The 54682-nt window shown below is 68.0% G+C and carries 55 protein-coding genes (2 of these 55 running past the window's edge); 28 read left to right on the top strand and 27 right to left on the bottom strand.

What is annotated here, in order from left to right; translation table 11 throughout:
- Together ACSQ3Y_RS02340 and ACSQ3Y_RS02335 are read right to left on the bottom strand one after the other, a co-directional pair.
- Positions 1-40, bottom strand: partial view of a Bug family tripartite tricarboxylate transporter substrate binding protein gene (locus tag ACSQ3Y_RS02340; protein WP_436176310.1) — the start only. The gene continues 962 nt to the left of window position 1, outside the view; only the first 40 of its 1002 coding nucleotides appear in the window; its start codon is at positions 38-40; the stop codon falls past the left edge of the window.
- Complete coding sequence (locus tag ACSQ3Y_RS02335; RefSeq protein ID WP_436176309.1) at positions 37-762, bottom strand: TetR/AcrR family transcriptional regulator; 726 nt, start codon at positions 760-762, stop codon at positions 37-39. The genes ACSQ3Y_RS02340 and ACSQ3Y_RS02335 overlap by 4 nt, the downstream gene beginning before the upstream one ends.
- 178 nt (positions 763-940) lie before the next feature.
- Between ACSQ3Y_RS02335 and ACSQ3Y_RS02330 the strand changes: the two genes are divergently transcribed.
- The 3 genes from ACSQ3Y_RS02330 to ACSQ3Y_RS02320 all read left to right on the top strand — a co-directional run bounded on the left by ACSQ3Y_RS02330 (position 941) and on the right by ACSQ3Y_RS02320 (position 4023).
- On the top strand, positions 941-2365 hold the full coding sequence (locus ACSQ3Y_RS02330; protein WP_436176308.1) for an FAD-binding oxidoreductase: 1425 nt from the start codon (positions 941-943) through the stop codon (positions 2363-2365).
- A gap of 135 nt (positions 2366-2500) precedes the next feature.
- A complete protein-coding gene (locus tag ACSQ3Y_RS02325) occupies positions 2501-3250 on the top strand; it encodes a hypothetical protein (protein ID WP_436176307.1) in 750 nt (249 codons plus the stop codon).
- 32 nt (positions 3251-3282) lie between these two features.
- Positions 3283-4023, top strand: a complete 741-nt coding sequence (locus tag ACSQ3Y_RS02320; RefSeq protein WP_436176306.1) for a metallophosphoesterase family protein — start codon at positions 3283-3285, stop codon at positions 4021-4023.
- A gap of 13 nt (positions 4024-4036) precedes the next feature.
- On the opposite strand, the gene ACSQ3Y_RS02315 is transcribed toward ACSQ3Y_RS02320, so the two are convergent.
- Together ACSQ3Y_RS02315 and ACSQ3Y_RS02310 are read right to left on the bottom strand one after the other, a co-directional pair.
- Positions 4037-4381, bottom strand: a complete 345-nt coding sequence (locus tag ACSQ3Y_RS02315; RefSeq protein WP_436176305.1) for an antibiotic biosynthesis monooxygenase family protein — start codon at positions 4379-4381, stop codon at positions 4037-4039.
- Positions 4378-4722, bottom strand: coding sequence for an NIPSNAP family protein (locus ACSQ3Y_RS02310; protein ID WP_436176304.1), 345 nt, complete (start codon positions 4720-4722; stop codon positions 4378-4380). The genes ACSQ3Y_RS02315 and ACSQ3Y_RS02310 overlap by 4 nt, the downstream gene beginning before the upstream one ends.
- Positions 4723-4838: 116 nt before the next feature.
- Here ACSQ3Y_RS02310 and ACSQ3Y_RS02305 point away from each other — a divergent pair, with 116 nt between their 5' ends.
- Positions 4839-5162 carry a YnfA family protein gene (locus tag ACSQ3Y_RS02305; protein WP_428002904.1) on the top strand — a complete coding sequence of 108 codons (324 nt, stop codon included), beginning with the start codon at positions 4839-4841 and terminating at the stop codon, positions 5160-5162.
- A 4-nt stretch (positions 5163-5166) separates the two neighbouring features.
- Here the strand turns inward: ACSQ3Y_RS02305 and ACSQ3Y_RS02300 are convergent, their stop codons facing one another.
- Complete coding sequence (locus ACSQ3Y_RS02300; protein WP_428002905.1) at positions 5167-6012, bottom strand: FadR/GntR family transcriptional regulator; 846 nt, start codon at positions 6010-6012, stop codon at positions 5167-5169.
- Positions 6013-6271: 259 nt separating this feature from the next.
- Here ACSQ3Y_RS02300 and ACSQ3Y_RS02295 point away from each other — a divergent pair, with 259 nt between their 5' ends.
- The 7 genes from ACSQ3Y_RS02295 to ACSQ3Y_RS02265 all read left to right on the top strand — a co-directional run bounded on the left by ACSQ3Y_RS02295 (position 6272) and on the right by ACSQ3Y_RS02265 (position 13788).
- Positions 6272-7477: an ABC transporter substrate-binding protein gene (locus tag ACSQ3Y_RS02295; RefSeq protein ID WP_057266804.1), complete on the top strand. Its 1206-nt coding sequence runs from the start codon at positions 6272-6274 to the stop codon at positions 7475-7477.
- Positions 7478-7676: 199 nt separating this feature from the next.
- A complete protein-coding gene (locus tag ACSQ3Y_RS02290) occupies positions 7677-8537 on the top strand; it encodes a branched-chain amino acid ABC transporter permease (protein ID WP_057266805.1) in 861 nt (286 codons plus the stop codon).
- Between the two features lie 8 nt (positions 8538-8545).
- The gene (locus ACSQ3Y_RS02285) at positions 8546-9544 is read left to right on the top strand and encodes a branched-chain amino acid ABC transporter permease (protein WP_428002906.1); all 999 of its coding nucleotides are present in this window, start codon (positions 8546-8548) and stop codon (positions 9542-9544) included.
- The gene (locus ACSQ3Y_RS02280; protein WP_428002907.1) at positions 9541-10326 is read left to right on the top strand and encodes an ABC transporter ATP-binding protein; all 786 of its coding nucleotides are present in this window, start codon (positions 9541-9543) and stop codon (positions 10324-10326) included. The genes ACSQ3Y_RS02285 and ACSQ3Y_RS02280 overlap by 4 nt, the downstream gene beginning before the upstream one ends.
- The gene (locus ACSQ3Y_RS02275; RefSeq protein WP_428002908.1) at positions 10323-11027 is read left to right on the top strand and encodes an ABC transporter ATP-binding protein; all 705 of its coding nucleotides are present in this window, start codon (positions 10323-10325) and stop codon (positions 11025-11027) included. The genes ACSQ3Y_RS02280 and ACSQ3Y_RS02275 overlap by 4 nt, the downstream gene beginning before the upstream one ends.
- A gap of 38 nt (positions 11028-11065) precedes the next feature.
- A complete protein-coding gene (locus ACSQ3Y_RS02270) occupies positions 11066-12322 on the top strand; it encodes a Zn-dependent hydrolase (RefSeq protein ID WP_436180072.1) in 1257 nt (418 codons plus the stop codon).
- Positions 12319-13788, top strand: a complete 1470-nt coding sequence (locus tag ACSQ3Y_RS02265) for a M81 family metallopeptidase (protein WP_436176303.1) — start codon at positions 12319-12321, stop codon at positions 13786-13788. Before ACSQ3Y_RS02270 ends, ACSQ3Y_RS02265 begins: the two co-directional genes overlap by 4 nt.
- 19 nt (positions 13789-13807) lie before the next feature.
- On the opposite strand, the gene ACSQ3Y_RS02260 is transcribed toward ACSQ3Y_RS02265, so the two are convergent.
- Positions 13808-15394, bottom strand: a complete 1587-nt coding sequence (locus ACSQ3Y_RS02260; protein WP_436176302.1) for an ABC transporter substrate-binding protein — start codon at positions 15392-15394, stop codon at positions 13808-13810.
- Positions 15395-15546: 152 nt separating this feature from the next.
- Entirely contained in the window at positions 15547-16017 is a 471-nt protein-coding gene (locus ACSQ3Y_RS02255; RefSeq protein ID WP_057200793.1) for a BON domain-containing protein, read from the bottom strand.
- Positions 16018-16132: 115 nt separating this feature from the next.
- Between ACSQ3Y_RS02255 and ACSQ3Y_RS02250 the strand changes: the two genes are divergently transcribed.
- The 5 genes from ACSQ3Y_RS02250 (at position 16133) to pdeM (ending at position 22965) form a co-directional block, all read left to right on the top strand.
- Entirely contained in the window at positions 16133-16636 is a 504-nt protein-coding gene (locus ACSQ3Y_RS02250; RefSeq protein ID WP_436176301.1) for a DUF2199 domain-containing protein, read from the top strand.
- A 101-nt stretch (positions 16637-16737) separates the two neighbouring features.
- Positions 16738-17799, top strand: coding sequence for a ligase-associated DNA damage response exonuclease (locus ACSQ3Y_RS02245; protein WP_436176300.1), 1062 nt, complete (start codon positions 16738-16740; stop codon positions 17797-17799).
- Positions 17796-19508, top strand: a complete 1713-nt coding sequence (locus tag ACSQ3Y_RS02240; protein ID WP_436176299.1) for an ATP-dependent DNA ligase — start codon at positions 17796-17798, stop codon at positions 19506-19508. The genes ACSQ3Y_RS02245 and ACSQ3Y_RS02240 overlap by 4 nt, the downstream gene beginning before the upstream one ends.
- Positions 19505-22234: a ligase-associated DNA damage response DEXH box helicase gene (locus ACSQ3Y_RS02235; protein ID WP_436176298.1), complete on the top strand. Its 2730-nt coding sequence runs from the start codon at positions 19505-19507 to the stop codon at positions 22232-22234. Before ACSQ3Y_RS02240 ends, ACSQ3Y_RS02235 begins: the two co-directional genes overlap by 4 nt.
- A 23-nt stretch (positions 22235-22257) precedes the next feature.
- The gene (gene pdeM, locus ACSQ3Y_RS02230) at positions 22258-22965 is read left to right on the top strand and encodes a ligase-associated DNA damage response endonuclease PdeM (protein WP_436176297.1); all 708 of its coding nucleotides are present in this window, start codon (positions 22258-22260) and stop codon (positions 22963-22965) included.
- Between the two features lie 19 nt (positions 22966-22984).
- Here the strand turns inward: pdeM and ACSQ3Y_RS02225 are convergent, their stop codons facing one another.
- On the bottom strand, positions 22985-23365 hold the full coding sequence (locus tag ACSQ3Y_RS02225; protein WP_057200794.1) for a nuclear transport factor 2 family protein: 381 nt from the start codon (positions 23363-23365) through the stop codon (positions 22985-22987).
- Positions 23366-23698: 333 nt separating this feature from the next.
- Here ACSQ3Y_RS02225 and ACSQ3Y_RS02220 point away from each other — a divergent pair, with 333 nt between their 5' ends.
- Positions 23699-25933 (top strand): NADP-dependent isocitrate dehydrogenase, encoded by a 2235-nt coding sequence (locus tag ACSQ3Y_RS02220; protein ID WP_436176296.1) that lies wholly within the window; start codon positions 23699-23701, stop codon positions 25931-25933.
- Positions 25934-26031: 98 nt separating this feature from the next.
- Here the strand turns inward: ACSQ3Y_RS02220 and ACSQ3Y_RS02215 are convergent, their stop codons facing one another.
- A complete protein-coding gene (locus ACSQ3Y_RS02215) occupies positions 26032-27423 on the bottom strand; it encodes a hypothetical protein (RefSeq protein ID WP_157421956.1) in 1392 nt (463 codons plus the stop codon).
- Positions 27424-27707: 284 nt separating this feature from the next.
- Between ACSQ3Y_RS02215 and ACSQ3Y_RS02210 the strand changes: the two genes are divergently transcribed.
- The 5 genes from ACSQ3Y_RS02210 (at position 27708) to ACSQ3Y_RS02190 (ending at position 33015) form a co-directional block, all read left to right on the top strand.
- Positions 27708-28361: a TetR/AcrR family transcriptional regulator gene (locus ACSQ3Y_RS02210; RefSeq protein WP_057266819.1), complete on the top strand. Its 654-nt coding sequence runs from the start codon at positions 27708-27710 to the stop codon at positions 28359-28361.
- Between the two features lie 236 nt (positions 28362-28597).
- Positions 28598-29599, top strand: a complete 1002-nt coding sequence (locus tag ACSQ3Y_RS02205; RefSeq protein ID WP_436176295.1) for a tripartite tricarboxylate transporter substrate binding protein — start codon at positions 28598-28600, stop codon at positions 29597-29599.
- Positions 29600-29707: 108 nt separating this feature from the next.
- Positions 29708-30871 carry a Gfo/Idh/MocA family protein gene (locus tag ACSQ3Y_RS02200; protein ID WP_057200369.1) on the top strand — a complete coding sequence of 388 codons (1164 nt, stop codon included), beginning with the start codon at positions 29708-29710 and terminating at the stop codon, positions 30869-30871.
- 48 nt (positions 30872-30919) lie between these two features.
- A complete protein-coding gene (locus tag ACSQ3Y_RS02195; protein ID WP_436176294.1) occupies positions 30920-32131 on the top strand; it encodes a dihydrodipicolinate synthase family protein in 1212 nt (403 codons plus the stop codon).
- A 5-nt stretch (positions 32132-32136) separates the two neighbouring features.
- A complete protein-coding gene (locus ACSQ3Y_RS02190) occupies positions 32137-33015 on the top strand; it encodes a sugar phosphate isomerase/epimerase family protein (RefSeq protein ID WP_436176293.1) in 879 nt (292 codons plus the stop codon).
- Between the two features lie 30 nt (positions 33016-33045).
- Here ACSQ3Y_RS02190 and ACSQ3Y_RS02185 read toward each other — a convergent pair whose 3' ends face one another.
- On the bottom strand, positions 33046-34293 hold the full coding sequence (locus tag ACSQ3Y_RS02185) for an MFS transporter (protein ID WP_057200372.1): 1248 nt from the start codon (positions 34291-34293) through the stop codon (positions 33046-33048).
- A gap of 104 nt (positions 34294-34397) precedes the next feature.
- On the opposite strand from ACSQ3Y_RS02185, the gene ACSQ3Y_RS02180 reads away from it, so the two are divergent.
- Entirely contained in the window at positions 34398-35234 is an 837-nt protein-coding gene (locus ACSQ3Y_RS02180) for an AraC family transcriptional regulator (protein WP_057266824.1), read from the top strand.
- Positions 35235-35375: 141 nt separating this feature from the next.
- The gene (locus ACSQ3Y_RS02175; RefSeq protein ID WP_436176292.1) at positions 35376-35969 is read left to right on the top strand and encodes a hypothetical protein; all 594 of its coding nucleotides are present in this window, start codon (positions 35376-35378) and stop codon (positions 35967-35969) included.
- Between the two features lie 18 nt (positions 35970-35987).
- Here the strand turns inward: ACSQ3Y_RS02175 and ACSQ3Y_RS02170 are convergent, their stop codons facing one another.
- Positions 35988-36425 (bottom strand): hypothetical protein, encoded by a 438-nt coding sequence (locus ACSQ3Y_RS02170; RefSeq protein ID WP_436176291.1) that lies wholly within the window; start codon positions 36423-36425, stop codon positions 35988-35990.
- Between the two features lie 15 nt (positions 36426-36440).
- Entirely contained in the window at positions 36441-36848 is a 408-nt protein-coding gene (locus ACSQ3Y_RS02165; RefSeq protein ID WP_436176290.1) for a tautomerase family protein, read from the bottom strand.
- A 138-nt stretch (positions 36849-36986) separates the two neighbouring features.
- On the opposite strand from ACSQ3Y_RS02165, the gene ACSQ3Y_RS02160 reads away from it, so the two are divergent.
- Complete coding sequence (locus tag ACSQ3Y_RS02160) at positions 36987-37907, top strand: LysR substrate-binding domain-containing protein (RefSeq protein WP_436176289.1); 921 nt, start codon at positions 36987-36989, stop codon at positions 37905-37907.
- 111 nt (positions 37908-38018) lie between these two features.
- Here the strand turns inward: ACSQ3Y_RS02160 and ACSQ3Y_RS02155 are convergent, their stop codons facing one another.
- The 4 genes from ACSQ3Y_RS02155 to ACSQ3Y_RS02140 form a co-directional block, all read right to left on the bottom strand.
- The gene (locus ACSQ3Y_RS02155; RefSeq protein WP_436176288.1) at positions 38019-38660 is read right to left on the bottom strand and encodes a nucleoside/nucleotide kinase family protein; all 642 of its coding nucleotides are present in this window, start codon (positions 38658-38660) and stop codon (positions 38019-38021) included.
- Between the two features lie 15 nt (positions 38661-38675).
- Entirely contained in the window at positions 38676-39467 is a 792-nt protein-coding gene (locus ACSQ3Y_RS02150) for an ATP-binding cassette domain-containing protein (protein WP_436176287.1), read from the bottom strand.
- A complete protein-coding gene (locus ACSQ3Y_RS02145; RefSeq protein ID WP_218885811.1) occupies positions 39467-40417 on the bottom strand; it encodes an ABC transporter permease in 951 nt (316 codons plus the stop codon). Before ACSQ3Y_RS02145 ends, ACSQ3Y_RS02150 begins: the two co-directional genes overlap by 1 nt.
- A gap of 151 nt (positions 40418-40568) precedes the next feature.
- On the bottom strand, positions 40569-41576 hold the full coding sequence (locus tag ACSQ3Y_RS02140) for a sugar ABC transporter substrate-binding protein (RefSeq protein ID WP_436176286.1): 1008 nt from the start codon (positions 41574-41576) through the stop codon (positions 40569-40571).
- Positions 41577-41891: 315 nt separating this feature from the next.
- Here ACSQ3Y_RS02140 and ACSQ3Y_RS02135 point away from each other — a divergent pair, with 315 nt between their 5' ends.
- The 3 genes from ACSQ3Y_RS02135 to ACSQ3Y_RS02125 all read left to right on the top strand — a co-directional run bounded on the left by ACSQ3Y_RS02135 (position 41892) and on the right by ACSQ3Y_RS02125 (position 45392).
- Complete coding sequence (locus ACSQ3Y_RS02135; protein WP_200963939.1) at positions 41892-42899, top strand: LacI family DNA-binding transcriptional regulator; 1008 nt, start codon at positions 41892-41894, stop codon at positions 42897-42899.
- 339 nt (positions 42900-43238) lie between these two features.
- Positions 43239-43871, top strand: coding sequence for a flavin reductase family protein (locus tag ACSQ3Y_RS02130; RefSeq protein ID WP_057266830.1), 633 nt, complete (start codon positions 43239-43241; stop codon positions 43869-43871).
- Positions 43872-43964: 93 nt separating this feature from the next.
- Complete coding sequence (locus tag ACSQ3Y_RS02125) at positions 43965-45392, top strand: hypothetical protein (protein ID WP_436176285.1); 1428 nt, start codon at positions 43965-43967, stop codon at positions 45390-45392.
- A gap of 7 nt (positions 45393-45399) precedes the next feature.
- Here ACSQ3Y_RS02125 and ACSQ3Y_RS02120 read toward each other — a convergent pair whose 3' ends face one another.
- The 11 genes from ACSQ3Y_RS02120 to ACSQ3Y_RS02070 all read right to left on the bottom strand — a co-directional run.
- Positions 45400-46338: an alpha/beta hydrolase gene (locus ACSQ3Y_RS02120; protein ID WP_436176284.1), complete on the bottom strand. Its 939-nt coding sequence runs from the start codon at positions 46336-46338 to the stop codon at positions 45400-45402.
- A gap of 34 nt (positions 46339-46372) precedes the next feature.
- On the bottom strand, positions 46373-47308 hold the full coding sequence (locus ACSQ3Y_RS02115) for a hypothetical protein (protein ID WP_057200385.1): 936 nt from the start codon (positions 47306-47308) through the stop codon (positions 46373-46375).
- 28 nt (positions 47309-47336) lie between these two features.
- Positions 47337-47954: a penicillin-binding protein activator LpoB gene (lpoB, locus tag ACSQ3Y_RS02110; protein ID WP_057200386.1), complete on the bottom strand. Its 618-nt coding sequence runs from the start codon at positions 47952-47954 to the stop codon at positions 47337-47339.
- Positions 47955-47983: 29 nt separating this feature from the next.
- Positions 47984-48382 (bottom strand): YcfL family protein, encoded by a 399-nt coding sequence (locus tag ACSQ3Y_RS02105; protein ID WP_057200387.1) that lies wholly within the window; start codon positions 48380-48382, stop codon positions 47984-47986.
- A 31-nt stretch (positions 48383-48413) separates the two neighbouring features.
- Positions 48414-49964, bottom strand: a complete 1551-nt coding sequence (locus tag ACSQ3Y_RS02100) for a COG3014 family protein (RefSeq protein ID WP_436176283.1) — start codon at positions 49962-49964, stop codon at positions 48414-48416.
- 321 nt (positions 49965-50285) lie between these two features.
- On the bottom strand, positions 50286-51038 hold the full coding sequence (locus ACSQ3Y_RS02095; protein ID WP_057200389.1) for a hypothetical protein: 753 nt from the start codon (positions 51036-51038) through the stop codon (positions 50286-50288).
- Between the two features lie 423 nt (positions 51039-51461).
- On the bottom strand, positions 51462-52379 hold the full coding sequence (locus ACSQ3Y_RS02090) for a ParB/RepB/Spo0J family partition protein (RefSeq protein WP_057266834.1): 918 nt from the start codon (positions 52377-52379) through the stop codon (positions 51462-51464).
- 57 nt (positions 52380-52436) lie between these two features.
- Complete coding sequence (locus ACSQ3Y_RS02085) at positions 52437-52733, bottom strand: cupin domain-containing protein (RefSeq protein ID WP_145694186.1); 297 nt, start codon at positions 52731-52733, stop codon at positions 52437-52439.
- Positions 52734-52748: 15 nt separating this feature from the next.
- Positions 52749-53297, bottom strand: coding sequence for an RBBP9/YdeN family alpha/beta hydrolase (locus ACSQ3Y_RS02080; RefSeq protein WP_436176282.1), 549 nt, complete (start codon positions 53295-53297; stop codon positions 52749-52751).
- 35 nt (positions 53298-53332) lie between these two features.
- Positions 53333-54133, bottom strand: coding sequence for a ParA family protein (locus ACSQ3Y_RS02075; RefSeq protein WP_436176281.1), 801 nt, complete (start codon positions 54131-54133; stop codon positions 53333-53335).
- Positions 54134-54149: 16 nt separating this feature from the next.
- A protein-coding gene (locus ACSQ3Y_RS02070; RefSeq protein WP_057200393.1) for a LysE family transporter crosses the window boundary here: on the bottom strand, positions 54150-54682 show its 3' portion. 82 nt of this gene lie beyond the right edge of the window; the window shows 533 of its 615 coding nt (coding positions 83-615); its start codon lies beyond the right edge, outside the window — the gene reads right to left on this strand; the stop codon is at positions 54150-54152.

Here is a 54682-nt window from a genome sequence, read left to right as displayed (position 1 = left end):
CGCGCGGTGAAGCCGGTGAATGCAGATACTGCACAGTCATGGTTTGTCTCCTGTCGTTGGTGTCTTGGTACGCGCTGTGCGCTGGCGGCTGCGGGCCTTGCCGCCGCCACCTTCCTCCTGGCAGCGGGCGGCAATGAGGCCCGCCAGGCATTCGAGCTGTGCGATGTGGGCAGCCTTGTGTGCAGGGCCATCCACCACAGGGGTGAACAACTGCAGCAGGCCCAGGCCGCGCAGCGTGGAGAACACAAGGCCCAGGAAAGCCTCGCGGTCTGCATGGCCAGTGAGTTCGGGGAACGTGTCGAAGAAGCCTGCGCGCATCTGCGCATTGAGCGTGGAGCGCAGCGCGGCGATGTGGGTCAGCACTTCTGGCTGGTTGCGGCAGCCCAGGTAGATGTTCCAGGCCACGATGAAGCGTGGCTGGGCATAGACCAGGTTCCATGCGGCATGCACGAATTGCGCAGCGCGTTGCGGCGGCGCGAGTGCGGCGGCTGGCCACAGCTGGCCGTCCTGGCGGCCCGAGTCGATCAGCTCGCTGAGCACCCGCATCATCAGCACGGCCTTGGACTCGAAGTGGTGCTGCACGGCCCCTGAAGTCATGCCGGCCGAGCGGGCCAGCTCGTGGATGGACATCTCCTCGAAGCTCTTGCTCTGGATCACATCGATGGCGGTGGCGATCAGGTGCTGGCGCGTGGCGGCACTGCGCTCGGCATGCGTGCGCCGGGGGGTGGCGGCTTGCGGCTGGATGGGCGAGGACTTGCTCATTGCTTGATCACAATATACATTTCGAACGTAATGTAAATGCCCAGGTGCGAGGCGGCATCGGTGCATACCCGGGTGCATCCGCGCCGCATTCAGGGATGTGCGGCGCACAGGCACACGCCCCGGACCACGCCGCCCTAAAATGACCAAAGCACCACCGCCCACGCACGGAGACAAACCCATGAACGCCCCCACTGCCGCCTCGCACCTGCTGCCCGAGATCCACCTGCGCGAGGTGCCCCAGGCGCTGATCGACGCGCTGCAGGCCCGTTTCGGCGCCCGCTGCTCCCTGGCCCAGGCCGTGCGCGAGCAGCATGGGCGCGACGAAGGCTCGCTGCAGGCGCCACCGCCCTCGGCCGTGGTGTTTGCCGAAAGCACGCAGGACGTGGCCGATGCCGTGAAACTGGCCAGCCAGTACGAGGTGCCGGTGATCCCCTACGGCGCCGGCTCCTCGCTCGAAGGCCACCTGCTGGCCGTGCAGGGCGGCATCAGCATCGACGTGAGCCGCATGAACCAAGTGCTCAGCATCGATGCCGAGGACCTCACGGTAACGGTGCAGCCCGGCATCACGCGCAAGGCGCTCAACGATGCGATCAAGGACACAGGCCTGTTCTTCCCCATCGACCCCGGTGCGGACGCCAGCATCGGCGGCATGAGCGCCACGCGCGCCAGCGGCACCAACGCCGTGCGCTACGGCACCATGCGCGAGAACGTGCTGGCGCTGGAGGTGGTGACCGCCAGCGGCGAGGTCATCCACACCGGCACGCGCGCCAAGAAGAGCAGCGCGGGCTACGACCTCACGCGCCTGATGGTGGGCAGCGAGGGCACCTTGGGCATCATGACCCAGATCACCGTGCGCCTGTACCCGCTGCCCGAAGCCGTGTCGGCCGCGATCTGCTCCTTCCCGAGCATCGAGGCAGCCGTGCGCACCACCATCCAGACCATCCAGCTCGGCGTGCCGATCGCGCGCGTGGAGCTGATCGACCACCACACCGTGCGCATGGTCAACGCGCACAGCAAGCTCGGCCTGCGCGAAGAGCCCATGCTGCTCATGGAGTTCCACGGCTCGCCGTCGAGCGTGAAGGAGCAGGCCGAGACCGTGCAGGAGATCGCCAGCGAGTTCGGTGGCAATGCCTTCGAGTGGGCCAGCACGCCCGAGGAACGCACGCGCCTGTGGACCGCGCGGCACAACGCCTACTTCGCTGCCGTGCAGAGCCGCCCGGGCTGCCGCGCCATCAGCACAGATACCTGCGTGCCCATCAGCCGCCTGGCGGACTGCCTGCTCGACTCGGTGGCCGAGGCCGAGGCCAGCGGCATCCCCTACTTCCTCGTGGGCCACGTGGGCGACGGCAATTTCCACTTCGGCTACCTGCTGGACCCGAACATCCCCGAAGAGCGCGTGACCGCCGAGGACCTGAACCACAAGCTCGTGGCACGTGCCCTGGCCCTGGGCGGCACCTGCACCGGCGAGCACGGCATAGGCCTGCACAAGATGGGCTTTCTGCTCGACGAGACCGGAGCCGGCGCGGTGGACATGATGCGCGCCATCAAGCGCGCGCTGGACCCGAAGAACATCCTGAACCCGGGCAAGATCTTCGCGCTGTGATGGCGGCCGTGAGGTCGTTGTCCCGAACGCGGCCTGGTTTGCGGGCATAAGTCACGCATTCCCGCAGGGCGGTGTGCCGCGCCGCGCACAGGCTGGCGTATCGTGGCCGGTTCCCGGCCTATTGCTCTGCCTGCCATGCACGCCACCCTTCGCCCCCTGGTCCTTGCCATCGCCCTTGTGGGCAGCCTTTTCTTTGGCGCCCTGTTCGCGGTGTCCCTGGCCCGGCCCGCCTGGGTGGAGCAGACGGCCCGCACGATGATCCGCGCGCAGATCGAAAAGACAACCGGCGAGAAGATCGCTGCGCTGGACGCGCGCTTCCTCGACGGCAAGGCCCGTGCCCTGCTGCAGGAGCACGGACGCGAAATCGCCGCCGTGCGCAGGGCGCTCACCGACGGACTGCCCGCGCGCATCGCGTCCATTGCGGCTGAAATGGGCATCCCCGAATGCGAATGCCGCCGGCGCACCACCGAGCGCGTGGAGCTCAAGCTCGGCACCCTGCAGCAGATGCAGGCGCAGCTATCGAACCTGATCCGCACGCAGTACATGGAGACGGCCGGCAAACTGCTGCGCGAGCTGCGCATCTTCAGCGGTGCGAATGCGCTGGCCTTTGCCCTGCTGGGCGTGGCTGCGCTCAGGCGCCCCGCCGCCCGTCTGCAGCTATTGCCCGCTGCGGCCACCCTGCTGCTGGCCACCGCTGCCGCCAGCGCGGTCTACCTGTTCGGGCAGAACTGGCTGCACACCATCGTCTTCGGCGACTATGTGGGCTGGGCGCTGCTGGGCTATATTGCCCTGGTCTATGCATGGCTGTGCGACCTGCTGTTCAACCGGGCACAGGTGACCGCCCACCTGCTCAGCAGCGCGGGTGGCAGCGTGTCCCCGTGCTGACAGCCCAACCGCCCGGCCCGACCTTCCCTCCCATGCGCATCGCCTTCGTCTCCGACATCCACGGCAACCTCGCGGCGCTCGAAGCCGTGGCGGCCGACATCGCCCGCCGCAGTGCCGACCGGGTGGTGAACCTGGGGGACAACCTCTCGGGCCCGCTGCTGCCGCGCGAGACAGCGCAGTGGCTCATGGCCTCGGGCTGGCTTTCGCTGGCGGGCAACCACGAGCGCCAGGTGCTGCAGCTGCGCCCCGGCCATGGCGGACCCTCGGACCAGTATGCGCATGCCCAGTTGACCGAGGCGGAATTCGCCTGGATGCGCAGCCTCACCCACACCTTGCGCCTGGACGAGGGCGTGCTGCTGTGCCATGGCTCGCCGCGCAGCGACCACGAATACCTGCTCGAAACGCTGGACGGCTCCACGGTGCGCGCCGCCACCCCGACCGAGATTGACGAGCGCCTGGCAGGCCAGTACGCACCGCTGATCGCCAGCGGCCACACGCACGTGCCACGCCAGGTGCGCCTGGGTGCGGGTGTTCTGCTGGTCAACCCCGGCAGCGTGGGCCTGCAGGCCTATGGCGACGACCACCCGGTCGCGCACAAGGTCGAGAACGGCTCGCCCGAGGCGCGCTACGCCATCGCCGAATCAACCGCTGAGGGCTGGCAGGTGGAGCACATCGCCGTGCCTTACGACCACGAACCGATGGCCCTGCTGGCCGAGCGGCGGGGCCGGCCGGAATGGGCCCATGCCCTGCGCACCGGCCGCATGCCGGCTTGAGGCCTGCCCGTTTTCAGCCGTGCACCGCGCGCGAATCGCCGGGCGCCTGCGCCCGGTCGTTCATGCCGTAGTCGCGCACCACCGCCGCCACGCGCAGGCGGTAGTCGGCAAACACCTGGTCACGCCCGGCCGCCTGGGTGCTGCGGTGCGCCTCCTGCTGGCGCCATCGGGCCACGGCCTCTTCATCGCGCCAGAAGGACAGCGACAGCAGCTTGCCCGGCTCGGCCAGGCTCTCGAAGCGCTCGATGGAGAGGAAGCCGTCGATCTGCGCCAGCAAGGGCTTCAAGGCCGCGGCTGCGTCCAGGTAGGCGCCGCGCTGGCCGGGCGCGGGCGTCACCTCGAAGATCACGGCCATCATGGCGTGGGCCCCTGCGCATGGGCTGGCAGGCCCAGCGTGCCTTCCACCCCCTGGGTGAACGTGCGCTCCTCGCGCAGGATGAAGCGCTTTTCCTGCGCGAAGGCAAAATTGGCCCGGCCCTCGGCATCGCTGCGCAGGCGCGCGCGGTAGGCCTCGTAAGCGGCCAGCGAGTCGAAGGCGATCAGGCCCCAGGCCTCGCAGTTGCTGCCCTCGTGCGGCAGGAAGTAGCCCAGCAGGTGGCCACCGCAGCGCGGGATGATCTGGCCCCAGCGCCGCGCGTACTCGGCAAAGCTGTCGCGCTGGAAAGGGTCGATTTCGTAGCGGATGAAGCAGGTGATCATGGTGGTCAATGCCGTGTGGTGGAACAGGCTTCACGATAGGCGCTTGACCACCCCGGATGCTTCGCCCACCATCGAAGCATCATGACCCAAATCGCCCTGCCGCCCCTGCCCTCCGCATGAAGACCCTGCTGCTGTTCATCGCCACCGCGCTGGCCGAGATCGTGGGTTGCTACCTGCCCTACCTGTGGCTCAAGCAGGGCAAGCCCGTGTGGCTGCTGCTGCCCGCGGCCGCCAGCCTGGCGCTGTTCGCCTGGCTGCTGGCCCTGCACGACACCGCGGCCGCCGGCCGGGTGTACGCCGCCTATGGCGGCGTCTACATCGGCGTGGCGCTGGCCTGGCTCTGGGCGGTGGACCAGATCCGCCCCACGGCCTGGGACCTGGCCGGGGTCGTGGTGGCGCTGTGCGGCATGGCGATCATCATGTTCCAGCCAGCGCGCTAAACCCCTACTCCGCCGGCTTCGGCTTGACGGCTTTGACCGCCGCCTTGGGCCGCACATGGGCCGAGCGCGGGCTGCGCAGGGTGTCGGCGTCCAGGATCAGCCGGCCCTGGATGCGCCCCTTCATGCGCTTGACGCTGCTGGCCGCGTCCTGCATGTGGCGCGCCATCAGCGTGCGCACGGTCTCCACGTCGCGCGCCCGCGCGGCCTGCACGATCTCGCGGTGGAAGTTGGCATTGACCTCGCCAAAGCGCCGGTGCTCGGCCTTGGGCGTGCGGTTGCCGTAGACGATGAGCTGGCGCAGCATTTCGTTGATCAGCTCACAGTTGAAGCGCAGGAAGGGGTTGGGGTTGGCCGCCGCCAGGATGTCATGGAAGTTCACGTCCTCGCGCCGCTGGCTGAGCATGTCCTCGCTGCTCGATGCCGGGTCGCAGCAGGCGATGGAGTGCTCCAGCGCCTCGAAGTCGGCCTCGGTCAGGTGCGGCACGGCGCCGGCGGCCAGCTCTGGCTCCAGGAACTGGCGCACGGCGTAGATGTTGTCGATGGTCACTTCCTGGAAGAACAGGTAGTTCTGCATGAACTGCAGGGTGCGGTCCAGCGGCACCTCGGCGATGGTGCCGCCGCCCGAGGGGCCGGTGGAGATGGTCACCAGCCCCTGCACCTCCAGCGACTTCAATGCCTCGCGGATGGTGCCCTTGCTGACCTCGAACTGCGCCTGCAGCTCGCTCTCGCGCGGCAGGCGGTCACCCGGGCTCAGGTTCTTCTCGGTGATCAGGCGCTTGATCTCCTGCGCCACCAGGTCGGGGCGCTTGAGGGCTTTGAGCGGCTTCTGTGCGGACGGTTTGGTTGGCATGGATGGGATTGTCGTTGGTCGGTCGGCTGCCACTGCGGTGCATCCGCGCGGCGAAGTACCGCCCGTGGTGCAGTGTATGCACCGCATGGGGGCGGCGGAAGGGATGCAGGGTTTCCACGCACGGTGTTTATTCTATTTATCACTATAAATAGCAGAAATGAGCGCAATCGACGCTCTGCAGCGGTGGCACGCAGTGTGCTTTGCACAAGTCGTGCCCCGCTATCGGCCAGCCGGCCTCAACCCCTCCACAGGAGCCCCCATGCACCGTCGCCACCTCTTGCAACTCTCTGCCCTGGGCGCCCTGCCCGCATCGCTGGGCCTGGCCCAGAGCGCCTGGGCGCAGGCCAGCGGTGCCATCCAGTTCGGCTGCCCGGTGCCCATGTCGGGTGCGTTCGCGGCCAACGGCAAGTTCGCGGACCTGGGCATGAAGCTGGCCATCGAGCAGTACGGCACCGTCCTCAAGCGCCCCCTGGCCTACACGGTGCTGGACACCGAAGGCAAGCCCGCCACGGCTGTGCGCAAGGTGCAGGAGTCCTCGCAGCAGCAGGGCACGCGCTTCTTCGCGGGCGGCATCCTGTCGTCCGAATCGCTGGCCATGGGCAAGGAGGCCGAGAAGGCCGGCGGCATCTTCATCACCACCGCCGGTGCCGACGAGATCACGGGCAAGGACTGCAATGCCGCCACCTTCCGCTGGTCGGTGCCTACCTTCGGCGCCATCGAGCAGACGGTGCGCCCCCTGGCCGAGGCCCTGCCCAAGGCCAAGCGCTGGTACACCATCACCCCGCAGTACGTGTTCGGCGACGGCCTGCTCTCGGCGGCCAAGAACATCTTCAAGGAAAAGGGCCTGGAGCATGTGGGCAACAGCTACCACTCGCTGACCGAGAAGGAGTTCAGCGGCTACCTGACCAACGCCATGGCCGCCAAGCCCGATGTGCTGGTGCTGCTCAACTTCGGCTCGCAGTCATCCGACGCGCTGCGCCAGGCCGTGAGCTTTGGCATGCACAAGAACATGACCATCCTGGTGGCCTGGGCCTCGGGGCTGGAGCAGTTCGAGTCGCTGGGCGCCGACCTGTGCGAGGGCGTGTACTTTGGCGCGCAATACTGGCACACGGCCAATGCACCGCTCAACCTGGACCTCGTCAAGCGCAGCAACGACAAGTTCAAGTCCAACCCCAACTACAGCCTGGCGGGCTCGTACATCTGCACCAAGCTCATGATCGACGGCATCATCAAGGCCGGCACGGTGGAGCCCAAGGCCGTGATCGCCGCCATGGAAGGCATGAAGTACCAGGGCCTGACGGGTGATGAAGAGATCCGCAAGGGCGACCACCAGGTGCTCAAGAACTACTACCTGCTCAAGGGCAAGGCCAAGGCGAAGATGGCCAACAAGGACGACTACGTGGATGTGGTCAGTTCGGGCAAGTCCTTCCTGCCCCTGGACCAGACCGGCTGCAAGCTCGCCTGATACGGATTTGCGTTCGACCAGCCAACGTCGTTGGAGAGCCTTGCCGTGCTAGCGCACTGTCCGCGGCTCACCGCCTAGTTATCTGGCCGAGCGCAAATCCGCGAGAACGCCAAAGTTCCTGGCCGCCCTCGCCATTGAAGCCACCTCTTTGCGGGCCGTGCCTGCGCGCCGCAAGTCCATCCCCCCTCTCACCTCGCCCATGAACATCTACCTGCTACAGGCCATCAACGGGATCGGCATCGGCATGCTGTACTTCCTGCTGGCCGTCGGCCTGTCCATCGTGTTCGGCCTGCTGCGCTTCGTGAACTTCGCGCACGGGGCCTTCTACCTGCTGGGCGCCTACTTCTGCTTTCAGATGACGCGCTGGGGCCTGAGCTTCTGGCTGGCCCTGGCCGTGGTGCCCGTGCTCGTGGGTGCGCTGGGGTGGCTCACCGAGAAGCTAGTGCTGCGCCATGTGTACGCCAAGCCGCATGAGTTCCACATCCTCGTCACCGTGGGCCTGGCCCTGGCCATCCAGGAGCTGGTGATCCTGCAATGGGGGCCGCTCGGTGACAGCGTGCCGGTGCCCGACCTGCTGCAGGGCGTGGTCATGTGGGGCGGCATCGTCTACCCCAAGTACCGGCTGTTCGTGATCGGCTTCACCGCCGTGCTGGCCGTGGGCCTGTGGTACGTGCTCGAAGGCACGCGCCTGGGCAGCGCGGTGCGCGCGGGCAGCGAATCGACCGAGATGGTCTCGCTGCTCGGCATCAACGTGTTCCGCATCTTCAGCTTGGTGTTCGCGCTGGGCGCGGCCACCGCGGCGATAGCCGGCGTGCTCGCCGCCCCGATGCGCGGGGCCGAGCCCTTCATGGGCATCGAGGCGCTGGGCGTGGCCTTCATCGTGGTGGTGGTCGGGGGCATGGGCAGCTTTGCCGGGGCGCTGATCGGCGGCCTGCTGATCGGCATCGTGCAGAGCGTGATGAGCACCGTGTGGCCCGAGGGGGCGCGGCTGATGATCTACATCGCCATGGCCGCGGTGCTGCTGCTGCGCCCGCATGGCCTACTGGGCCGCAAAGGATGAACACCACCATGACGACACTTCTGCGCAAGAATTTCCACCTGCTGCTGGCGCTGGCCGTGGTGCTGGTGATGCCGCTGACCATGCAATCGGGCTCGCTGGCCAGCGAGGTGCTGATCTATGGCCTGGCCGCCATGGGCTGCAACCTGCTGCTGGGCCATACCGGGCTGCTGTCCTTCGGGCAGGGCATCTTCTTCGGGCTGGGCAGCTACACCATTGCCCTCACGCTCACGCGCTGGCCCCTGCCCATGCCGCTGGCCCTGGCGCTCGCCGTGGTGATTGGCGCACTGGGCGCGGCCATCGTCGGCTGGGTGGCCATCCGCCAGCGCGGCACCTACTTCGTGATGCTGACCCTGGCCTTCGCGCAGATGTTCTACTTTCTCGCCTACTCCATGCCCGGCATCACGGGCGGCGACAACGGGCTGATGGACATCCCGCGCCCCTCGCTGGCCGTGGGTGGCTTCACCCTGTGGCCGCTGGCCTCGCCCTGGCAGTACTACGGCTTCGTGGCCACCGTGTTCCTGGTGGCCTTCTGGCTGCTGCAGAAGGTGTCGGCCTCGGTCTTCGGGCGCACGCTGCTGGCGGTGCGCGACAACGAGGAGCGCGCAGGCGCCATTGGCTACAACCTGCGCCTGCTCAAGCTGCAGGCCTTCGTGATCTCGGGCGCGGTGACGGGCCTGGCCGGCGCGCTGCACGCCATGATGACCGGCATCGCCCCGCTGGCGAATGCCGAATACCACACCAGCGAGATGATCCTGGTGATGACCGTGATCGGCGGCACGGGCAACCTGCTGGCCTCGCTGCTCGGCTCGGCCTTCTACCTGCTGCTGGGCGACTGGCTGTCCACCCTGTGGCCGCGCTGGCTGCTGATCCTGGGGGTGGTGCTGATGGTGGTGAGCCTGGGTATGCAGCGCGGCCTGTGGGGCCTGGGCGAGTCGGCCTGGAACCTGCTGCGTGGCAAGGGTCGTGGCGGCAAGACAGACGCCACGACGCAAGGAGGCCACGCATGAGCACGGCAGCCACCTCCCCCATCCTGCTCGAAGCCGTGGGCGTGGAAAAGCGCTACGACAAGTTCGCCGCCCTCGCGGGCGTGGACCTCAAGGTGCGCGCGAACACGGTCCATTCGGTCATCGGCCCCAACGGCGCCGGCAAGACCACGCTGTTCCACATGCTCACGGGCACCAAGGCCGTGAGTGGCGGGCGCATCGTGTTCGACGGGCACGACGTGACGCACGAGCCCGACCACAAGCGCGTGCAGCGCGGCATGGCGCGCTCGTTCCAGGTGACGAGTCTGTTCCTGACCCTGCCCGTGCGCGAGAACCTGCGCCTGGCCGCCCAGGGCACCGCACCGCGCCATGCGCTCAACTGCTGGCATGCGCCGCAGGGTGCGCGCTCGCAGGCCGAGGTGGTGGCCAGCGTATTGGCCCGCCTGGGCCTGGAGCGCCATGCCGACACGCCGGTGGGCAACCTCTCGCACGGCCAGCAGCGCCGGTTGGAGGTGGGCATGGCGCTGGCGGCGCGGCCCAAGGCGATCTTCCTGGACGAGCCGACCTCGGGCATGGGCATCGACGACCTGGATGACATGAAGCGGCTGATCCAGGGCCTCAAGGACGAGCACACCGTGGTACTCATCGAGCACAACATGAACATCGTGATGGACATCTCCGACACCGTGACGGTGATGCAGCAGGGCCGCGTGCTGGCCGAAGGGCATCCGCACGCGATCCGCAGCGACGACCGGGTGCGCAGCGCCTACTTGGGCAACATGATCACGGGGGGCAAGGCGGCATGACGATCCTCAGCATTGAAGGGCTGCATGCCCACTACGGCAAGAGCCATGTGCTGCAGGGCGTGGACCTGCGCGTGGGCGACGGCGAGCTGGTCACTCTGCTCGGTCGCAACGGCGCGGGCAAGACCACCACGCTCAAGAGCATCTGCGGGGTGGTGCCACCCACCCAGGGCCGCGTGCGCTTTGCGGGCGAGGAGGTGCAGGGCCTGGCCACGCACGCCATCGCCCAGCGCGGCGTGTGCCTGGTGCCCGAGCACCGCGGCATCTTCAAGCTGCTGACGGTGGAAGAGAACCTGCTGCTGGGCCAGCGCAAGCGCTCGCCCTGGCAGTTGCCGGACGTCTACCGCATCTTTCCGCGCCTCAAGGAGCGGCGCAGCAACGGCGGCGGCCAACTCTCGGGTGGCGAGCAGCAGATGCTGGCCATCGGCCGCGCGCTGATGAATGCGCCGCGCCTGTTGATGCTGGACGAGCCCGTGGAAGGCCTGGCCCCTGTGATCGTGGAAGAGATCGTGGCGCAGCTCAAGACCATCAAGGCCGCCGGCGTGGCCATTTTGCTGGTGGAGCAGAACCTGGAGGTCTGCACCCAGCTGGCCGACCGGCACTACGTGATCGAGCAGGGCGCCATCGTGCATGAGGCAGACAACGCCGCCTTCCTGGCCGACGACGCCATCAAGGACCGCTACCTGGGCGTGGGCCTCGCGTAGCGCCCCGCCCCATTTTTCAGGAATCTCTTACCGTGAACATGAAGACCAACCCCTCTGCCCTGCTGCCGCGCGTGAACGGCGCGCGCCTGTGGCAATCGCTGATGGACCTGGCGCAGATCGGCGCCACGCCCAAGGGCGGCGTGTGCCGCCTGGCCCTGACCGCGCTGGACGGCGAAGGCCGCGACCTGTTCGTGCGCTGGGCGCGCGAGGCCGGCTGCAGCGTGCGCGTGGATGCCATCGGCAATATCTTCGCGCGCCGCGCGGGGCGCAACGATGCCCTGCCCCCGGTGATGACCGGCAGCCACATCGACACCCAGCCCACGGGCGGCAAGTTCGACGGCAACTATGGCGTGCTGGCCGGCATCGAGGTGGTGCGCACCCTGAACGACCACGGTATCGTGACCGAAGCCCCCATCGAGGTGGCCGTTTGGACCAATGAGGAAGGCTCGCGCTTCGTGCCGGTGATGATGGGCTCGGGCGTGTTCGCCGGGGCCTTCACGCTCGACCATGCGCTGGCCCAGCGCGATGCGCAGGGCACCAGCGTGGCCGAGGCACTGGCCGCCATCGGCTATGCCGGCGAAAGCGGCCCCACGCCGCCCGTGGGCGCGTATTTCGAAGCGCACATCGAGCAGGGCCCGGTGCTGGAGGCCAATGGCTGCGTGATCGGCGTGGTGCAGGGTGCCCTGGGCCAGCGCTGGTACGACGTGACGGTGCAGGGCATGGAGGCGCATGCCGGCCCCACGCCCATGGCGCTGCGCCGCGATGCGCTGCTGGCCGCCAGCACACTGGTGGCCGAAGTGAACCGCATCGCCCTGGACCATGCGCCGCATGCCCGCGGCACGGTGGGCGTGCTGGAGGTGTTCCCGAGCTCGCGCAATGTGATCCCCGGCAGCGTGCGCATGACGGTGGACCTGCGTGCCGCCGACGATGCCGTGCTGCTGCAGATGGACGCCGCGTTGCGCGCCGCCTGCGAGCGCATCGGCACGGCCCACCGCACGCCCATCGCGGTGGAGCAGGTGGTGTACTTCCCGCCACAGCCGTTTGCGCCCGCGCTGGTCGAAGGCGTGCGCGCCGATGCCCAGGCACTGGGCTATACCGCGATGGACGTGGTCAGCGGTGCCGGGCACGATGCCGTGTACCTGGCGCGCCTGGCACCCACGGCCATGGTCTTCGTGCCCTGCGCCGATGGCATCAGCCACAACGAGATCGAGGACGCCGAGCCCGATCACCTGGAGGCCGGCTGCAACGTACTGCTGCAGGCCATGCTGCGCAGCGCCCAGGTGGTGGCCGCATGAAGATCCTCATCGCCCGCCTGAACCACGAGACCAACACCTTCTCGCCCGTGCCCACGCCGCTGGAGGCGTTTGCGCCCACCTACGGCGAAGACGCCTTGCGCGACAACCTGGGCATGCGCACAGCCATGGCGGCCTTCATCGACCTGGCCCGGGGCCTGGGCGCCACACTGGTCACGCCGGTGTCGGCCATGTCCAACCCCAGCGGCCCGGTGCATGCCGCCGCCTACGACGAGCTGACCCGACGCATCGTCGAGGCGGCGCCGGGCTGCGATGCCATCCTGCTCGACCTGCATGGCGCCATGGTGGCCGAGAACAGCCCCGATGGCGAGGGCGACCTGCTCGAACGCGTGCGCGCAGCGGCGCCCGGCGTGCCCATCGGCGTGGCGCTGGACCTGCACGGCAACATCACGCCGAAGATGGTCGCCAACGCCGACGTCATGGTGGGCTTCAAGACCTACCCGCACATCGACATGTACGAGACCGGCGAGCATGCCGGGCGCCTGCTGCTGGCCATGCTGCAGGGCCAGGCACGCTACAGCGTGCGCTGGCACCAACTGCCCATGATGGGCCACACCCTGCGCAGCACCACGTTGCAGGGCGCCATGCTGCGCGCGGTGGACGCCGCGCGCGCAGCGGAGGCCGAGGGCGTACACGCCGTCTCGGTGTTCGCTGGGTTCTCGCTGGCCGACATCGAGGCGCCGTTCATGAGCGTGGTCGTCACCGACCGCGCCGACGACACCGAAGCAGCCCAGGCCGTAGCCGACCGCATTGCCGCCACCATCTGGCAGGAGCGCGCCGAGTTCGTCTACGACAGCGAGCCACTGGCCGACTCACTGCAGCGCGCCCAGAGCCTGGCGCAGGGCGCCGAGCGCCCGGTGCTGCTGCTGGACCACAGCGACAACTGCATGTCCGGCGGCACCTGCGACTCCATGGATGTCTTGCAGGCCGCCCTCGCCGAGGGCCTGTCGGACATCGCCGTGGGCCCGCTGTGCGACCCCGAGGCGGTGGCCGAGCTGGTGGCTGCGGGCGTCGGTGCACAGGTCACCGTGCGCCTGGGCAACAAGGTGCCGCTCACCCAGCTCAACGTGGCCAAGGAGCCCGTGGCGCTCAGCGGCACGGTGCGCGCCATCAGCGATGGCGAGTACACCGTGACCGGCCCCATCTACACCGGGCAGCGCTGCGCCATGGGGCGCACCGTGCTGTTCGACACCGGCAGCGCACGGATCGTGGTGACCGAGAAGACCCACGAGCCCTGGGACCTGGGCGTGTTCTCGTGCGTGGGGGTGGACCCCACGGCGCACCGCTTCGTGCTGCTCAAGTCGCGCATGTACTGCCGCCCGGTGTTCGTGCCGCTGTCGCACGCGCTGGTCGAATGCGACAGCCCCACGGGAGTGACCAGTTCCAACTACGCGCTGTTCCCGTTCAGGAACGTGCGCCGGCCGGTGTTCCCATTGGACGCGGTTTGAGGGAACACCGGCACCGGCATCAGTTCACCTTGATCAGGCGCCAGTCGATGCGGTTGTCAGGCCGCTGCACCAGCTCGACGTTCTTCTTCATCGCCCAGGCCAGCATCTGGTTGTGCAGGGGGATGTTGGCCACCGTGTCGTTCTGCAGCTGCAGGCCTTCGGTCAGCAGGCGGTTGCGCACGGGCTGGTCGATCTCGGTCTTCACGCGGTCCACGACGTAGTCCATGCGCTCGTTGCTGTAGCGGCCCAGGTTGTAGTTGCCGTCGCCGCCCGTGGTCTTGGTACGCGTGAGCGACTGCAGGGTGTACAGCGCGTCGAAGGTCGGCACGCCCCAGCTGAGCAGGGTGATGCTGGCTTCGTGCCGCTGCGCCATGGGGTAGTAGGTGATGGAGGGCATGGTGCGCAGCTTGGCCTTGACGCCCACGCGCGCCCACATCGAGGTGATGGCCTGGCACAGGTTCTCGTCCTGGATGATGGAGTTGTTGCTGCAGGCGAAATCGACCTCGAAGCCGTCCTTGTAGCCGGCGTCGGCCAGCAGCGCCTTGGCGGCATTGGGGTCGTAGGGCAGGCGCTTGTCCACGGCCTCCGTCCAGCCGTTGACCAGGGGCGAGACCATGGCGCCCGTGGGCTTGGACATGCCGCGCATGGTCACGCGCTGCAGCGCGGCGACGTCGATGGCCTGGTACAGCGCCTTGCGCACGCGCAGGTCCTTGAGCGGGTTCTTGCCCTTCACGCTGCTGCCCTGCAGCTCGTCGCGGAACTGGTCCAGGGCCAGGTAGACGGTGCGGTTCTCGACCATCTCCATGACCTTGATGCTGGGGTTGGCCCTGAGCCGCTCCAAGTCCTGCAGGCCGGTATCGCGCGCCATGTCCACCTCGCCCGAAAGCAGGGCCGCGATGCGCGTGGCCTCGGACTTGATGGGCGTGTAGACGATCTCGGTGACATTGCCCTCGCTCTTGCCGGCATTCCACCACTGCGGGTTGGCGGCAAACACCAGCTTCTGGTCGGGCACCCACTCCTTGAGCACGAAGGGCCCCGTGCCCATGGCATTGCGGTGCGAGAAGGTCTCGTCCTTGGACTTGATGTCCTTGGGCTCGACAGCGTTGTTCTTCTCGGACCAGGCCTTGCTCATCACGCGCAGCTCGGTCAGCTGGTTGAGCAGCACCGGGTTGGGGTTCTTCAGAAAGATGTCGATAGTCTCGCCATCCACCTTGGCGATGCGGTCCATGCCCTGGGTGTAGATGGCGTAGGTGGAACTCTTGCTCATGGCGCGCTGCAGCGAAAACACCACGTCGTCCGCCGTCATGGCCGAGCCGTCGCTGAACTTCACGCCCTGGCGCAGCTTCACGCGCAGCTGCGTGGGGCTGACCTGCTGCCAGGACGTGGCCAGGAGCGGCTCGACCTTGAGCGTGCGGCTGTTGAACATCACCAGCGACTCGTACACCGCGGCATGGATGCCATTGCCCAGGGCGCTGTTCTGGGAGTGGATGTCCATGGTCTGGATGTCGGTGGACCCGGCCCACTTGAACGGTTTTGCCGATGCGTGGGGGGCGATGGCTGCCAGGGCCAGGGTGGCGGCCGCGAGCAGGGAGTGCTTGAAGTGCATGGGGGTTTCCTTTGCAAAACAGGAAGGTTTGTAAGAACCGGCAATATGCAGCAGGACGGGCGCACGCCCAAGCCCCCGTTAGGGCGGTGTGGTTCGGCAGCGCAATTGCGCGTCAGGGCCGATTGCGCAAACACTGCAACTGGGGTATTTGTCTACTTGGCAAGAGGGTAGCGCGCTGCGCCCCGTTCGGTGCCTACCTGCAGCAGGTTGATCACGCCCATCACGTCGTCCACCAGCTCCACGGCCTTTTCCAGCGCCCGCGCCTGCTCGGCGGACTGCACGCAGCCCATCAACGTGACCAAGCGCCGCTCGCCCAGCACCCACACGCTGGTGTCCTGAAAGCGCCCCTCCTCGCGGACGTAGCGCTGCACGCGCGGGATGATCTCGGCGTCGTACAGGTAGGAGTTGGACAACCGGCAGCGCCCCACGCGGTGGCAGCTGCCGCCATGCTGCGAGCGCACATGGGCCAGCTCACGCACCTCGGCCTCGGTGTACAGAGGGCCCTCGGGCACGGGGCAGGCCGCGATGGCCGAGGTCACCTGTACGAAGGGGTCATTGAAGGCGTTGGTGCGGGCGACGGGCGCCTGCGGCACCGGGCTTTGCGCAAAAGCGCCCGATACCATGGCAACGGCCAGTGCCAGGGTGCACCGCCGAACTCCATGGAATGTGAAAATGCCTTTCATCGGATGCCCTCCTTTCGGCACAGCCGCTGCTCCACCAACGAATGAACGCGTTCCCATGACCGGATTCCTTTGCGCAACCTGCGGCCAGACCCACGACAGCATACCGATGTGCCTGGGCGCCCCTGCACCGGAGCTATGGTTCTCGATACCCGAAGCAGAACGTGAAGCAAGGGCAGAACTGTCGTCGGACCAGTGCGTCATCGACGGCCAACACTTTTTCATTCTCGGCCGGATCTTGCTGCCCGTCGTCGACGGGGACGATTCTTTCGTCTGGCTCGCATGGGTGTCCCTGAGCGAGGCGAATTTCATGCGCAGCTGCGAGCTGTGGGAGAGCGAAGGGCGCGAGGCCGAGCCAGCGTTTTTCGGTTGGCTGCAAAGTGCCCTGCCTGGCTATGCGCCTGGCACGCTGAGCCTGAAGACGAACGTGCAGACCATGCCCCTGGGACAGCGCCCCCTCATCACGCTGGAGCCGACGGACCATCCGCTAGCGATGGAGCAGCGGGAGGGCATCACCATGGCCCGGGTGCAGCAGATTGCGGAAGCGGCTTTCCATGGATGATCGACGGCAGCGCCGGCTGTAGGACACGGCTGCGAGTTGCCGGACGAGCCATCGCAGGGCTCCGTTCCACGCTTAGGATGGACTGCACTCCTACCTGCACCATGCCCAGCGACCTCATCGTCCACCGCCCCGAAGGCCTGTACTGCCCGGCCGGCAATTTCTACATCGACCCCTGGCGGCCGGTGGAGCGGGCCGTGATCACGCATGCGCATTCGGACCATGCACGCATGGGCTCGGCGCACTACCTGGCGCACCAGGACAGCGAGGGCACGCTGCGCAACCGGCTGGGGGCCGACATCGATTTGCAGACGCTGGCCTATGGCGACACCATCGACCACCACGGCGTGCGCCTGTCGCTGCACCCGGCGGGGCATGTGCTGGGTTCGGCCCAGGTGCGGGTGGAGCATGGCGGCCAGGTGTGGGTGGCCTCGGGCGACTACAAGCTCGAGGACGATGGCACCTGCCCGCCGTTCGAGCCGGTGCGCTGCCATACCTTCATCACCGAGTCGACCTTTGGCCTGCCGATCTACCGCTGGCCCTCGCAGCCCGTGCTGTTCGCCGACATCAATGCCTGGTGGGCGGCGAATGCGGCCGTTGGCAAGGCCAGCGTGCTGTATGCATACGCCTTCGGCAAGGCGCAGCGGCTGCTGCACGGGGTGGACTCGGGCATTGGCCCCATCGTCGTGCATGGTGCGGTGGACCCGCTTAACGCCGTGTACCGCGCGGCGGGCGTGGCGCTACCGCCCACCCTGCGCGTGACGGACCCGGGCGTCACCAAGGCCGAGTTGCGCCGCGCGCTGGTGCTGGCACCGCCTTCGGCGGCAGGCACGCCCTGGCTCAAGCGCTTTGGCGAGCATTCCGATGCCTTTGCCAGCGGCTGGATGCTGGTGCGCGGCGCGCGCCGCCGCCGCGGTGTGGACCGGGGCTTCGTGATGAGCGACCACGCGGACTGGCCCAGCCTGCAAAAGGCGATCGGTGCCACGGGTGCCGAGCGCATCATCGTGACCCACGGCAGCACCGAGGTGATGGTGCGCTGGCTGTGCGAGCAGGGGCTCGATGCCCAGGTGTTCGCGACCGAATACGGCGCCGACGACAACGAGGACGACGCAGGGGCAGCGCCGCCAGCGCAGGCCGATGCGCCGGCACCCGAGGCCGCTGCATGAAGGCCTTTGCCCAGTTGTTCCAGGCGCTCGACGCCACCACCGGGCAGTCGGCCAAGCTGGCGGCGCTGGTGGCCTACCTGCGCGTGGCGCCGCCGGCCGATGCGGCCTGGGCCACCTACTTCCTGGCCGGGGGCAAGCCGCGCCAGATGGTGCCCACCAAGCGCCTGAAGTCCCTGGCGCAGGAGGCGGCCGGCCTGCCCGAATGGCTGTTCGAAGAAAGCTACCAGGCCGTGGGCGACCTGGCCGAAACGCTGGCCCTGCTGCTGCCACCGCCGGTGCAGCGGGTGGACCTGCCGCTGGCCGAATGGATGGCCCAGCTGCTGCCCCTGCGCGCCCTGCCGCCCGAGGCGGCCGACGCCCGCCTGCGCACGCAGTGGGACATGCTGGCACCGGAGCAGCGCTTCGTGTACTTCAAGCTCATCACCGGCAACTTCCGCGTGGGTGTGTCGCGCCTGCAGGTGACGCAGGCGCTGGCCACGGTGAGCGCGCTGGACCCCAAGCGCATTGCCCACCGGTTGATGGGCTACACGCAGATCGGCCGGCAGCCGCAGGCGGGCGACTACAACGCGCTGGTGGCGCCCGTGGAGGAAGCTGCGGACGGCGACACGGGCAGTGCGGCGGACCCAGGCATGGCAGGCCAGCCCTACCCCTTCTTCCTGGCCCACCCGTTCAGCCAGCCCGTGGCCGAGATGAGTGCGCTGCTGGGCGCGCCCGATGATTGGCTGGTGGAGTGGAAGTGGGACGGCATCCGCGCGCAGATCGTGCGCCGGGGCGGCGCGGTGTGGGTCTGGTCGCGCGGCGAGGAGCTGGTGACCGACCGTTTTCCCGAGTTGGCCGAGGCCGCGATGGCGGCGCTGCCCGATGGCACGGTGGTCGACGGCGAGATCCTCGTGTGGCTGCCCGGCGAGCCCCAGCCCCGCCCTTTTGCCGACCTGCAAAAACGTCTGGGCCGCAAGACCCTGGGCCCCAAGCTGCTGCGCGAGCTGCCGGTGGTGCTGGTGACCTACGACCTGCTGGAGCATGCGGGGCAGGACCTGCGCCAGCAGCCCCAGCAGGCGCGCCGCGCACTGCTGGAGGCCACGCTGCAAGCTGACCCGGCCGCAGCCATCGCCCCCCCACCGCAGCACCCCCTGCGGCTGAGCGCGCTGCTGCAGGGCAACGACTGGGAGGACCTGGCGCGCCAGCGCGAGGCCGCGCGCGGCATGGGCACCGAAGGCTTCATGCTCAAGCACCGACAGGCGCACTATGGCGTGGGCCGCACCAAGGACGTGGGCGTGTGGTGGAAGTGGAAGATCGACCCCATGAGCGTGGACGCCGTGCTGATCTACGCCCAGCGCGGCCATGGCCGCCGCGCCAGCCTGTACAGCGACTACACCTTTGCCGTGTGGAACGGACCGCCCGAGGATCCCGAGCGCCAGCTGGTGCCGTTCGCCAAGGCCTATTCGGGCCTGACGGACGTGGAGATCGGCCAGGTGGACGCCATCATCCGCAAGACCACGCGCGAGAGCTTCGGGCCGGTGCGCAGCGTGGATGCGACCATGGTCTTCGAGCTGGGCTTCGAGGGCATCGGCAAGAGCCCGCGCCACAAGAGCGGCATCGCGGTGCGCTTTCCGCGCATGCTGCGCTGGCGCCAGGACAAGACGGTGGCCGAGGCCGATACCCTGCAGACGCTGATGGCGCTTTTGCCCGGGCAGGACGCACCGGCATGAGCACAGGAGCCAAGGCCCCGCCCCGGCGACCACCCAAGCCGCTGCCCACGGTGGCCGCCAGCGCGGCCACCGGCTGGATGGCTGCGCGCGGCTGGCAGCCTTTCGGCTTTCAGCAGGAGGTGTGGCGAGCCATGGGCGAAGGGCGCTCGGGCCTGCTGCACGCCACCACCGGTGCGGGCAAGACCTATGCCGTGTGGCTGGGTGCGTTGCAGCACCTGGCGCTGGCAGGCGCGCCCGTGGCACCCGTTGCAGAGGCGAGCGCGCGCACGGCCCTGCGCACACGCCGTGCGGCAGCGCCGCCGCTCACCGTGCTGTGGATCACCCCCATGCGCGCCCTGGCCGCCGACACGCTGCGCGCACTGGTAGCGCCCCTGCCCGACCTGGCGCCGGACTGGACCAGTGGCCTGCGCACCGGCGACACCGCCAGCGGCGAGCGCGCCGCGCAGGACCGCCGCCTGCCCACGCTGCTGGTGACCACGCCCGAAAGCGTGTCGCTGTTGCTGGCGCGCGCCGATGCCCATGAGCGCCTGCGCCACGTGCAGTTGGTGGTGGTAGACGAATGGCATGAGCTGGTGGGCAACAAGCGCGGCGTGCAGGCGCAGCTGGCGCTGGCGCGCTTGTCGGGCTGGAACCCGGCCCTGCAGGTCTGGGGCATGTCGGCCACGCTGGGCAACCTGCAGGAGGCGCTGGACACGCTGCTGCCCCGCCCGGTGCAGGGCGCCCCCGCCGCACCGCCCGCCGTGCTGGTGCAGGGCCGCATCGACAAGGCCCTGCGGGTGGACGTGATGCTGCCCGCCAAGGTGGACCGCTTTGCCTGGGCCGGCCACATGGGCCTGGCGCTGCTGCCGCAGGTGGTGGAATCCATCGAGGCCTGTGCATCGACCCTGGTGTTCACCAACACCCGCTCGCAGGCCGAGCGCTGGTACCAGGCGCTGCTGGAGGCACGGCCCGACTGGGCGGGCACCATCGCGCTGCACCATGGATCGCTGGGCCAGGAAGTGCGCGCCTGGGTGGAGAACGGGCTCAAGGCCGGCCTGCTCAAGGCGGTGGTCTGCACGTCGAGCCTGGACCTGGGCGTGGACTTTCTGCCCGTGGAGCAGGTGCTGCAGATCGGCTCGGCCAAGGGTGTGGGGCGGCTGGTGCAGCGCGCGGGCCGATCCGGCCACGCGCCGGGGCGCACGTCGAGCATCACCCTGGTGCCCACGCACAGCCTGGAGCTGGTGGAGGCCGCCGCCGCGCGCCATGCGCTGGCGCTGGGCCGCATCGAAGACCGGCACACGCCGCGCGCGCCGCTCGATGTGCTGGTGCAGCACCTGGTCACCGTGGCGCTGGGCGGCGGCTTCGTGCCCGAGGCGCTGCTGGCCGAGGTGCGCCGCGCCCCGGCCTATGCCGCGCTGGCCGACAACGACTGGCAGTGGGCGCTGCAGTTCGTGCGCCAGGGCGGGGCCTCGCTGGCCATCTACCCCGATTTCCAGCGCGCCGCGCCCGATGAGGAAGGCGTGTGGCGCGTGCCCGATGCGCGGCTGGCGCGCCGCCACCGCAGCAACATCGGCACCATCGTTAGCGACGCCAGCATGCAGGTGCAGTTCGTGAGCGGCGGGCGCCTGGGCTCGGTGGAAGAGAGCTTCATCGCCCGGCTGCGCAAGGGCGACGTGTTCATGTTCGCCGGGCGCCTGCTGGAGCTGGTGCGCACCCAGCAGATGACGGCCTACGTGCGCATCGCCCCCCGGGGCAGCGCCGCGCTGCCGCGCTGGAACGGCGGGCGCATGCCGCTGTCGAACACGCTGGCCGACGCCATGCTGGAGATGCTGGAGCAGGCCGAGCGCGGCGTGTATGCCTCGCCCGAGATGCAGTGCGCCCGCCCCCTGCTGGCCGTGCAGGATGCCTGGTCGGCCCTGCCCACGCCCGGCCGCCTGGTGGCCGAGACCCTGCACACCCGCGAGGGCTGGCACCTGTACCTGTACCCGCTGGCGGGCCGCCTGGTGCACCTGGGCCTGGCCGGCCTGCTGGCCTGGCGCGCATCGCAGCAGGTGGCCAACACCTTCTCCATCGCCGTCAACGACTATGGGCTGGAGCTGCTCTCGGCCAAGCCCATCGATTGGGCCGCGCTGCTGCCGCGCATCCTGGGCGAAGGCACACCCACCGCCCTGGGCAGCGGGCTCGAAGAGGAGGTGCTGGCCAGCCTGAACGCCACTGAAATGGCGCGCCGGCGCTTTCGCGAGATCGCGCGCATCGCAGGCCTCATCTTCCAGAGCCACCCGGGCGAGCAGCGCAGCAGCCGCCAGCTGCAGGCCTCGTCCTCGCTGTACTACGACGTGTTCGCCCAGTACGACCCCGACAACCTGCTGCTGGCCCAGGCCCGCGCCGAGCTGTTGGCCAACGAGCTGGACATGGAGCGCCTGGCCCGCACCCTGCGCGGCATGCAGGCGCAGACCCTGTGCATCCATGCGCTCACGCGCCCCACCCCGTTCGCCCTGCCCTTGATGGTGGAGCGCTTTCGCGAACGCCTGAGCACCGAGACCCTGGCCGACCGGCTGGCGCGCATGGTACAGGCGCTAGAGAAGGCCGCCGACGACACCACCGGCACCCACCTCGCCGACAATCCCGTGGACCCGGCCGACATGGCCTGGGATGTGCCCGACGGCGCCACCGCGCCACCCCGGCGCGCGCGCCGAGGCGATGCGGGAGACAGCCCCCGCCGACCCCGAAGGCGCCACGGATTCTGAGCACGACGACGACCGAACTTCCCTTGAACGCAGACCCTTCTTTCGCCCATTCACCCACCGCCCCTCCCCCAGGCGCCCAGGCCATCACCCTGCCTGGCGGCACCGCCCTGTGGCTGCTGCCCCAGCGCGCCGTGTGGTGGCCTGCCGCGCGCGCCGCCTTCGTGGCCGACGTGCATTTCGGCAAGGCCGCCACCTTCCGCCGCGCGGGCCAGCCCGTGCCGCACGGCACCACGGCCGACAACCTGGCCCGGCTCGATGCGGTGCTGGCGGTGACGGGGGCGCAGCACCTGGTCTTCCTCGGAGACTTTCTGCACGCGCGCAGCGGTGCGGCAGACGCCCTGTGGCAGCAGCTGCAGCCCTGGCGCGAAGGCCAAGCTGCAGTGCGCATGACGCTGGTGCGTGGCAACCACGACGTGCATGCGGGCGACCCGCCAGAAGCCCTGGGTATCACCCTGGTCGATGAGCCCTGGCAACCGATGGAGGGGGTCGAGGTGCTGGCCTGCCACCACCCGCATTCGGTAGCGGGGGCCACGGTGCTGGCGGGGCACCTGCACCCCACGGCGACCCTGTACGGACTGGCGCGTGACAGCGTGCGCCTGCCCTGCTTTGCATGGACGCCGGGGCTGGTCGTGCTGCCGGCGTTCGGAGCGTTCACGGGATCCGCGGTGGACCAATTGCCACCGGGCACGCTGCGTTTCGTGGTGGCAGGGGCGCAGGTCCGGCGCCTGTGAGCGCACGGCGCGCGCTGCCTCAGAACATTCCGTTCCCGTGCGCCGACCGCTCGGGGACCACCTGCAGCACGTCCCAGTGCTCCACGATCTTTCCATCCGCGTCGAGCCGGAAGATGTCGATGCCCGCATAGTCCTTGTCGCCCGGCCAGGTCTGCAGGCAATGCAGCACCACGTGGTCCCCCTCGGCCAGGGCGCGCTTGAACTCCACGTGCTTGCCGGGGTACTCCCGCGCCATGCGCTCGAAGTAGTCGATGAAGGCCTGCTTGCCATCGGCCACGTGCGGGTTGTGCTGGATGTAGACGCTGCCTGCGTACCGTTCGATGGCCTGCGCGGGCTGGCACTGGTTGAACATCAGGTCATAGAAGGCCATGACGTTGCGCTTGTTCTGTTCCTCATCCATGCGGGCCTCCTGGTGGCTGCGGTCAAGCATAGGGCCACCAGCCGGAGCCCTGAACCGCCGGCCATATTGCCACGCGGCCTGCCGCTTGGCCCTTCTGCCGATGAGGATTTTGAGCTGATTTGGGGCCGCGCCATCTGGACTCCCCGCCCCTCGCACAAGAGCAAACCGATAAAAAAATCCCCCGACCCAACGGTAAATTTTGCATAGTGGAATTCAATTGCAAAAATGGGGGTCCGGGAAAGCAGCAAAAGACGAGAATGCGAGAGCATTCGCGTTTGGCCCCTGCCATACCCCGGCAAAGGGCATTTACACACCCGTTTCGTGAGACAAGCCATGACGACACAGCAACCGACCATCATCTACACCCTGACCGACGAGGCACCTCGCCTGGCCACGGCTTCCTTCCTGCCCATCATCCGCACGTTCGCCGCACCTGCCGGCATCAACGTGGCGGAGTCGGACATCTCCGTGGCCGCCCGCGTGCTGGGCGAGTTCCCCGAGTTTCTGAAGGAAGAGCAACGCGCTCCGAACACCCTGGCCGAGCTGGGCAAGAAGACGCTGCAGCCCGACGCCAACATCATCAAGCTGCCCAACATCAGCGCCTCGGTGTCGCAGCTCAAGGCGGCCATCGCCGAACTGCAGGGCAAGGGCTACGCACTACCCGACTACCCCGACCAGCCCAAGGACGACAAGGAAAAAGAGATCAAGGCGCGCTACGGCAAGTGCATCGGCTCTGCTGTGAACCCCGTGCTGCGCGAAGGCAACTCCGATCGCCGCGCGCCCGCCGCCGTGAAGAACTACGCGCGCAAGAACCCCCATTCGATGGGTGAGTGGAGCCAGGCATCGCGCAGCCACGTCTCGCACATGCACCACGGCGACTTCTACCACGGCGAAAAGTCCATGACCCTGGACCGCGCCCGTGAAGTGAAGATGGAACTGATCACCAAGGGCGGCAAGGCCATTGTCTTGAAGCCCAAGGTCGCGCTGCTGGACCGCGAGGTGATCGACAGCATGTTCATGAGCAAGAAGGCGCTGCTGGAGTTCTACGAGAAGGAAATCGAAGACGCGCGCAAGACCGGCGTGATGTTCTCGCTGCACGTGAAGGCCACGATGATGAAGGTGTCTCACCCCATCGTGTTCGGCCACTGCGTGCGCATCTTCTACAAGGACGCGTTCGCCAAGCACGCCAAGACGTTCGACGAGCTGGGCGTGAACGTGAACAACGGCATGGTCGACCTGTACGCCAAGATCGAGACGCTGCCCCAAAGCCAGCGCGACGAGATCAAGCGCGACCTGCATGCCTGCCACGAGAACCGCCCCGAGCTGGCCATGGTCGACTCGGCCAAGGGCATTACCAACTTCCACTCGCCCAACGACATTATCGTGGACGCGTCCATGCCCGCGATGATCCGCAACAGCGGCAAGATGTGGGACGCCAACGGCCGCCTCAAGGACGTGAAGGCCGTGATGCCCGAGTCGACCTTCGCCCGCATCTACCAGGAGATCATCAACTTCTGCAAATGGCACGGCGCGTTCGACCCCAAGACCATGGGCACGGTGCCCAACGTGGGCCTGATGGCCCAGCAGGCCGAAGAGTACGGCTCGCACGACAAGACGTTCGAGATCGCCGAAGACGGCGTGGCCAACATCACCGACCTGGCTACCGGCGAAGTGCTGCTGTCCCAGAACGTGGAAGCCGGCGACATCTGGCGCATGTGCCAGGTCAAGGACGCCGCGATCCGCGACTGGGTGAAGCTGGCCGTCACGCGCGCCCGCAACTCCGGCATGCCCGTGGTGTTCTGGCTCGACTCGTACCGCCCGCACGAAGCGCAGCTGATCACCAAGGTCAAGATGTACCTGCACGAGCACAACACCACCGGCCTCGACATCCAGATCATGAGCCAGGTGCGTGCCATGCGCTACACGCTGGAACGCGTGATCCGCGGCCAGGACACCATCAGCGCCACCGGCAACATCCTGCGCGACTACCTGACCGACCTGTTCCCCATCATGGAACTGGGCACCTCGGCCAAGATGCTGTCCGTCGTGCCCCTGATGGCTGGCGGCGGCATGTACGAAACGGGTGCCGGCGGCTCCGCGCCCAAGCACGTGCAGCAGCTGGTGGAAGAGAACCACCTGCGCTGGGATTCGCTGGGCGAGTTCCTGGCCCTGGCCGTGTCGTTCGAGGACATGGGGCTGAAGACCGGCAACGCCAAGGCCAAGATCCTGGCCAAGACGCTGGACGCCGCCACGGGCAAGCTGCTGGACAACAACAAGAACCCCTCGCCGAAGACCGGCCAGCTGGACAACCGCGGCAGCCAGTTCTACCTGGCCCTGTACTGGGCCCAGGAATTGGCCGCGCAGACGGACGACAAGGAACTGGCAGCGCACTTCGCGCCGCTGGCCCAGGAACTGACCGCCAAGGAAGACACCATCGTGGCCGAACTGGCCGCCGTGCAGGGCCAGCCCGCCGACATCGGTGGCTATTTCCTGCCCGACGTCGCCAAGCTGGACGCCGTGATGCGCCCCAGCGAGACGCTGAACAAGGCACTCAAGGCCTTTGCCTGATCCTTTCGCTGCGGAGCCCCACACTCCCATAGCCCAGGGCCCCGATCGGGGCCCTTTTTCTTGGCCGATTGCGCCGCGAGCAAGCTGCCGGGTACAAGCTACGGCCGGTCGCGGTCCACCACGCGGCTGTTCAGGGGCTTGGGCACATAGGCGGGCAGGAAGGCGCAGCCCTTGCCGAACTGCGCTTCATAGGCCGGGCACTGCTGGGCAATGCTGTCGGGCGTGGGCTTCACGCCCTCGTCCACCCAGCGCAGCAGCGCGGTCATCAGCGTGGGGTAGGTCGGGTCGCTCAGGTAGCTGTGGGTGTTGTGCTGGGTGAAGGTCTGCACCAGGCGCGCGCCGCTGCCGGCGCGCTCCATGGTGCCCTTGAAGTAGGCATCGAGTTCGACGAAGGCGGTCGGGTCGTCCACGCCCTTGACGGTGAGCACCGGCACGGCGATGCGGCCCGTGGGGTCGGTGTCCTGCGCGAAGCGCGCCAGGGCCTGCGGATCAGCCTTGTAGCGCAGCACGGCAGCGTTGAGCGCCGCATCGTCGGCGGAGCCCGTGTACCGGGCGCCCGTGTTGCCGAAGGGGCTGGCGTCGCCCGTGCGCAGGTGCACCACGTCACGGTAGTGGAAGGTGCCCCAGTTCAGGTGGCTCTGGATCGAGCTGGCAGGGATGCGGAGCACGTCGACGATGGTCTTGACCTTGCGCTGTTGCTCGGGCGTGCGCTCGGCGGCCGGCTTGTTCAGGCCCAGGCACTCGTTGGCGCGGGCCGTGAGTTCGGCGGCGGTCATCTTGGCGCTGGCCGGCAGGCCGATGTTCAGCGGGTACTGCGGCTCGCTGGGCAGCGGGTGGTTGTTGCACAGGTGCTGGTAGACCACGCGCAGGTCGGTGCGGAAGTCGTACGAGCGGCTGCCGCCTGCCAGCAGGCCGCTGGTGAGCAGCACGGCATCGTAGGGCTTGCCGGCCCCGTTGCCGAACATGTCGGCCCCCATGGCGGCCACGCCGGCACCCCAGGACTGGCCGTGCAGGATGGTGCGGCGCGGCTGGGCCACCTGGGCCACGAAGATGCGGCGCAGCCGCTCGGTGTCCTCGGCTGCGGCGCGCACGGCCACACCGCCCTGGCGGAAGGTGCTGCCCGCCCAGGCATAGCCGGCGCGGACCATGATGGACCAGCGCTCCAGGTCTTCCACCGCGCGCTCGGCCTTGGGTGCGCCCAGCGTGGGGCCGCCGTGCGAGTGCATCACCAGCACCTGGTTCCACTGGTTCGGCATGGCGATGAGGTAGTAGGCGCCCGCCGAATCCTGGCCCGACAGGCAGCGTGCGATGGCCGCGATGTCCTTGGGGCAGGCGGTGGCGACCGGGGCCGCCTCCTTGCTGGCAGGCAAATCGCCCACGCTGGCGGTCGGCGGCGTCTTCATCGGGGCACAGGCGGCCAGCAGGCCGGCGGCCAGGCCCACCAGGGGCAGGCGCATCGCGCGCACGAGGGGTGCAGGAAGGGAGTGCATGGGCGATTCGTCTCCGGGTATGTTGTGTGGTTCTGCGAAAGCAGCGGGCGGCAAGGGCCTTGGCACATCGTAGAAAGGGCCCTGCGTGCCGTCAAATAGCCTGTGCAGGGCAGCTCCATATGCTGTGCGTATGCAGATGCGCCAGCCGGGAACCTGTTGGCGCTCTGGCTATAGTGCCGGGTGCCCGTGTGGACCCCTGCCGCGCCGTGCATCGCCACCACAAAATCGCTTCTGGATTTCCAGAAGGACTGGATTTTGTTAACCAGATAGTGAACTATTCGGGCATGACCAAAGACACAGAGCCGACTCCTGCCAAGGAGCGCCAGCGCGACGCCGACCGCTCACAGGGCGCGATCTTCAGCGCGGCACGCGACGAATTCGCCGAGCACGGCCTGGGCGGCGCCCGCATGGACCGCATCGCCGAGCGCGCCGGCCTGAACAAGCGGCTGATCTACTACTACTTCGAGGACAAGGAAAAGCTCTTCCAGGCCGTGCTGGAGCAGGCCTACCTGCACATCCGCGAGGAGGAGCGCAAGCTCAACCTGCTGGAGCTGGAGCCCGCCACCGCCATCCGCCGGCTGGTGGAGTTCACCTGGGTGTACTACCTGGAGAACCCGCAGTTCCTGACCCTGCTCAACAGCGCCAACCTGCACAAGGCACGCCACCTGCAGGAGTCGCAGCGCGCGCGCGAGATGAACTCGCCGCTGATCGCCACGCTGGGCGAGGTGCTGGAGCGTGGCCGGCGCGAGGGCAGCTTTCGCGGCGGGGTGGACCCGCTGCAGCTGTACGTGTCGATCGCCGGGCTGTCGTACTTCTACCTGTCGAACAACCACACGCTTTCGTCCATCTTCGCACGCGACCTCATGGCGCCCAAAGCCCGCAACGAGCGGCTTTCGCACATGTGCGACATGGTGCTCGGCTATGTACTGAGGAGCTGAGCCGGGCCAGCGCAGCAGCGCTTGCCTCCGTCCAATCGATCCCCCTCTGGAATGCACGGGTTGTCGGGCAGAAGGCGCAGCGCGGGCGCTCAGGTTGCGTATTTCCGGGTAAACCCCTAATTGCACCCCGCGCAACCGCGTTGACGTCCGGTGGCTGATCCTGAAAAATGCACTCTATTCACCAATCAGTGAATTAAGAGCAAGTTCAAGCCTGCCACCCCGGAGACAAATCCACCATGCCTACCACGCGCCTCGCCCGTTTTGCCCGCACCGCTGCACATGCCGCGCTCGCGGGTGCTGTTCTTTCCACCCTGCCCCTGGCCGCGCTGGCGCAGGGCGCCTACCCCACCAAGCCGGTGCGCGTGATCGTGCCCTTCGCGGCGGGCAGCACCACCGACATCATTGCGCGCGCCATCGCCGACAAGATGGGCCAGAGCATGGGCCAGTCGCTGGTGGTGGACAACCGCGGTGGCGCCAGCGGCACCATCGGCCAGCAGGCAGTGGCCACGGCGGCGCCCGACGGGTACACGGTGATGATCCACTCCTCCTCGCACACCGTGAGCCCGCTGACCTTCGCCAAACTGCCGTTCGACACCACGGGCGACTTCGCGGGCGTGACGCCGATCTCGTCGCTGCCCAATGCGCTGGTGATCTCGCCCGCCAAGGGCATCAAGACGCTGCAGGACCTGGTGGCTTCGGCCAAGGCCAAGCCCGGAACGGTCAACTTCGCCTCGGCCGGCCAGGGCAGCGCCACGCACCTGAACGCCGAGAAGTTCAAGCTGGCCGCGAAGATCGACGCCACCAACATCCCCTTCAAGGGCTCTGCCGAGGCCGTGACCGAGGTGCTGTCGGGCCGCGTGGACTACTACTTCTCGCCCATTGCGCCCGTCATCGGCCAGATCAAGGACGGCCAGTTGCTGGCGCTGGCCGTGGGCTCGCCCAAGCGCGCGGCCGCCCTGCCCGACGTGCCCACCACGGCCGAGGCCGGCGTGCCCGGCTCGGAATTCAACTTCTGGATCGGCATGATGGTGCCGGCCAAGACGCCGCGCGACATCGTCAATCGCCTGCACGACGAGGTCGTCAAGGCGCTGGCCACGCCCGAGGTGAAGGAGCGCTTCCTCAAGCTCGGCGCTGACGCCTGGACGCTCAAGCCCGAGCAGTTCGACGCCTACATCAAGGACGAGATCAAGAGCAACGCCGCACTCGTCAAGGCGGCGGGTCTCCAGCCCACCCAGTAAACCCGGCCGCGCAGCACCGCACGCCCGCCCCTGCCATGGGGGTGGGCCAGGCCGCGCCTTTGCCATTCCTTTTTTGCAACCTTTGAACTGAACGAACGGACCGACACCATGGCAACCCAACGACTCGGACTCATCATGCACGGCGTCACCGGCCGCATGGGCATGAACCAGCATCTGATCCGCTCCATCTGCGCCATCCGCGCGCAGGGCGGCGTCGTGCTTTCCAACGGCAACCGCGTGATGCCCGACCCCATCCTGATCGGCCGCAACGCCGAAAAGATGGAGGCGCTGGCCAAGGCGCATGGCATTGCACGCTGGGGCACGGACCTTGACGCCGCGCTCGCCAACCCCGAGGACACGGTGTTCTTCGACGCCGGCACCACGCAGATGCGTCCCACGCTGCTGGCCAAGGCCATCCGCGCGGGCAAGCATGTGTACTGCGAAAAGCCCATCGCCACCAATTTGAACGAGGCGGTGGAGATCGCGCGCCTGGCCTCGGGCTCGGGCCTCAAGCACGGCGCGGTGCAGGACAAGCTGTTCCTGCCCGGCCTGCGCAAGCTCGATATGCTGCGCCGCGCGGGCTTCTTCGGCCGCATGCTCAGCGTGCGCCTGGAGTTCGGCTACTGGGTCTTCGAAGGCGACCTGCAGCCCATCCAGCGCCCGAGCTGGAACTACCGCAGCGAAGACGGCGGCGGCATGATCCTGGACATGATGTGCCACTGGCGCTATGTGCTGGACAACCTGTTCGGCGAGGTGAAGTCGGTCTCGTGCATCGGCGCCACGCACATCCCGCAGCGCTGGGACGAGGCCGGCCAGCCGTACAAGGCCACGGCCGACGATGCGGCCTATGCCACCTGCGAGCTCACGGGCCACAACGGCGAGCCGGTGATCGCGCAGCTCAACATGAGCTGGGCCACGCGCGTGCGGCGTGACGACCTCGTCACCTTCCACGTGGACGGCACCGACGGCTCGGCTGTCGCCGGCCTGTCGAGCTGCCGCGCGCAGAGCCGCGTGGCCACGCCACGCCCGGTGTGGAACCCCGACGAGAAGCAGACCATGAACTTCTTCGACCAATGGCAGGAGATCCCGGATTCGCAGGTCTACGACAACGGCTTCAAGATCCAGTGGGAGCACTTCATCCGCCACGTGGTGGAAGACGCGCCCTATAAGTGGACCCTGCCCGAAGGCGCCAAGGGTGTGCAGCTGGTCGAGGCGGCCCTGGAGAGCTGGAAGGAGCGCCGCTGGGTGGACGTGACACCGCTCAAGGGCTGAGCCCGCCGCAGCAATCCCTTTTTTCCATCCACTTTCTCCGATCACCACATGGCCCTCAGCCTATCCCTGCCCACGGCCGATGGCCGCATCACCCACTACACCCTGCAAGGCCGCACGCCGGTCGTGCCGCAGCAGGGTGCGGTGTTCAACCGCATCGCCTACTCGGCCGCCCATGTGGTGGCGAATCCGCTGGCCGCCATCGACCCCTGGCTGCAGTGCGCCGTGGACTGGGACGCGACCATCGCCTACCGCCAGCGCCTGTGGTCGCTGGGCCTGGGCGTGGCCGAGGCCATGGACACCGCGCAGCGCGGCATGGGGCTGGACTGGCCCACCTCGCTGGAGCTGATCCGCCGCTCGCTCGACGCGGCGCGCGACTTCGGGCCCGGCGCGCTCGTGGCCTCGGGCTGCGGCACGGACCACTTGGTGCTGGACGAGGTGAGGTCGGTGGACGACGTCATCCGCGGCTATGAGGAGCAAATGGAGGCCATCGAGAAGCTCGGCGGCAAGCTCATCGTGATGGCCAGCCGCGCGCTGGCCCGCGTGGCCAAGAGCCCTGCGGACTACGAGCGCGTGTACGACCGCATCCTCTCGCAGGCACGCCAGCCCGTGGTGCTGCACTGGCTGGGCGACATGTTCGACCCGGCGCTGGCGGGCTACTGGGGCTCGCGCGACGCGGACGCGGCCATGGACACGGCCCTGGCCGTGATCGCCGCGCACCCGGACAAGGTCGACGGCATCAAGATCTCGCTGCTCGACAAGGACAAGGAAATCGCCATGCGCCGCCGCCTGCCCGCCACGGGCGGCACCGACGGCCAGGGCGTGCGCATGTACACGGGCGACGACTTCAACTACGCCGAGCTCATCGCGGGCGACAGCGCGGGCGCCACGCCGCGCCAGGGCCAGAGCGATGCGCTGCTGGGCATCTTCGACGCCATCGCCCCGGCCGCGAGTGCCGCACTGGCGGCCCTGGCCGCAGGCGACACGGCGCGCTTTCACGCCATCCTGGGGCCCACGGTGCCGCTGTCGCGCCACATCTTCGCGGCGCCCACGCGCTTTTACAAGACGGGCGTGGTCTTCATGGCCTGGCTCAACGGGCACCAGAGCCACTTCACCATGGTGGGTGGGCAGCAGAGCACGCGCTCGCTGGTGCATTTTGCGCAATTGTTCCGCCTGGCCGACCAGGCCGACCTGCTGGAGCAGCCCGAACTGGCCGTGCAGCGCATGGGCCACCTGCTGGCATTGCACGGCGTGAGCGCCTGACCGCCATGCGTGACTTCTCGCAAGACCACCGCTGGCTGTCGATCAACACCGCCACCGTGCGCAAGCAGCAGGGGGCCGAGGTGCCGCTTTCGCGCATCATCGACCAGTGTGCCGAGCGCGGCATCCGCGCCATCAGCCCCTGGCGCGACCAGGTGGCGGCTGCGGGGCTTGACGCCACCGCGCGCCAGTTGCGCGCCCATGGCATGGCGCTGTCGGGCTATTGCCGCGGCGGCTTCTACCCGGCGGCCGACGCGGCCGGCCTGCGTGCCGCACTCGACGACAACCGCCGCGCCATCGACGAGGCCAAGACCCTCGATGCCGCCTGCCTGGTGCTGGTGGTGGGCGCCCTGCCCGGCGCGCTGGACGGCACGCCGCACTACACCGACCTCGCCCGCGCACGCGGCGAGGTGTTCGACGGCATTGCCGCATCGCTCGACTACGCGCGCCAGGTGGGCATGCCCCTGGCCATCGAGCCGCTGCACCCCATGCAGGCGGCCGACCGCGCCTGCATCAACACGCTGGAGCACGCGCTGGACATCTGCGATGCGCTCGATGCACAGAAGACCGGTGCGCTGGGCGTGGCCCTGGATGTGTACCACGTGTGGTGGGACCCCAAGCTCGCGCAACAGATCGCGCGCGCCGGCCGGGAGCGCCTGCTGGCCTTCCACGTTTGCGACTGGCGCCTGCCCACGCGCGACCTGCTCAGCGACCGGGGCATGATGGGCGATGGGGTAATCGAACTCCGAAAGATCCGCCAGTGGGTCGAGGCCGCAGGCTTCGCGGGCTATGCCGAGGTGGAGATCTTCTCGGCGCTGGACTGGTGGCAGCGCACGGGCGAGGACACGCTGGACACCTGCATCGCGCGGCATTGCACCGTGGTTTGATGTGGCGGGCAGCGCCCGCGACATGCTGCTTCAGGCGGCCACCGGCGCCAGGGTGCGCCGCACGCGGCGCACATTGAAAGCGCTGGCGATCAGCACGCCCTGCACCACGGCCAGGCCCAGCAGCACGGCCGTGAAGCGGCCCTGGTCCAGCAGCACACCGAACAGCAGCGGCGACAGGGCCTGGCCGATGTCCAGCCCCGAGTACACGATGCCGTAGACACGGCCCGTGGAGCCCTCGGGCGTGGAGCGCTTGACCAGCAGGTCGCGCGAGGGGCCGGCGATGCCGGCACAGAAGCCCATCACGCCGAACATCACGGGCACCAGGGCGCCGGGCGGATGCGCCAGCGCCAGGGCCACCGCCACGCAGGCCGCCAGGCCGAAGCCCACGCCCACGATGCGCTCGCAGCGGCTCGGCTCGGCGGCGAGAAAGCCGCCGAGCACCATGCCACCCGCGCTGGCCACCATGTAGACCGTGAGGCACATGGCCGCCAGCGCCACCGGCACCGCGTGCAGTTGTCGCGCGGCCTCGGGCGCGAAGGCCTGCACCACGTTGAGCGAGACGGCGTAGAAGAAGAAGAACGCAAAGCACATCCACACGGCGGGGATGCGCAGGAAGGCGAAGTTGCCTTGCGCTGGCACGCCGGTCGCGCCGACCTTGGCAGCTGGTGGCAGGGCCGGCAGTTCGAGGTGGCGGCGGTTGAACAGCAGCACCAGCAGCACGGCAAACGCCAGCACGCCGGCACAGACCAGCGCCACGCGCCACGAGAACGCGATCGCCAGCGGCACCAGCATGGCCGGCGCCAGCGCCCAGCCCAGGCTACCGGTGATGCCGTGCACGCTGTAGGCATGGCCCAGGCGTGGCGCGCTCACGCGCCGGTTGAGCAGCGTGTAGTCCACGGGGTGGAATACGCCGTTGCCGATGCCCGCGAGCACCGAGAACGCAGCCAGCATGCCATAGCTGGTGCTGGCCGCAAAGCCGAACGCGGCCAGGCCCAGCAGCGCCAGGCCGCCGAACAGGATGGGGCGCGGACCGAAGCGGTCGACCACGAAGCCCGAGCCCGCTTGCACGGCGCACGAGACCACGAAGAAGATGGTCATGAGGAAGCCCAGTTCGGTGTAGCCGACCTGGAAGGCGTCCTTGAGCCACGGGAACAGCGGCGCCAGCAAGAGCTGGCTGTAGTGGCTGATGAGGTGGGCGATGCCCACGAGGCCGATCACCCCGGCGTCGGCACGCAAGGGGACGGCAGCAACGGGGCTAGTGGGGTTGGCAGAGGTCATGGCGGCATCGTAGTATTGCGCCTGGATTTCTGGAATGCGACGGAAAGACAGCTTTCGGCGAATTTGCGCCAACAGCGCATACAAAACAAAGCACGGAGCCCCCGATGGCACGCACCAGCCAGGTTGCCCCGCTCGGGGACATGGACCCTTTCGCCCCCAACCCTGCACACCCGGTGCGGGTGCGTGCGCGCAACATGCCGGCCGATACGCATTTCGAGCCGCACCGCCACGCCTGGGGGCAACTGGCCTACTGCGCCAGCGGCGTGATCCAGGTGAGCGTGGTGGCCCCGGTCGCACCGACTGCCTACATCGTGCCTCCCTCGCGCGCGGTCTGGATCGCCCCTGGCGCGCTGCACGCCATCGCCGTGCTGGAGGCGGCTGCGTTCCGCACCCTGTACATCGACCCCAGTGTGGTGCCCGCCGACGGTGCCGTCTGCCGCGTGATGGCCGTGACGCCACTGCTGCGCGAGCTGGTGTCCGCGCTGGACCCCGTGGGCGGCACGCCACCCGGCCCCGCGCGCGAGGCGGCCCTGACCGCGCTGGTGCTGGGCGAAATCGGCGACGCCGAAAGCCTGGCCCTGGGCGTGCCCCTGCCCGGCCCCGACAGCGACAAGCGCCTGCGCGCCCTGTGCACCGCCGTGCTCGAGGCACCCGGCCGCCACGCCACGCTGCACGATTGGGCCACCGACAGCGGCGCCAGCGAACGCACCCTGGCCCGGCTGTTCCACGCGCAGTTCGGCATGGGCTTTGCGCAGTGGCGCAAGCAGGCGGTGCTGGCCCATGCCTTGCCCCGCCTGGCGCGCGGTGAATCGGTGGGCCAGGTGGCCGCCTCCAGCGGCTATGCCAGCGAAAGCGCGTTCTCTGCCATGTTCAAGGCAGCCATGGGGCAGCCGCCCAGCTGGTTCATCGGCAGGAACGATGCCTATGCGCCTTCCGCTTAAGTTGCCAGCCACCGTGCGCCACGCGTTCGTGGCAACCGCCAGGTTACTTTCAGCAACCGCTCAAACAGCAGTAGCGATGGAGCAAGCCCGGTGCGGCGATACTGGCAACCTGCAACACAAGGTTTCGGGGGAGAGGGAAGCATGGTTCGACAGCTGTTCATTGCCACCGCCTGTCTGGCGCTGGCGGCCCCGGTCTGGGCCATCAACAAATGCACGGGGCCCGATGGCAAGGTGGCCTTCCAGGACGCGCCTTGTGCGGGCAGTGGCAAGGGCGAGAAGGTCGAGGTGCGGCTGTCGAGCAGCGGCATAGGTACCGCCGCGCCCGCTGCCGGCGCCGCAGCCCCTGCGGCCAGCCCGGCCTCGGGTGCATCGGCAGCGGCCCCCGCAGCCGGTGCCGCATCCGCCCCTGCCGCGCCGGCTGCTGCCACGGCACCGGCTCCCCGCAAGGAAGGCGCCTTTGGCGAGACCTGGCGCAGGAAGACCGACCTGGAGCAGCGCCTGATCCGCGAAGCGCGCGGCGCACTGCAGACCCACCAGCAGCGCTGCGTTGCCGAGCAGCGCGACCGGGCTGCCCGCCGAACCCAGGCACGCACCAACGCCGTCGTGGCGACGTCCGAACAGGCCATCACCTCCGAAATGCAGGCCGCGGCCGCCGCCTGCGAGCTGCGCTCGCGTGAGCTGCAGGCCAACGTGGATGCGCTGGAGAAGGAACTCCGGGAACTGAGCAAGAAGTAGGTCCAGCAGCACCGCTACCTATCGTTTTGCAGCCAGCCCCTCGGGCCAGAAAGCCGCCCGGATTTCCGATGCGCAGTACGGCATTGCGATCACCGCGCCCCACAGGGCACTTCCCAACGCAAAGGATCCGTGGGCGAGGCCCGACAGCACCACGGGCCCACCGAACACCAGCAGGACACACATCGCCAGGCCCGACCACAGCGCAAAGCCGGGCGCCCAGGGGCGAAACCGCAGCAGGCCGTAGATGCTGGCCAGCGTGGCGACCAGGGCCGTCAACGCCCCCGACACCAGCGCCAACGTGATGGCCGGCTCCTGGTCTTGCTCCAGGTAGCTCTGGAAAGCGTCCTTCAAGCCCCGGGGCACCAATTCAGGCAGCAGAAGCCGCTCGGCGACCTCGGCCAGTATGGGAAGCGCCACGGAAGCGATGACCAGCCAGCGGTAGTTTGTCGTGTTCAAAAAATCCCTTTGTGTTCAGCCCGGCGCCCCCACCTGCTGCACCAGCCCCATGGCAAAGCGCCCGTGGCCCACCGACCAATCGGAATAGTCGTTCTCGTGCATGAAGATGAACACGTCGGCCGGGGCCACGTGCGCCATTGCCTGCAGGTTGCGAGCGATCGCAGCATACAGGGCGCGCTTCATCGCATCGCTGCGCCCGCGCCGCAGGGTGATCTCGACGACGACCACCGCGTCCGACCGCGTCACGCCGTTGAAGCTGCGGCTGAACGCGAACTGCCCCGGCGCATAGCCGGTGACCATGTTGAACAGCTCGTCCTCGGGCATGCCGATACCCTCGACCAGCGCCTGGTGGATGGCCTGGACGATGGCCTCACGCTCGGTGGCGGGGGTGGCTTCGGGCAGATGGGTGTGGATGAAGGGCATGCTGTATGTTCCTGGCAGTCAAAATGGGCCCGCGGCACGGTGGGATCGTGCGCCGGAAGAACCCAAATTCTTGCGGTTGACGCCCTGGTAGAAAAGCGATTTATGCTCCGGCCCTATGTGCATTTACATCACATAGCCATGAAACACCGCCTGCCCCCGCTCGCTGCCCTGCGCGCCTTCGAAGCCGCCGCCCGCCTGGGCCGCATGACGGCCGCGGCCGATGAGCTCTCGGTGTCGCCCGGTGCCATCAGCCGCCAGGTGCGCCAGCTCGAAGACCACCTGGGCCTGGCGCTGTTCGACGGGACCAAGGCCCGGCCCACGCTGACGGCCGCGGCGCGCACGCTGCAGCCGGTGCTGACCCACGCCTTCCAGCAGATCGAGGACACGGTGCGCGCCCTGGGCGACGCCCACCACGGCCCGCTCGACGTGGCCTGCTTCAGCACCTTCACCGTCAAGTGGCTGATCCCGCGGCTGTTCGACTTCCACGCGCAGCACCCGGGCATCGAGGTGCGGCTGCGCACCACCGACACGGGCACCGATGCGGCGCGCGAGGGCTGCGACCTGCTCATCACCGCCGAGGACGCCGGCATGCCCCGCGACGCCAGCACCACCCTGCCTCTGTTCGCCGAGCGCCTGGGGCCGGTGCTGGCCCCGGCGCTGGCCGCGCGCACCGGCATGCCGCGCACGCCAGCCGACCTGGCCGGCCAGCCCCTGCTGCACACGCGCACGCGGCGCAATGCCTGGCAGATGTGGGCCGCATCCGCAGGCGCGGTGCTGCCCGCCGCCACCGCCACCGCCTCGGGCCCGGTGTACGAGCACTACTACTTCACGCTGGAGGCCGCCGTGCGCGGCCTGGGCATTGCCGTGGCGCCCTGGCACCTGGTGATGGACGACGTGCAGGCCGGCCGGCTGCTGGCGCCGCTGGGCTTCGCCGCCTCGGGCTACGACTACCTGGCGCTGCGGCGCACGGGGGCCGCGCACCCGCGGCTCGATGTGTTCTGCGCCTGGCTGGCGGCGCAGGCGCGCGCGATGGCCCCGCCCCTCACCGTGCAGGCTTGAGGGCGACGCCGGGTCCAGGCGTCATACGGATTTGCATTCGACCAGCCGCAGACAGTGTTGTAGCACCGCAAGGCGAACCAACGACGTTAGACGGTTGAAGGCGAATCCGTATCAGTCATCCCAGCGGAACAGCATGTGGGCCCGGGGCCTGGTGGTCTCGATCAGGCGCGCATTGGGCTCATCCGTGCGGCCCACCCAGGCCAGCGCATCCTCGCGGCTGCGGCCGTACTCTTCATGGCGCTGGGTCAGGCGGCTGGTGCGCAAGCCGTCGTCGACATCGACGTACCAGACCTCGTCCAGCAGCCCGGCAACGCCTGCCCAATGGCCGCTGTCGAGCAGCAGGTAGTTGCCTTCGGTGATGACGAGCTGGGTCTGGGGCGCCACGGCGATGGCGCCTGCGATGGGCTCTTCGATCTCGCGCCGGAACTCCGGTGCATAGACGATTTCGCCGGGCTGCTGCGCCCGCAGGCGCCGCAGCATGGCGACATAGCCTGCGCTGTCGAAGGTGTCGGGAGCGCCCTTGCGATCCGCGCGGCCCAGCCGTTGAAGCTCCACATTGGCCAGGTGGTATCCATCCATGGGGACCACCTGCGAGACGTTGGCGAAAGCCTGCTGCAGTGTCAGGGCCAGCAGGGATTTTCCGGCGCCCGGAGGCCCGACCAATCCCAGCAACTTGCGTTGGCCGTCCTGGAGGAGTTCGTGCATGCGCGCCAGGTGGCAGGGCGGGACGGAGGGAAGTGTGCGGGTCGTCATGCGTTCATGGATTCTTCAGGCCCGCCATTCGGCCGGGATCTTTTCCGCAGGCAATGCACCGGTCATGACCGAGACGGTGTCGCTCATGGTCACCGCCTTCGGATCGAGCACGGCACCGCGCTTGCCCAGGCGTGCGACATGGATGCGATCGGCGATCTCGAAAACATGGGGCATGTTGTGCGAGATCAGCACCACCGCCAGGCCCCTGTCGCGCACACGGCGGATCAGCTCCAGCACCATGTTGCCCTCCTTGACGCCCAGCGCCGCAGTCGGCTCGTCGAGGATCACCACATGCTCGGCAAAGGCCGCTGCGCGCGCCACGGCCACGCATTGCCGCTGCCCGCCGGACAGGGTTTCGACCGCCTGCGTCATCGAGCGGATGCCGACCTTCAGGTCGTTCATGCGCGCAATGCTTTCTTCGAGCATCCGCTTCTTGTCGAGCATACGCAGCACATTGCCCAGGAAACCCTTGCGGCGCAGTTCGCGACCCAGGAACAGGTTTTCGGCAATCGTCATCGCAGGGGCAACGGCCAGGTCCTGGTACACGGTTTCGATACCTTCGCGGCGCGCATCGACCGGGCCCTTGAACTGCACCGGCTTGCCGTCGAGCTCGATCACGCCTGCATCGGGGATGGTCGCGCCCGACAGGCATTTGATCAGGGAGGATTTGCCAGCACCGTTGTCGCCGATCAAGGCGAGGATTTCGCCGGCGCGCAGCTCGAAGTCGGCGCCGTCCAGGGCCGTGACCTGGCCGTAGCGCTTGACCAAGCCCGTGGCGCGCATGACGACGGGGGATTGCGCAGCCATCAGCGGCCTCCTTTGCGCGACAGTTGGTCGACCGTGACGGCCAGGATCACGAGGATGCCGGTGATCAGCATCTGGTACACCGACGACACCCCCATCAGCGTCAGGCCATTGCGCAGCACGCCCACCACCACGGCCCCGATCAGCGAACCGAGCACCACACCACGGCCGCCGAACAGGCTGGTGCCGCCCAGCACGACGGCCGTGATGGCATCCAGCGCCTCGGTCTGCCCGGCGTTCGGATCGCCCACGCCGGTGCGGGCCACGGCCAGCAGCGAGGCGATGCCATAGAACACCCCGGACAGGGCATACACGCCAAGGATGATGCGCTCGGGCGGAATGCCGACCAGCCGCGTCGCCTCCGGGTTGTTGCCCACCGCATAGACATGCCGGCCCGACGCCGTCTCGCGCAGCCAGAACCATACGCCCAGGTACAGCAGCACCATCAACACCGTGCCATACGCAATGTTGGTGCCACCGATGGCGAAGGTACTGCCCAGCCAGGTCATGGCCCCCGGCACCTCGGTGACCGTCTGCGCCCCCGAATACAGCTGCGTGATCGCAAAGGCGATGTTGAAAACGCCCAGCGTGACGATGAACGGCGGCAGCTTCAGGCGCGTGACGAGCAGGCCGTTGATCAGAGCGAACAAGGTCGTCACGGCGATGCCGGCCAGCACCGCCAGAAACGGCGGCAGCCCGAAGTCGGCGGCCACCTTGGTCATCACGATGCTGCCCAGCGCCATGATCATGCCGCACGACAGGTCGATGCCGGCGGTCAGGATGATCAGGGTCTGGCCTATGGCGATGACGCCGACGACCATGACCTGCTGCAGGATCAGCGAAAAGTTGTCCGCACTGAGAAAGCGGTCGGTAGTGGCGCCAAAGATGGTGCAGGCAATCAACAACGCGATGAAGGGCCCGAGCTGGCCGAGGGGGGGCAGTTTGTCTTTCAACGGGATGATCCTCAGGATAGGAGGCTGAGGGCAGGCACACGGCAGACCTCAACCCGAACGCTGCAGCAACGCCGACAGGCACGGCCTTGCCAGAGCATGCCAGGCAGCGCAGCGGGACCCGGCCCCGCGCAGCCGCCTGGTGTGCGAATGGCTACTTCTTGCCCCAGCACAGGTCGGTGCCGGTCTTCACGTCCTTGCTGTCGACGCCCGCAACGGCCTTGCCGGCGATCAGGGTCACCCCGGTGTCGGTGTAGCCGCTGACTTTCTTGCCACTCTTGGCGTATTCGATGCCGGCCTCCACCCCCATGGCCGCCATTTTCAGGGGGTACTGCTGCGAGGTGGCGGCGATCTTGCCAGCCGCCACATCCCTGATGCCGTCGCATCCGCCGTCCACGGAGACGATCATCACGCCCTTTTCCTTGCCGGCCTTCTGCAGCGCATTGAATGCGCCAGCGGCTGCCGGCTCGTTGATGGTGTAGACCAGGTTGATGTCGGGGTTCTTCTGCAGGCAGTTCTCCATTGCGGTCTGGGCCTTGCTGCGGTCACCGAAGCTGTCTGCCATGCACACCACCTCTGCGGGCTTGGCCAACTCGTTGTTCTTCGCTTCGTAGCTGGCTAGGCCGAAGCCCTGCAGGAAGCCGTTGTGCCGCTGCGCACCGACCGGGTGGCCGGGCAAGAGATCAAGCGTTGCGATCTTCACCGGCTTGCCCGGCGCACTGGCGGCGAGGGCGGCCTTGGCGTACTGGCCAATCAGCACGCCGGCCTTGTAGTTGTCGGTGGCAAAGAGCGCGTCGGTGCCGTCGGCAGGGTCGGTCGGGCTGTCCAGCGCGATCACCATCACCCCTTTGTCGCGCGCCTTCTTGATTGCGGGCAGGATGGCCTTGGAGTCATTGGGTGTGATGAGTATGGTCTTGGCACCCGCGCCGATCATGTTCTCCATCGCGGTGATCTGGCCGGCATTGTCGCCATCGGCCTTGCCGGCGCCGCTGAGCAGTTTGGCCCCCTTGGCCTTGGCGACCTCGGCGGCACCCTCCTTCATCTTCACGAAGAAGGGGTTGGTCTCGGTCTTGGTGATCAGCCCGATGACCGGCGTATCGGCCATCGCCGCGCCGGAGGCGGTCAGCAGGGTTGCGATCAGGGTGGCGTGCTTCAAGTTCATCGGATGTCTCCAGGATGTGGTCGGGTCCCAATTCAGCGATGCGCAGGCCCTTGCCTGTACACCTGCCGTGTGCGATTATCGTAATGCGCAAGCGCTTGCGCAAGCGCTTGCTACCTAGGGAAATCCATAGCATCCGCAGGCTTCCGGTATCTGTTTGTCACGGCCTTCTGCTGCCCCTGTGCATGGAGTAGGACAGCGGCAATTCAGTGCAGAAATACCGGAATGGGTGCGATACGATGAAGAAGCCTCTGGCCTGTCCACCACAGCACAGCGTGGCAGCACGGGCGATGGAAGTTGGAGCTCAACGGAGAAATGATGATCACGATGGAAACCGTCGCGGCGGCCGCAGGGGTATCGACTTCAACGGTCTCGCACGTCATCAACAAGACGCGCAAGGTGCACCCCGATACCGAGCGGGCCGTGCTGGACGCCATCGACCGGGTCGGCTACTCGCCGAACCACCTGGCGCGTGCCCTGGCAGGTGCGCCGACCAGGACGGTCGGGGTCGCCATTTCGGTGTTGTCGAACCACTACTTCGCAGCCGTGGTGCGTGCCATCGAGGCAGAGTGCGCAAAAAGGGGCCTGATGATGCTGCTGGCCGACACCCACGAGGATGCGGACTACGAGTTGAAGGTGGTGCAGGCCTTGCATGAGAGGCGTGTCGACGGCATCGTGATTGCGCCCTGCGCCGAGCCGCAGCACCGTGCGCTGGACTACCTGCGCGACAAGGGTGTGCCCACCGTCCTGGTCGACCGGTTTGTGGGGACCACCTTCGACCAGATCGGCGTGGAGAGCCGCGATGCGGCCCAGACCCTGGTGGAACACCTCATCGGGCTGGGCCACAGGCGCATTGCCTTGGTGTCGGGTGCACCGGGTCTGTCCACGACGACGGAACGGCTCGAAGGCTACTGCCGCGCGCTGGCGGCGGCAGGCATTGCTTTCGACCCCGCCCTGGTCCAGAGCGGCGAGTCGCGGTCTGGGCCGGCCTGCGCGGCCGTCCACCACCTGCTGTCACTGGACCAGCGCCCCACCGCCCTGATGACCGGCAACAACCTGATGACGATTGGCGCCATGCAGGCCTTGCGCTCTGCGGGGCTGAGCGTTCCCGACGACATTTCGCTGGTTGGCTTTGACGACTTCGACTGGGCTGACGTCTTTTCTCCACGCCTGACGGTCATGGCGCAGCCGGTGGAAGAGCTCGGCACCCGGGCTGTCCGCCTGCTGGCCCGGCGCATTGCGGACCCTGGCGCGCGCCGCCAGACCGTGCGGCTCGCGCCCACGCTGCGGCTGCGCGACTCTGCGGGAGTGCCTGGCTCCAGGTGACACGGTTGATGCCCCTGGGAACATTGAAATAGTCGCCCAGCACAGCAGAGCCCGAGGCTGGACCATGGCTTGGCCCGAGCGCTGCAGTATGGGCACGCGCAAGGTGCGGGCGAAGTAGTTCGGCAGCTCCTGGTGATTACAGTCCAGCGCGGCGCGAAGGGACGAACGCGAGTCAACAGGTGGCCCGGCCGCTATCGAAAATGCAAATTTCTCTCATGCTGCCGTATAGCCCCAACGATCTGCCGACTGTGCTCCCTGCCCGCCATCAACCCCGGCCGTGCACACTCGACGCGCTTCACGTATGGTGGCGGTTCCGCCCCTCCCACTCTGCCCTGCCCCATGGCCACACCCGCCCCCTCTTCCATCCACAGCTACGAGCCGCGCAACGGCCATGGCCTGCCGCACGACCCGTTCAACGCCATCGTCGGGCCGCGCCCTATCGGCTGGATTTCGACGCAGAGCGCCGCTGGTGCGCTGAACCTGGCGCCCTACAGCTTCTTCAACGCCTTCAACTACGTGCCGCCCATCGTGGGCTTTGCGAGCATCGGCTACAAGGACACGGTGCGCAATGTCGAGGACACGGGTGAATTCGTCTGGAACCTGGCCACGCGCAGCCTGGCCGAGGCCATGAACCAGAGCTGCGCGGCGGTGCCGCCCGAGGTCGACGAGTTCCAGCTGGCAGGGCTCACGCCGCAGGCCAGCACCCAGGTGGCGCCGCCGCGCGTGGCCGAGAGCCCTGTGGCCTTCGAATGCCGGCGCACGCAGATCCTGCAATTGCAGGGTCTCGACGGAACCCAGGTGCCGACCTGGCTGGTGCTGGGCGAGGTGGTGGCCATCCACATCGACAAGGCGCTGCTCAAGGACGGTGTCTACGACACGGCCGCAGCAGGCCACATTTTGCGCGCAGGGGGCCCGGCCGACTACTTCACGGTGGGCCCGGAACAGCTGTTCAAGATGTACCGCCCCCGCTGAGCCAGTTCCGCCCGGTTGCCAGCGGTTACAACTGAGGGCGAGCGGCAGGAAACCAGGCGTGGCAGCATCCATGCGAGATCTCAGGAGACCGCCATGCCCCGCCCTTCCCTCGCCCTGCTGGCCTCGCTGGCGCTGCTGGCCAGCGCCGCCGTGGCCGCGCCCACCGTGGGGCCCTGCCCCGTGCTGCCGGCCGACCATGTGTTCAACACGCGCATCGACCAGTTGCCGGTGCACCCGCAGTCGGCGGCCTTCCTGCAGACCATCAGCCCGAGTGCGCGCCGCCTGCACCTGGACTTGGGCCAGAGCGAGGACATGGCCAGCACCGAGTACTGGGGCATTCCGTACAACGTGGTGCGCGGCAGCCAGATCACCTGGCCCGCGGTCTACTTCGATGCCGACGGAGCCCCCGACGAGAGCGATTGCGCGCGCGCCGACGGCAGCCTGGCGCGGCCCTGCACGGGCCTGACCAGCCCCGCACGCCTGCCCTTCCCGCTGCAGCCCAAGGTGGAAGGCGGCATCAGCAGCAACAAGGCGATCTACAACGACCACCACATCCTCAGCGTGGACACCGACACCTGCACGCTGTGGGAGAGTTACCTGAGCTATGCCCGGCCCGACGGCGGCTGGGACATCTACAGCAGCGCGGCCTTCGACCTGCGCTCGAACGCGCTGCGTCCTGCGGGCTGGACCTCGTCCGACGCGGCGGGCTTTCCGATTTTCCCGCTGCTGCTGCGCGCCGACGAGGCCAGCACCGGCGAGATACAGCACGCGCTGCGCTTCACCATCCAGAGCAGCAAGATCCGCACAAGCTACACCTGGCCGGCGCGCCACCTCACGCGCAACGGCGATGCCTCGGCCGCTAAGCCGCCGATGGGCCAGCTGTTCCGCCTGCGCGCCGACTACCCGGTGCCCGAGAACTACACTGCGCAGGCCAAGGCCATCCTCAACGCGCTCAAGCGCTATGGCATGTACATCGCCGACGGCGGCTCGGACATGTACATCACGGGCGACCCGAGCCGGCTGTGGCAGGACGCGACCATCTCCCAGGTGCAGACCGTGCCGCACACGGCCTTCGAGGCGGTGGACCTCTCGCCCATCACCGCGCGCGCGGGCTTCAGCGCCGACAGCGGGCGCGTGCCGCCAGCGGCCGGCGCCACACCCGCAGGCTTCTCGGCCACCGCCGAGGGCACGGTGCAGTCGCTTCGGCTGACCGGGCGCGTGCAGCCCGCATCGGGCGACGTGGGCCAGGGCGGCGTGGTCTATGTGGTGGCCGCCGTGCCGGGCGTGGGCCTGGCAGTGCTGTCGCCACAGGGCTGGACGCTCTTCAACGGCGCCTCGACACCGACACCGACACCGGCACCGGCATGGCAGGGCACGCTGGCCGCTGCCCAGACCGTGCCCATCCTGGAGCTGGTCAACGTGAGCGGCCTGCGCGGCACCCAGTTCTTCCTGGGCTACGGCACCAGCCTCGCCGACATGCTGAACAACGGCAAGTTCCAGCTGATCTACACCGTGCCCTGAGATTCCGTCAGCGCGACAGGGGTGTGCACAGGCCCTGTTGCGGGTCGCGCGCCCACTGCTCGAGCCAGGCCCACAGCTGCTGCACGCCGTCGCGGCCCGGGCTCTGCAGCCCATGGTCGGCACCCGGAATTTCCCGTGCACACCAGGGCGCCGTACGGCCCACAGCCAGCCGAGCACCTTGCTCGAAAGCGGCCGGCGGCACCAACGCATCGGCACCACCCCAGACCTGCAGCACCGGCCAGGGTCCCTCGCGCAGGGGCTGGGCCAGCGGCCAGTGCCACAGGTCGCGCCAATAACCCAGGCTGCGGCCCTGCGCCATCGTGCTGTCGGGCAGGCTGCCGGCCTGCAGGCGACCCAAGGCCTCCCAGTCAGCCGAGACACCCAGACGCTTCGCCTGCAGGGCACCCGCTTCGCGCGGGTCGAGCCCGCTGGAAGACAGCAGCACCAGGCCCGCCAACCCAGGCACCTCGGGCGCGAGCGAAGGCAGCAGCTCGCCCCCTTCGGAGATGCCGACCAGCACCTGGGGAAGCACGGGCAGGCCCTGCGCCTGGCGCTGCCCCGCATCGGCGCGCAACGCGGCGCGGGCATGGTCGCGCCACGCCGAGAGCCGGTCGGCCTGCACGAAATCGGCAGCGCAGGCCCCCGCCGCCGTGCGCGCACCGGGCGCCACGCCGGGCTTGTGCAGCACCAGCACCTCGGCATGCAGCAGGCCCGCGAAATAGCGGTCGGCCAGCGGCCCCATCCCGGCGCAGCCCGATCCCGGCACCACGACCACGCGGTAGCGCAGCGGCGCGGTGCGCGCGGGCCGCTGCAGTGCCTGCACGCGGACCTCTCCCGCCCCGGGCAACAGGTAGGGGGCGAAGGCCGTGGCATCCGCAGCAGCCTGCGCGGCGCAACCGGCCACGAAAAAGGCCAGCGCGAGGCTGGCCTTCAGGGCGGGACGCATGCGGCCCATCATGGTTGCAGGGAACCCGCCAAGCTCACTTGAGGATCAGCACCTGGTCGGGCTGCTGGGGCACGGGCATGGGCTGGCCGCCGCCCTGGTAGACCACGGGCGGTGGTGGTGGGCGCACGCCGCGCGCCAGATGGGCGTCGGTGTAGCCCAGCTGGCCGGCCAGCTGTTCGTACACGCTCTGCGCCAGGCTGCGCGAGGTTTCGCTGATCACCTTGGCCCGGTTGGGCGGAGCGATGTCGCCGCGGTTGGACAGGATCTTGGTGTCGTTGCCTTCGCCCTGCGCGGAGAAGGCGGCCTTGATCTCGTAGGTGCGGGTGTTGATCAGCGAGAAGTCGGCCAGGAGCTGCAGGCCATACTGGCGCGTGGCGCTGCTCGTGCCCTGCAGGGGCGAGAGCGCATCGGTGAAGTTGATGCTGGAGACCACGCCGAAGAGCACGTAGTCGGCACCGGCGAATTCGCCCTTCTTGATGCGGGCGGTCACGTTGGCCACCTGGTTCTGCGCCTGGGGTGCGGCCATCTTGCCGGTCTGCACCTGGTTGAGCACCTGCTCGGCCTTGCTGTTCTGCGGCTTGCCGGCATCAAAGCCCTTGCCCTGCACCAGGCGGAAGTAGGTGCCCTGCAGGAGGGCGCCCTTGATGTCGTTGGTGTAGCCACCCAGCTCGCGCTGCTCGATGTAGCTGTAGCGGCCGGCCACGTAGGTGCCGCTGGCCTGCTCGGAGGCCTGCATGGAGTGGCTGCCCGAGCCGCCGTACATGCCGTGGCTGGCGCTGCCGCCGGCGCTCATCTGGGCACTGCGCTGGTAGGCGCCGGCCACGAAGTATTCCGAGACCTGCTGGGCATAGGCCAGGTCGGTCACGGCGATCTTGGGGGCGGCGTTCTGGGCCTGGGCGCCAGCGCTCCAGGTCAGGGCGGTGACGGCCAGCACGGACAGTGCGGCCGCGAGGGTGGTTCTGCGTTGCATGGTGAAGTCCTTTCAGTGCCGTGGTCGATCAGCGCTTGCTGGTCTTGCGGATTTCTTTTTCGTCCTGCCATTCCACGGTGCCTTCCTGCACGTCGAACAGCTTGAGCGTGAACTTGTAGTACACGTCCTTGGTGGAGTTGCTCTGCTTGACGATGCTGGTCAGCTCGCCTTCCATGCTGTACTTGGCGGCCGTCATCTGGCCGACCTTGGCGGTGGTGCCCTGCTTGTACAGGCCGCTCTGGTTCTGGCGCTGCAGCTCGTCCACGCCCTGCTGCATCTCGTTGATGGAGCGCACGAAGCGCACCTTGCCGGACTTGACCAGCGAGGTCTGTATCGAGTTCATCACGTTGGTGGTGTCGATGTACTCGCTGGTCTTGTTCTTCACGGTGGAGATGGTCACCGTGGGGCGGCCCTGGAAGATGCCCGTTTCGAGCAGGCCACCGGTCATCTTCTCGGCGATCATCTGCAGGTCGGTGGAGCCGAACTCGTTGGTCACCAGTTCCACGGCCTTGGCGTCGCCGTAGTTGACCTGGCGGTCAAAGCGCACGGTGGGCGAGGACAGGTTCTGGCAGGCCGAGAGGGCCAGAGTGCTGGCCGCGAAGGCCAGGACGAGCGCGGTGCGCTGGATGCTGCTGTTGCGTTGCATGGTGTTTTCTCCGGTCGGCGCTGCGGTGTTCAGCGCGGTTCTACGTTCATTTCCAGGCGCAGGTCGACTGCGGCGCTGGTGGGGGCTACGCTCTTGACGGTCTGCTGGCCCAGGCCCAGCACACTCATCTGCTTCCACGACTCTCCGTCACCCACCTGGTTGCCCACCTGGTCCAGCCACTTGAAGCGGTAGAACACGGTGCGGTCGGTGCGGCCCATGTTGGCCATGTCGGCCTGCACCACCAGGATCTCGTTGGTGCGCACGATGCGCATCTCGCGCACGGCGATGCTGTTGGCTTCGCCGCGCAACGCCACCTTGGAGGCCACGGCGATGGGGGTCGCAGGGTCGTGCAGCTGGGCGTGGGCCGCAGCGCCGGTCAGTGCCATCACGGCGACGCCGATGGCGGTCAGGTGGGTGCGGATAGTCATGGGTAAGGCTCCTTGGAAAACGGTCTTCGGTTCAGTTCTTGGCCGGGGTCACGGGCGCTGCCGCGGGCTTGGCCGCAGGCCGCGTGCGGTTGGTGGTGGTGGTTGTCTTGGTGGTCGTCGTCGTCGTGGAGATCGTCTTGGTGGACGAGGAAGGCACGTCGACCGCTGGGGCCACGGCGGCCGTGGAAGCCGTTGCGGCCAGTTGGCCGACCGAGGCCACGTCGCCCATGAGCACGCTGTTCTCGTACAGGCGCAGGGGCACCAGGGCGTACTGGCCGTCGACCTTCACGGGCTGCGGCAGTGCGCGGCCGTTGATGGTGATGGTGTGCTCTCCGGGTGGCAGGTAGCCACGGGCCACGTAGACACGGCCGGGCAGCATGCGCCACATGCGGTCATCGGCCTGTTCGGTGGCCGAGGCCGCCACGGCACCCACGATGCCGCCCAGCAGGCCGCCCTTCTTTTGCAGCTGGTCCTGCAGCACGCCCTTGGCCACGGCGCGGGTGAAGCCGCGCAGCACCATGCCGGGCATTTCGTCCTTCAGGGCGCGGCGTGCCATCACGTTCACGTCCACCACTTTTTCAAGCTTGAAGTCCGTGCCGGCGGCCGACAGGTTGGTCAGCGGCGCGTCGCGCGAGGGCTCGATCACAGGGTAGGAAACGCTCACCGTGGTCCAGCGGCTGCCCACGGGCACCGGCAGGGTGAAGGCGCGGGGCTTGCGCGCAGGGGCGTCGCCGGCCTCGACCACGAACAGCACGTCGGTCATGCGCTGGCGGCGCTTCCAGGTGAAGCTGGTGCGGCTGTCCAGGCCGCGCAGGCCTTCTTCGAGCACGCCGGTCTCGGGCTTGAGCTCGATGGCCTTGCGGTAGCCTGGCGCGGCCAGGCCCGGCTCATTGAGCATCTCGTACAGGAAGCCGGCCAGGTAGTGGCTCAGGGCGTTCTGGTAGCCGTTCTTCAGGGCCAGCACTTCGGGGTCGTTGAAGGTCTCGACGGGGTAGCCGTTGAGCTCCTTGCCGCCCGAGGTGGCGCCCTTGGACTTGGCTTCCTGCTCGGCCGCCAGGGTTTCCTTGGAGCGGAACTCGGCAATGATGGCTTCGCGCTCATGCGTGCGCTTGATGTCCACGCGGGCGTTTTCCACGTCGCCCACGGCCACGCGGTTGAGCGCCAGGCGCGTGGTCAGCCAGACCTTCTCGTAGTCCTGGCCTTCATAGGCCTTCAAGCGCTCGCTGATCAGCGCTGCGCCCACGGTGCCCATGAGCTTTTGCGGATTGCTCTTGGCCGTGTCTTCCCACTCCTTGACCTTCACGTCGGCCAGCAGAAAGGCGTTCGTGCTGTCCGCGTAGCGGCGGTCCATGCGCAGCAGCTCGCCGCGCTCCATGTTGAAGAGCAGCGCGGTCTTCTCGTCCTCGGTCTTGGCCGTGGATTCGAGCTGTGCGATGGCGGCGGGAATGCCACCGCTGCGGCCGGCGCCCTGCACGTCGCTGGCGAGCTTGTCATGGCTCTGCATCGTCGCGCAGCCCGTGAGGGCGGCGCTGAGCGCCAGCACCCACAGAAGGCGGGGACGCAATTGGGGTCGAATGGTCATGAATACTCCTTGCAAATGATTCGGGTGTTCACCAGAAAACCCCGGCGACGCGCCCCTGCTACAGCAACGCGGCGGCAGACACCCATGGGGGTGCCGAACGCGGCATGCTGATTGCGATGGAGGTTGTCGACCGGACAAGGAAAGCTGTGCAGGACCTCGCGCTCCCTCCTGGCGCTGGTCCTCGCGGTTGCGGCTGCAAGCCCCTTGTGGCTGTGAATTTCTTGGTTCTTGTGTGCTCTGAAGCCAGGGCGCAATGTAGCAAAAGGATGTATCTTTTCTGTAACCGACAAGGGCTGGGGAAAACAGTTGTAGCGGTGCATTTCAGGCCCCCTTTTCAGTCAGCAAGGGCAGGCGGTAGATCCACACCACCCGACCGCCCGGTGCACGCAGCTGGGCACGGGGCAGCAGGCCGGGCACGGCGAACTCCAGGCTCACCAGCCAGGAGCCGGGCGCCATCTCGGCCTGGGCCTTGGCGGCGGCGCGGGCCATGCTCTCGGGGCGCTGGAACAGGTAGACCATCTGGTAGCCGCTCCAGTCGGCCTGCCACATGTCGCCACGGCGCACCTTGGCCCAGGGGCAGCGCAGCGCGCAGGCCAGGCGCAGTGGCCAACTCCATTCCAGGCCCTCCATGCGTGCATCGGGATAGGCGTGGCGCAGCGCGATGAGGCCATCGCCCAGGCCGCAGCCGGCGTCAAGCACCCGGGCGCCCGGCGCCAGGGAAACCTGTACCGCCAGCGCCTGCAGCGCATGGCGCGGCGTGGGGAAGATGGGCGCGTCACGCCAGGCATTGAGGGGGTAGACCGCCAGCAGCAGGGCCAGCGGCACCAGCCAGGCCCAGGCCGGCAGGCTGGCCAGGCCGGTGATCGCCAGCGACAGCGGAAAGCCCAGCGCAATCAGCGCGCGGCGCCACCAGCTGGCACCCAGCAGGCTCGCAGCCGTGCCCAGCAGGCAGGCGGCCACCAGCGCCGCCATGGGGGGCACGGCCCGCTGCAGGCTGAGGTACAGCAGCCATGCTCCCGCCCACGCCAGCAGCGCGGGAAGGGGCCAGGGCAGCAGGCGCAGTGGCATATACATTACAGGCCGAAAAGGCCTTGCTGGGAATGGGCGGTGCCGGAGACGACCAGGCGCACAGTCTGCGCGCAAATGGCGCAAATGGCCACGCCCGGCAGGCACCATCCTGTGGCCAGGACGGCAGGGAACGGCGGGCGGTGTGCGCGGGACATGGGGCTCTCCAGAACTCCCCCGGTGCACATGCCCCGGGATGGAATGGAGCGCAGTGTAGGCCGGCATGGCGCACCGCAACACGCCTGTGCAAGCCGCCGCGGCACGATTGTGTGCACTTTGTCACGTGGCCCCGTGCCAGAGGGCTCCGTGCGCCCTGAACAGGCACCGCCCAGAGCGGACAACAAAACTCAGCGAAGCGGTTCTGGCCAGGCGCTGCGTCGCAGGCGGTACGGGTGTACGACCAGACGCAGCAACGACGCCAGAAGAGTTTTCTCAGCCGCGCAGGCGCTCGATCAGGCCGTTGAGTTCTTCGATGGAGCCGAACTGGATCGCCAGCTCACCCATGTCTTCCACACGCCCTGCCCGCTTCACGCGCTTTTTCACGCGCACCTCGACCTCGGCCATGAGCAGGTCGGACAGCTCTTCCTCCACGCGCCGCAGGTCGCGCGATTTTTCCTTCTGGGGCTTTTGCGGCATGAGGCTGAACTCGGCACCGATCTTCTTGACCAGGGCCTCGGCCTCGCGCACCGAGAGCTTCTTGGCCGCGATCTGGTTGCCGGCCGTGATCTGCGCCGCACGGTCCAGCGACAGCAGCGCGCGCGCATGGCCCATGTCGATGTCGCCGGCCATGAGCATGGTCTGCACCGGCTCGGCCAGGTTCAACAGGCGCAGCAGGTTGCTCGCGGCGCTGCGCGAGCGGCCCACAGCCTGAGCGGCCAGCTCGTGCGTGAGGCCGAACTCCTTGACCAGGCGCTGCAGACCATGGGCCTCTTCGAGCGGGTTCAGGTCTTCGCGCTGGATGTTCTCGATCAGCGCCATCGCGGCCGCAGCCTCGTTGGGCACGTCGCGCACCAACACCGGCACGCGGTCCAGCCCGGCCAGCCGCGCGGCACGGAAGCGCCGCTCGCCGGCGATGATTTCGTACTTGCCGGCGTTCTCGCCATCGGCCAGGCGCCGCACCAGGATGGGCTGCATGATGCCCTGCACCTTGATGCTCTCGGCCAGCTCGTACAGCGCGCCCTCGTCCATGCGCGTGCGCGGCTGGTACATGCCGGGCACCATCTCGGCCAGCATCAGCGTGTTGGGCAGGCCGGCATCGGCCGCCAGGGCCTGCTCGGAGGCTTCGCTGACCTTGGGGCCCAGCAGGGCTTCAAGGCCGCGTCCGAGGCCCTTGGGTTTTTTGGTGACCATGGTGAGAAAGCTTTCTTGTTCTGTGTTCTGGGAATCAGGGGTGGCGCCGCGTGGCCATCACTGGTCGATGATCACCAGCGTGCCATGGCTGCCCGGTGCCACCGCATGCGGCACGCCCGCGGGCACGATGAAGACTTCGCCTGCCTGCACCTCGGTGACCTGGCCCTGCAGATCCAGGCGCATGCAGCCTTCGATCACGAGCAGGGCTTCGTCAAAGTCGTGCGATTCGTCAGGGTAGGCGCCGTCGTCCATGCGCAGCACCTTGACGTTGGCGCCCGCGGCGCGGCCGACGATGCGCGAGGTCCAGGCCTGCGGAAAGGTCTGCGCCGTCTCTGGGAGATTGATCTTGGACATAGAAGGAATGGTCGATCAGGCCGGCTCGCGCAGCCCGGCCAGCAGGGCCAGGCCCTCGGGCCAGTCCGCCAACCCCGACTCGGCATTGATGTGGCCGCGCGCACCGTAGTCGATGAAGCGCGCACCCCAGGCCCGGGCCATGCCTTCGGCGCGCTCGAAGCTGCAGTACGGGTCGTTGCGGCTGCCCACCAGCACGGCAGGGAACGGCAGCGGCTGGCGTGCGATGGGCGACCAGCCCGGCAGGTAGCCGGCGATGTCCTCGCGCTCCACATCGCCGGGGGCCACCAGCAGGGCCCCCTTCACGCGGTGGGTGTTGGATGAATGCGCGGCCCACCAGGCGGTGAGGATGCAGCCCAGGCTGTGCGCCACGAGCACCACGGGGCCCGGGGCATCGATGATGGTGTCCTCCAGCCGCGCGGTCCAGTCGCCGCGCAGCGGGCGCATCCAGTCGTGCTGCTCCACGCGGTGAAAACCGTGCAGCGCCTCCCAGCGACTCTGCCAATGGTCGGGGCCGGAACTCTGCCAACCAGGCAGAACGAGCACGGTATCGGAGGGTGAACTCATACTATGAATTTGATAGCAACTGGACAGGCACCCGGTCAGACGATCGCAGGCTTCTTGCCCAGCGCCTTCATGCTCTGCACACGCTCGACCATCTCCTGCGCAAACTCGATGAAGGCCTGGCTGCCCTTGGCCAGCGGGTCGAACACCACGCCAGGCAAGCCGTAGCTCGGGGCTTCGGCCAGGCGCACGTTGCGCGGGATCACGGTGTTGAACACCTTGTCGCCGAAGTGGTCCTTGAGCTGTTCGCTGACCTGTTGCTGCAGGGTGATGCGCGGATCGAACATCACGCGCAGCAGGCCGATGATCTGCAGGTCGGCATTGAGGTTGGCATGCACCTGCTTGATGGTGTTGACCAGGTCGGTCAGGCCTTCGAGCGCGAAGTACTCGCACTGCATGGGCACGACCACGCCATGGGCCGAGCACAGGCCGTTCAAGGTCAGCATGGACAGCGAGGGTGGGCAGTCGATGAGCACGAAGTCGTAGTCCGCATCCACTTCGGCCAGTGCGGCCTTGAGGCGCTTTTCGCGATGCTCCAGTGCCACCAGCTCGACCTCGGCACCGGCCAGTTCGCGGTTGGCGCCCAGCACGTGGTAGCCGCATTTCTCAGAGAGCACCGCCGCCTCGCGCACCGAGGCGGATTCGAGCAGCACGTCGTAGACCGTGAGGTCGAGCTTGCGCTTGTCCAGGTTCGAACCCATGGTGGCATTGCCCTGCGGGTCCAGGTCCACCATCAGCACGCGCTGGCCGATCTTCGCCAGGCCGGCCGCCAGGTTGACGGTGGTGGTGGTCTTGCCGACACCACCCTTCTGGTTGGCAATGCAAAAAATCTGGGCCATGGGGTGGATGCCTTGTTTACTTCGAAATGGCCAGCTTGATGCCGAAGCCGATCAGAAACACGCCGGCGACTTTTTCGAGCACACGGCCGATAGTGGGGTTGGCGCGCATGCGCTCCGCCAGATGGTGGGTCAGCAGCACGGCAATGAGGCCGTAGGCAAAGGTGAGGGCCGCCACGGTGGCCGCCATCACGCCGAAGGTCAGCAGGCCCTGGTGGCGGGCCGGGTCGACGAACAGCGGGAAGAACGCCATGTAGAACACGATGGCCTTGGGGTTGAGCAAGGTGATCAGCGCGGCCTGCTTGAAGTAGTGGCGCGGCTCGATGTTGAGGATGGGCTGTGCACCGGGCTTGGCCGTGAGCATCTTGAAGCCCAGCCAGGCCAGGTAGGCGGCGCCGAGCCACTGCACGGCATGGAAGGCGGTGGGGTAGGTGGACAGCAGCGCGGCCACGCCGGCCACCGCCATCCACATCAACACCTGGTCGCCGGCGATCACCCCCATGGTGGCAGCCAGGCCACCGCGGATGCCGCCCTTGCTGGTGGAGGTGATCA

The sequence above is a fragment of the Acidovorax sp. LjRoot66 genome (assembly GCF_964253305.1).
Lineage (GTDB): Bacteria > Pseudomonadota > Gammaproteobacteria > Burkholderiales > Burkholderiaceae_C > Acidovorax.
This window is presented reverse-complemented; position numbering and strand designations above follow the sequence as displayed.

Bases quoted from the DNA above. Each gene is read 5' to 3' on its own strand.
- ACSQ3Y_RS02335 (WP_436176309.1), bottom strand. From the start codon at position 762: ATGAGCAAGTCCTCGCCCATCCAGCCGCAAGCCGCCACCCCCCGGCGC.
- ACSQ3Y_RS02330 (WP_436176308.1), top strand. From the start codon at position 941: ATGAACGCCCCCACTGCCGCCTCGCACCTGCTGCCCGAGATCCACCTG.
- ACSQ3Y_RS02325 (WP_436176307.1), top strand. From the start codon at position 2,501: ATGCACGCCACCCTTCGCCCCCTGGTCCTTGCCATCGCCCTTGTGGGC.
- ACSQ3Y_RS02320 (WP_436176306.1), top strand. From the start codon at position 3,283: ATGCGCATCGCCTTCGTCTCCGACATCCACGGCAACCTCGCGGCGCTC.
- ACSQ3Y_RS02315 (WP_436176305.1), bottom strand. From the start codon at position 4,381: ATGATGGCCGTGATCTTCGAGGTGACGCCCGCGCCCGGCCAGCGCGGC.
- ACSQ3Y_RS02310 (WP_436176304.1), bottom strand. From the start codon at position 4,722: ATGATCACCTGCTTCATCCGCTACGAAATCGACCCTTTCCAGCGCGAC.
- ACSQ3Y_RS02305 (WP_428002904.1), top strand. From the start codon at position 4,839: ATGAAGACCCTGCTGCTGTTCATCGCCACCGCGCTGGCCGAGATCGTG.
- ACSQ3Y_RS02300 (WP_428002905.1), bottom strand. From the start codon at position 6,012: ATGCCAACCAAACCGTCCGCACAGAAGCCGCTCAAAGCCCTCAAGCGC.
- ACSQ3Y_RS02295 (WP_057266804.1), top strand. From the start codon at position 6,272: ATGCACCGTCGCCACCTCTTGCAACTCTCTGCCCTGGGCGCCCTGCCC.
- ACSQ3Y_RS02290 (WP_057266805.1), top strand. From the start codon at position 7,677: ATGAACATCTACCTGCTACAGGCCATCAACGGGATCGGCATCGGCATG.
- ACSQ3Y_RS02285 (WP_428002906.1), top strand. From the start codon at position 8,546: ATGACGACACTTCTGCGCAAGAATTTCCACCTGCTGCTGGCGCTGGCC.
- ACSQ3Y_RS02280 (WP_428002907.1), top strand. From the start codon at position 9,541: ATGAGCACGGCAGCCACCTCCCCCATCCTGCTCGAAGCCGTGGGCGTG.
- ACSQ3Y_RS02275 (WP_428002908.1), top strand. From the start codon at position 10,323: ATGACGATCCTCAGCATTGAAGGGCTGCATGCCCACTACGGCAAGAGC.
- ACSQ3Y_RS02270 (WP_436180072.1), top strand. From the start codon at position 11,066: ATGAAGACCAACCCCTCTGCCCTGCTGCCGCGCGTGAACGGCGCGCGC.
- ACSQ3Y_RS02265 (WP_436176303.1), top strand. From the start codon at position 12,319: ATGAAGATCCTCATCGCCCGCCTGAACCACGAGACCAACACCTTCTCG.
- ACSQ3Y_RS02260 (WP_436176302.1), bottom strand. From the start codon at position 15,394: ATGCACTTCAAGCACTCCCTGCTCGCGGCCGCCACCCTGGCCCTGGCA.
- ACSQ3Y_RS02255 (WP_057200793.1), bottom strand. From the start codon at position 16,017: ATGGTATCGGGCGCTTTTGCGCAAAGCCCGGTGCCGCAGGCGCCCGTC.
- ACSQ3Y_RS02250 (WP_436176301.1), top strand. From the start codon at position 16,133: ATGACCGGATTCCTTTGCGCAACCTGCGGCCAGACCCACGACAGCATA.
- ACSQ3Y_RS02245 (WP_436176300.1), top strand. From the start codon at position 16,738: ATGCCCAGCGACCTCATCGTCCACCGCCCCGAAGGCCTGTACTGCCCG.
- ACSQ3Y_RS02240 (WP_436176299.1), top strand. From the start codon at position 17,796: ATGAAGGCCTTTGCCCAGTTGTTCCAGGCGCTCGACGCCACCACCGGG.
- ACSQ3Y_RS02235 (WP_436176298.1), top strand. From the start codon at position 19,505: ATGAGCACAGGAGCCAAGGCCCCGCCCCGGCGACCACCCAAGCCGCTG.
- ACSQ3Y_RS02225 (WP_057200794.1), bottom strand. From the start codon at position 23,365: ATGGATGAGGAACAGAACAAGCGCAACGTCATGGCCTTCTATGACCTG.
- ACSQ3Y_RS02220 (WP_436176296.1), top strand. From the start codon at position 23,699: ATGACGACACAGCAACCGACCATCATCTACACCCTGACCGACGAGGCA.
- ACSQ3Y_RS02215 (WP_157421956.1), bottom strand. From the start codon at position 27,423: ATGCACTCCCTTCCTGCACCCCTCGTGCGCGCGATGCGCCTGCCCCTG.
- ACSQ3Y_RS02210 (WP_057266819.1), top strand. From the start codon at position 27,708: ATGACCAAAGACACAGAGCCGACTCCTGCCAAGGAGCGCCAGCGCGAC.
- ACSQ3Y_RS02205 (WP_436176295.1), top strand. From the start codon at position 28,598: ATGCCTACCACGCGCCTCGCCCGTTTTGCCCGCACCGCTGCACATGCC.
- ACSQ3Y_RS02200 (WP_057200369.1), top strand. From the start codon at position 29,708: ATGGCAACCCAACGACTCGGACTCATCATGCACGGCGTCACCGGCCGC.
- ACSQ3Y_RS02195 (WP_436176294.1), top strand. From the start codon at position 30,920: ATGGCCCTCAGCCTATCCCTGCCCACGGCCGATGGCCGCATCACCCAC.
- ACSQ3Y_RS02190 (WP_436176293.1), top strand. From the start codon at position 32,137: ATGCGTGACTTCTCGCAAGACCACCGCTGGCTGTCGATCAACACCGCC.
- ACSQ3Y_RS02185 (WP_057200372.1), bottom strand. From the start codon at position 34,293: ATGACCTCTGCCAACCCCACTAGCCCCGTTGCTGCCGTCCCCTTGCGT.
- ACSQ3Y_RS02180 (WP_057266824.1), top strand. From the start codon at position 34,398: ATGGCACGCACCAGCCAGGTTGCCCCGCTCGGGGACATGGACCCTTTC.
- ACSQ3Y_RS02175 (WP_436176292.1), top strand. From the start codon at position 35,376: ATGGTTCGACAGCTGTTCATTGCCACCGCCTGTCTGGCGCTGGCGGCC.
- ACSQ3Y_RS02165 (WP_436176290.1), bottom strand. From the start codon at position 36,848: ATGCCCTTCATCCACACCCATCTGCCCGAAGCCACCCCCGCCACCGAG.
- ACSQ3Y_RS02160 (WP_436176289.1), top strand. From the start codon at position 36,987: ATGAAACACCGCCTGCCCCCGCTCGCTGCCCTGCGCGCCTTCGAAGCC.
- ACSQ3Y_RS02155 (WP_436176288.1), bottom strand. From the start codon at position 38,660: ATGACGACCCGCACACTTCCCTCCGTCCCGCCCTGCCACCTGGCGCGC.
- ACSQ3Y_RS02150 (WP_436176287.1), bottom strand. From the start codon at position 39,467: ATGGCTGCGCAATCCCCCGTCGTCATGCGCGCCACGGGCTTGGTCAAG.
- ACSQ3Y_RS02140 (WP_436176286.1), bottom strand. From the start codon at position 41,576: ATGAACTTGAAGCACGCCACCCTGATCGCAACCCTGCTGACCGCCTCC.
- ACSQ3Y_RS02135 (WP_200963939.1), top strand. From the start codon at position 41,892: ATGATCACGATGGAAACCGTCGCGGCGGCCGCAGGGGTATCGACTTCA.
- ACSQ3Y_RS02130 (WP_057266830.1), top strand. From the start codon at position 43,239: ATGGCCACACCCGCCCCCTCTTCCATCCACAGCTACGAGCCGCGCAAC.
- ACSQ3Y_RS02125 (WP_436176285.1), top strand. From the start codon at position 43,965: ATGCCCCGCCCTTCCCTCGCCCTGCTGGCCTCGCTGGCGCTGCTGGCC.
- ACSQ3Y_RS02120 (WP_436176284.1), bottom strand. From the start codon at position 46,338: ATGCGTCCCGCCCTGAAGGCCAGCCTCGCGCTGGCCTTTTTCGTGGCC.
- ACSQ3Y_RS02115 (WP_057200385.1), bottom strand. From the start codon at position 47,308: ATGCAACGCAGAACCACCCTCGCGGCCGCACTGTCCGTGCTGGCCGTC.
- lpoB (WP_057200386.1), bottom strand. From the start codon at position 47,954: ATGCAACGCAACAGCAGCATCCAGCGCACCGCGCTCGTCCTGGCCTTC.
- ACSQ3Y_RS02105 (WP_057200387.1), bottom strand. From the start codon at position 48,382: ATGACTATCCGCACCCACCTGACCGCCATCGGCGTCGCCGTGATGGCA.
- ACSQ3Y_RS02100 (WP_436176283.1), bottom strand. From the start codon at position 49,964: ATGACCATTCGACCCCAATTGCGTCCCCGCCTTCTGTGGGTGCTGGCG.
- ACSQ3Y_RS02095 (WP_057200389.1), bottom strand. From the start codon at position 51,038: ATGTATATGCCACTGCGCCTGCTGCCCTGGCCCCTTCCCGCGCTGCTG.
- ACSQ3Y_RS02090 (WP_057266834.1), bottom strand. From the start codon at position 52,379: ATGGTCACCAAAAAACCCAAGGGCCTCGGACGCGGCCTTGAAGCCCTG.
- ACSQ3Y_RS02085 (WP_145694186.1), bottom strand. From the start codon at position 52,733: ATGTCCAAGATCAATCTCCCAGAGACGGCGCAGACCTTTCCGCAGGCC.
- ACSQ3Y_RS02080 (WP_436176282.1), bottom strand. From the start codon at position 53,297: ATGAGTTCACCCTCCGATACCGTGCTCGTTCTGCCTGGTTGGCAGAGT.
- ACSQ3Y_RS02075 (WP_436176281.1), bottom strand. From the start codon at position 54,133: ATGGCCCAGATTTTTTGCATTGCCAACCAGAAGGGTGGTGTCGGCAAG.